Source organism: Pseudomonas congelans (assembly GCF_900103225.1).
In the GTDB taxonomy this organism is placed as follows: domain Bacteria; phylum Pseudomonadota; class Gammaproteobacteria; order Pseudomonadales; family Pseudomonadaceae; genus Aquipseudomonas; species Aquipseudomonas congelans.
The window spans coordinates 561,633-618,387 of sequence record NZ_FNJH01000002.1 but is presented as its reverse complement, the minus strand read 5'-3'; the positions used below and the strand labels follow the sequence as shown (position 1 = coordinate 618,387).

At 58.6% G+C, this 56,755-nt stretch carries 55 protein-coding genes (2 of these 55 only partly in view); 31 read left to right on the top strand and 24 right to left on the bottom strand.

Annotated elements, in window-relative coordinates:
* The 6 genes from BLR20_RS09880 to BLR20_RS09855 all read left to right on the top strand — a co-directional run.
* Window positions 1-299, top strand: the 3' end of a protein-coding gene (locus BLR20_RS09880; protein WP_010431718.1) for an ABC transporter substrate-binding protein. It extends 988 nt beyond the left edge of the window; 299 of the gene's 1,287 nt are visible here — the last part of the coding sequence; its start codon lies off the left edge, out of view; it ends in the stop codon at window positions 297-299.
* Between the two features lie 104 nt (window positions 300-403).
* Window positions 404-1,312, top strand: coding sequence for a carbohydrate ABC transporter permease (locus BLR20_RS09875; RefSeq protein ID WP_003314048.1), 909 nt, complete (start codon window positions 404-406; stop codon window positions 1,310-1,312).
* A complete protein-coding gene (locus BLR20_RS09870) occupies window positions 1,305-2,150 on the top strand; it encodes a carbohydrate ABC transporter permease (RefSeq protein WP_003433593.1) in 846 nt (281 codons plus the stop codon). The genes BLR20_RS09875 and BLR20_RS09870 overlap by 8 nt, the downstream gene beginning before the upstream one ends.
* 2 nt (window positions 2,151-2,152) lie before the next feature.
* Window positions 2,153-3,322 (top strand): ABC transporter ATP-binding protein, encoded by a 1,170-nt coding sequence (locus BLR20_RS09865; RefSeq protein WP_054993089.1) that lies wholly within the window; start codon window positions 2,153-2,155, stop codon window positions 3,320-3,322.
* A gap of 125 nt (window positions 3,323-3,447) precedes the next feature.
* Entirely contained in the window at window positions 3,448-4,809 is a 1,362-nt protein-coding gene (locus BLR20_RS09860) for a carbohydrate porin (protein WP_054993088.1), read from the top strand.
* 109 nt (window positions 4,810-4,918) lie between these two features.
* Entirely contained in the window at window positions 4,919-5,794 is an 876-nt protein-coding gene (locus tag BLR20_RS09855) for a D-hexose-6-phosphate mutarotase (protein ID WP_010431726.1), read from the top strand.
* 424 nt (window positions 5,795-6,218) lie between these two features.
* Here BLR20_RS09855 and BLR20_RS09845 read toward each other — a convergent pair whose 3' ends face one another.
* Entirely contained in the window at window positions 6,219-7,085 is an 867-nt protein-coding gene (locus tag BLR20_RS09845; protein ID WP_002552324.1) for a MurR/RpiR family transcriptional regulator, read from the bottom strand.
* A 218-nt stretch (window positions 7,086-7,303) separates the two neighbouring features.
* Here BLR20_RS09845 and zwf point away from each other — a divergent pair, with 218 nt between their 5' ends.
* From zwf to BLR20_RS09830, 3 genes are read left to right on the top strand one after another with little or no spacing between them, the layout of a single operon-like run.
* Entirely contained in the window at window positions 7,304-8,773 is a 1,470-nt protein-coding gene (gene zwf, locus BLR20_RS09840) for a glucose-6-phosphate dehydrogenase (protein WP_010429119.1), read from the top strand.
* Window positions 8,760-9,473 (top strand): 6-phosphogluconolactonase, encoded by a 714-nt coding sequence (pgl, locus tag BLR20_RS09835; RefSeq protein WP_054992921.1) that lies wholly within the window; start codon window positions 8,760-8,762, stop codon window positions 9,471-9,473. Before zwf ends, pgl begins: the two co-directional genes overlap by 14 nt.
* Before the next feature lie 35 nt (window positions 9,474-9,508).
* Window positions 9,509-10,183 carry a bifunctional 4-hydroxy-2-oxoglutarate aldolase/2-dehydro-3-deoxy-phosphogluconate aldolase gene (locus BLR20_RS09830; RefSeq protein WP_004402926.1) on the top strand — a complete coding sequence of 225 codons (675 nt, stop codon included), beginning with the start codon at window positions 9,509-9,511 and terminating at the stop codon, window positions 10,181-10,183.
* A 124-nt stretch (window positions 10,184-10,307) separates the two neighbouring features.
* On the opposite strand, the gene BLR20_RS09825 is transcribed toward BLR20_RS09830, so the two are convergent.
* Entirely contained in the window at window positions 10,308-10,547 is a 240-nt protein-coding gene (locus BLR20_RS09825; RefSeq protein ID WP_010429116.1) for a DUF3820 family protein, read from the bottom strand.
* A 218-nt stretch (window positions 10,548-10,765) separates the two neighbouring features.
* On the opposite strand from BLR20_RS09825, the gene BLR20_RS09820 reads away from it, so the two are divergent.
* Complete coding sequence (locus BLR20_RS09820) at window positions 10,766-11,236, top strand: PA2169 family four-helix-bundle protein (RefSeq protein WP_003314059.1); 471 nt, start codon at window positions 10,766-10,768, stop codon at window positions 11,234-11,236.
* Window positions 11,237-11,306: 70 nt separating this feature from the next.
* Here the strand turns inward: BLR20_RS09820 and BLR20_RS09815 are convergent, their stop codons facing one another.
* The 5 genes from BLR20_RS09815 to BLR20_RS09795 all read right to left on the bottom strand — a co-directional run bounded on the left by BLR20_RS09815 (window position 11,307) and on the right by BLR20_RS09795 (window position 19,351).
* On the bottom strand, window positions 11,307-12,836 hold the full coding sequence (locus tag BLR20_RS09815) for a sensor domain-containing diguanylate cyclase (protein ID WP_010429112.1): 1,530 nt from the start codon (window positions 12,834-12,836) through the stop codon (window positions 11,307-11,309).
* Window positions 12,837-13,041: 205 nt separating this feature from the next.
* Window positions 13,042-14,406 carry a heavy metal sensor histidine kinase gene (locus BLR20_RS09810; RefSeq protein WP_010429110.1) on the bottom strand — a complete coding sequence of 455 codons (1,365 nt, stop codon included), beginning with the start codon at window positions 14,404-14,406 and terminating at the stop codon, window positions 13,042-13,044.
* Window positions 14,396-15,073 carry a heavy metal response regulator transcription factor gene (locus BLR20_RS09805; protein WP_003314062.1) on the bottom strand — a complete coding sequence of 226 codons (678 nt, stop codon included), beginning with the start codon at window positions 15,071-15,073 and terminating at the stop codon, window positions 14,396-14,398. Before BLR20_RS09805 ends, BLR20_RS09810 begins: the two co-directional genes overlap by 11 nt.
* 10 nt (window positions 15,074-15,083) lie before the next feature.
* Window positions 15,084-18,188, bottom strand: coding sequence for a multidrug efflux RND transporter permease subunit (locus tag BLR20_RS09800; protein WP_054992922.1), 3,105 nt, complete (start codon window positions 18,186-18,188; stop codon window positions 15,084-15,086).
* Window positions 18,185-19,351 carry an efflux RND transporter periplasmic adaptor subunit gene (locus tag BLR20_RS09795; RefSeq protein WP_054992923.1) on the bottom strand — a complete coding sequence of 389 codons (1,167 nt, stop codon included), beginning with the start codon at window positions 19,349-19,351 and terminating at the stop codon, window positions 18,185-18,187. Before BLR20_RS09795 ends, BLR20_RS09800 begins: the two co-directional genes overlap by 4 nt.
* Before the next feature lie 289 nt (window positions 19,352-19,640).
* Here BLR20_RS09795 and BLR20_RS09790 point away from each other — a divergent pair, with 289 nt between their 5' ends.
* The 7 genes from BLR20_RS09790 to BLR20_RS09760 all read left to right on the top strand — a co-directional run bounded on the left by BLR20_RS09790 (window position 19,641) and on the right by BLR20_RS09760 (window position 26,518).
* Window positions 19,641-20,021 (top strand): hypothetical protein, encoded by a 381-nt coding sequence (locus BLR20_RS09790; RefSeq protein ID WP_054992924.1) that lies wholly within the window; start codon window positions 19,641-19,643, stop codon window positions 20,019-20,021.
* 330 nt (window positions 20,022-20,351) lie between these two features.
* Entirely contained in the window at window positions 20,352-20,936 is a 585-nt protein-coding gene (locus tag BLR20_RS09785) for a fimbrial protein (RefSeq protein ID WP_003365284.1), read from the top strand.
* Between the two features lie 63 nt (window positions 20,937-20,999).
* Window positions 21,000-21,752 carry a fimbrial biogenesis chaperone gene (locus BLR20_RS09780; RefSeq protein ID WP_032615768.1) on the top strand — a complete coding sequence of 251 codons (753 nt, stop codon included), beginning with the start codon at window positions 21,000-21,002 and terminating at the stop codon, window positions 21,750-21,752.
* A gap of 131 nt (window positions 21,753-21,883) precedes the next feature.
* Window positions 21,884-24,418: a fimbria/pilus outer membrane usher protein gene (locus BLR20_RS09775; protein WP_074594618.1), complete on the top strand. Its 2,535-nt coding sequence runs from the start codon at window positions 21,884-21,886 to the stop codon at window positions 24,416-24,418.
* Window positions 24,415-25,200, top strand: a complete 786-nt coding sequence (locus tag BLR20_RS09770; protein ID WP_032615933.1) for a fimbrial biogenesis chaperone — start codon at window positions 24,415-24,417, stop codon at window positions 25,198-25,200. The genes BLR20_RS09775 and BLR20_RS09770 overlap by 4 nt, the downstream gene beginning before the upstream one ends.
* A gap of 1 nt (window position 25,201) precedes the next feature.
* Window positions 25,202-26,200 (top strand): fimbrial protein, encoded by a 999-nt coding sequence (locus BLR20_RS09765; RefSeq protein WP_054992925.1) that lies wholly within the window; start codon window positions 25,202-25,204, stop codon window positions 26,198-26,200.
* Window positions 26,201-26,293: 93 nt separating this feature from the next.
* Window positions 26,294-26,518, top strand: coding sequence for a hypothetical protein (locus BLR20_RS09760; protein ID WP_003415292.1), 225 nt, complete (start codon window positions 26,294-26,296; stop codon window positions 26,516-26,518).
* Window positions 26,519-26,536: 18 nt separating this feature from the next.
* Here the strand turns inward: BLR20_RS09760 and BLR20_RS09755 are convergent, their stop codons facing one another.
* The 3 genes from BLR20_RS09755 to BLR20_RS09745 all read right to left on the bottom strand — a co-directional run bounded on the left by BLR20_RS09755 (window position 26,537) and on the right by BLR20_RS09745 (window position 28,832).
* Complete coding sequence (locus BLR20_RS09755) at window positions 26,537-27,292, bottom strand: YkgJ family cysteine cluster protein (RefSeq protein ID WP_010429084.1); 756 nt, start codon at window positions 27,290-27,292, stop codon at window positions 26,537-26,539.
* Window positions 27,293-27,408: 116 nt separating this feature from the next.
* Window positions 27,409-27,870 (bottom strand): GNAT family N-acetyltransferase, encoded by a 462-nt coding sequence (locus BLR20_RS09750; protein WP_054992964.1) that lies wholly within the window; start codon window positions 27,868-27,870, stop codon window positions 27,409-27,411.
* A gap of 65 nt (window positions 27,871-27,935) precedes the next feature.
* Window positions 27,936-28,832: a chemotaxis protein gene (locus BLR20_RS09745; protein WP_003408993.1), complete on the bottom strand. Its 897-nt coding sequence runs from the start codon at window positions 28,830-28,832 to the stop codon at window positions 27,936-27,938.
* Window positions 28,833-29,443: 611 nt separating this feature from the next.
* Between BLR20_RS09745 and BLR20_RS09740 the strand changes: the two genes are divergently transcribed.
* The 10 genes from BLR20_RS09740 to BLR20_RS09695 all read left to right on the top strand — a co-directional run bounded on the left by BLR20_RS09740 (window position 29,444) and on the right by BLR20_RS09695 (window position 38,227).
* Window positions 29,444-29,953 (top strand): disulfide bond formation protein B, encoded by a 510-nt coding sequence (locus BLR20_RS09740; RefSeq protein ID WP_032615760.1) that lies wholly within the window; start codon window positions 29,444-29,446, stop codon window positions 29,951-29,953.
* Between the two features lie 252 nt (window positions 29,954-30,205).
* Window positions 30,206-30,406 (top strand): hypothetical protein, encoded by a 201-nt coding sequence (locus BLR20_RS27770; protein WP_003314077.1) that lies wholly within the window; start codon window positions 30,206-30,208, stop codon window positions 30,404-30,406.
* Between the two features lie 10 nt (window positions 30,407-30,416).
* Window positions 30,417-31,358 carry a ubiquinol oxidase subunit II gene (gene cyoA / locus BLR20_RS09730; RefSeq protein WP_025990861.1) on the top strand — a complete coding sequence of 314 codons (942 nt, stop codon included), beginning with the start codon at window positions 30,417-30,419 and terminating at the stop codon, window positions 31,356-31,358.
* A gap of 3 nt (window positions 31,359-31,361) precedes the next feature.
* Window positions 31,362-33,374 carry a cytochrome o ubiquinol oxidase subunit I gene (cyoB, locus tag BLR20_RS09725; protein ID WP_032615758.1) on the top strand — a complete coding sequence of 671 codons (2,013 nt, stop codon included), beginning with the start codon at window positions 31,362-31,364 and terminating at the stop codon, window positions 33,372-33,374.
* 3 nt (window positions 33,375-33,377) lie between these two features.
* The gene (locus tag BLR20_RS09720) at window positions 33,378-34,010 is read left to right on the top strand and encodes a cytochrome o ubiquinol oxidase subunit III (protein WP_010429069.1); all 633 of its coding nucleotides are present in this window, start codon (window positions 33,378-33,380) and stop codon (window positions 34,008-34,010) included.
* A complete protein-coding gene (gene cyoD, locus BLR20_RS09715) occupies window positions 34,010-34,342 on the top strand; it encodes a cytochrome o ubiquinol oxidase subunit IV (RefSeq protein WP_002552345.1) in 333 nt (110 codons plus the stop codon). Before BLR20_RS09720 ends, cyoD begins: the two co-directional genes overlap by 1 nt.
* Before the next feature lie 10 nt (window positions 34,343-34,352).
* Window positions 34,353-35,240: a heme o synthase gene (gene cyoE / locus BLR20_RS09710; protein WP_003314082.1), complete on the top strand. Its 888-nt coding sequence runs from the start codon at window positions 34,353-34,355 to the stop codon at window positions 35,238-35,240.
* 255 nt (window positions 35,241-35,495) lie between these two features.
* On the top strand, window positions 35,496-36,380 hold the full coding sequence (locus tag BLR20_RS09705; protein WP_054992926.1) for a glycosyltransferase family 2 protein: 885 nt from the start codon (window positions 35,496-35,498) through the stop codon (window positions 36,378-36,380).
* A gap of 34 nt (window positions 36,381-36,414) precedes the next feature.
* Window positions 36,415-37,056, top strand: a complete 642-nt coding sequence (locus BLR20_RS09700) for a CatB-related O-acetyltransferase (protein ID WP_054992927.1) — start codon at window positions 36,415-36,417, stop codon at window positions 37,054-37,056.
* Between the two features lie 151 nt (window positions 37,057-37,207).
* A complete protein-coding gene (locus tag BLR20_RS09695; RefSeq protein WP_032615754.1) occupies window positions 37,208-38,227 on the top strand; it encodes a branched-chain amino acid aminotransferase in 1,020 nt (339 codons plus the stop codon).
* 56 nt (window positions 38,228-38,283) lie between these two features.
* Here the strand turns inward: BLR20_RS09695 and BLR20_RS09690 are convergent, their stop codons facing one another.
* A complete protein-coding gene (locus tag BLR20_RS09690; RefSeq protein ID WP_054992928.1) occupies window positions 38,284-39,282 on the bottom strand; it encodes a hypothetical protein in 999 nt (332 codons plus the stop codon).
* Between the two features lie 116 nt (window positions 39,283-39,398).
* Window positions 39,399-40,187, bottom strand: coding sequence for a transporter substrate-binding domain-containing protein (locus tag BLR20_RS09685; RefSeq protein WP_054992929.1), 789 nt, complete (start codon window positions 40,185-40,187; stop codon window positions 39,399-39,401).
* Window positions 40,188-40,332: 145 nt separating this feature from the next.
* Here BLR20_RS09685 and BLR20_RS09680 point away from each other — a divergent pair, with 145 nt between their 5' ends.
* From BLR20_RS09680 to sodC, 3 genes are all read left to right on the top strand, one after another.
* Complete coding sequence (locus BLR20_RS09680; RefSeq protein ID WP_074594616.1) at window positions 40,333-40,641, top strand: ArsR/SmtB family transcription factor; 309 nt, start codon at window positions 40,333-40,335, stop codon at window positions 40,639-40,641.
* A gap of 63 nt (window positions 40,642-40,704) precedes the next feature.
* Window positions 40,705-41,715 (top strand): zinc-dependent alcohol dehydrogenase family protein, encoded by a 1,011-nt coding sequence (locus BLR20_RS09675; RefSeq protein ID WP_054992930.1) that lies wholly within the window; start codon window positions 40,705-40,707, stop codon window positions 41,713-41,715.
* Window positions 41,716-41,958: 243 nt separating this feature from the next.
* A complete protein-coding gene (sodC, locus tag BLR20_RS09670; RefSeq protein WP_054992931.1) occupies window positions 41,959-42,477 on the top strand; it encodes a superoxide dismutase family protein in 519 nt (172 codons plus the stop codon).
* Between the two features lie 108 nt (window positions 42,478-42,585).
* Here the strand turns inward: sodC and BLR20_RS09665 are convergent, their stop codons facing one another.
* Both BLR20_RS09665 and BLR20_RS09660 read right to left on the bottom strand, forming a co-directional pair.
* The gene (locus BLR20_RS09665; protein WP_032615743.1) at window positions 42,586-42,795 is read right to left on the bottom strand and encodes a hypervirulence associated TUDOR domain-containing protein; all 210 of its coding nucleotides are present in this window, start codon (window positions 42,793-42,795) and stop codon (window positions 42,586-42,588) included.
* Between the two features lie 269 nt (window positions 42,796-43,064).
* Window positions 43,065-44,027, bottom strand: a complete 963-nt coding sequence (locus BLR20_RS09660) for a DUF6508 domain-containing protein (RefSeq protein WP_054992932.1) — start codon at window positions 44,025-44,027, stop codon at window positions 43,065-43,067.
* Window positions 44,028-44,158: 131 nt separating this feature from the next.
* Here BLR20_RS09660 and BLR20_RS09655 point away from each other — a divergent pair, with 131 nt between their 5' ends.
* The gene (locus BLR20_RS09655; RefSeq protein ID WP_054992933.1) at window positions 44,159-45,898 is read left to right on the top strand and encodes a dipeptidase; all 1,740 of its coding nucleotides are present in this window, start codon (window positions 44,159-44,161) and stop codon (window positions 45,896-45,898) included.
* Between the two features lie 103 nt (window positions 45,899-46,001).
* Here the strand turns inward: BLR20_RS09655 and BLR20_RS09650 are convergent, their stop codons facing one another.
* The 10 genes from BLR20_RS09650 to BLR20_RS09605 form a co-directional block, all read right to left on the bottom strand.
* Window positions 46,002-47,258 carry a sensor domain-containing diguanylate cyclase gene (locus BLR20_RS09650; protein ID WP_010429034.1) on the bottom strand — a complete coding sequence of 419 codons (1,257 nt, stop codon included), beginning with the start codon at window positions 47,256-47,258 and terminating at the stop codon, window positions 46,002-46,004.
* A gap of 318 nt (window positions 47,259-47,576) precedes the next feature.
* Window positions 47,577-49,823, bottom strand: coding sequence for a putative bifunctional diguanylate cyclase/phosphodiesterase (locus tag BLR20_RS09645; protein WP_032615736.1), 2,247 nt, complete (start codon window positions 49,821-49,823; stop codon window positions 47,577-47,579).
* A gap of 477 nt (window positions 49,824-50,300) precedes the next feature.
* Entirely contained in the window at window positions 50,301-50,789 is a 489-nt protein-coding gene (locus tag BLR20_RS09640) for an NUDIX hydrolase (RefSeq protein ID WP_082429559.1), read from the bottom strand.
* A gap of 6 nt (window positions 50,790-50,795) precedes the next feature.
* Window positions 50,796-51,482 (bottom strand): GntR family transcriptional regulator, encoded by a 687-nt coding sequence (locus BLR20_RS09635; RefSeq protein ID WP_054992934.1) that lies wholly within the window; start codon window positions 51,480-51,482, stop codon window positions 50,796-50,798.
* Window positions 51,479-51,874: an oxalurate catabolism protein HpxZ gene (gene hpxZ, locus BLR20_RS09630; protein WP_010429027.1), complete on the bottom strand. Its 396-nt coding sequence runs from the start codon at window positions 51,872-51,874 to the stop codon at window positions 51,479-51,481. The genes BLR20_RS09635 and hpxZ overlap by 4 nt, the downstream gene beginning before the upstream one ends.
* A 40-nt stretch (window positions 51,875-51,914) precedes the next feature.
* A complete protein-coding gene (locus tag BLR20_RS09625) occupies window positions 51,915-52,592 on the bottom strand; it encodes a cysteine hydrolase family protein (protein WP_010429025.1) in 678 nt (225 codons plus the stop codon).
* A complete protein-coding gene (locus tag BLR20_RS09620) occupies window positions 52,589-54,130 on the bottom strand; it encodes an ABC transporter ATP-binding protein (protein ID WP_162235645.1) in 1,542 nt (513 codons plus the stop codon). Before BLR20_RS09620 ends, BLR20_RS09625 begins: the two co-directional genes overlap by 4 nt.
* On the bottom strand, window positions 54,127-54,813 hold the full coding sequence (gene biuH / locus BLR20_RS09615; RefSeq protein WP_010429021.1) for a biuret amidohydrolase: 687 nt from the start codon (window positions 54,811-54,813) through the stop codon (window positions 54,127-54,129). The genes BLR20_RS09620 and biuH overlap by 4 nt, the downstream gene beginning before the upstream one ends.
* 4 nt (window positions 54,814-54,817) lie before the next feature.
* The gene (locus BLR20_RS09610) at window positions 54,818-55,834 is read right to left on the bottom strand and encodes a formamidase (RefSeq protein WP_010429019.1); all 1,017 of its coding nucleotides are present in this window, start codon (window positions 55,832-55,834) and stop codon (window positions 54,818-54,820) included.
* A 25-nt stretch (window positions 55,835-55,859) separates the two neighbouring features.
* On the bottom strand, window positions 55,860-56,755 hold the 3' portion of the coding sequence (locus BLR20_RS09605) for an ABC transporter permease (protein ID WP_010429016.1). The gene runs 25 nt beyond the window's last position; only the last 896 of its 921 coding nucleotides appear in the window; the start codon falls outside the window, past its right edge; its stop codon occupies window positions 55,860-55,862.

The window sequence follows — 56,755 nt, the reverse complement described above, 5'->3', positions numbered from 1 at the left end:
TGGGCGAGGACTTCCAGAAGGTCTTCAGCATCAACAAGGGTTCGATCCCGGTTCGTGAAGATATGCTGTCCGACATGAGCAAATACGGTTTCGACTCGTGTGCGCAAACCGCTGCGAAGGACTTCCTGGCTGATTCGAAAACCGGTGGTCTGCAGCCAAGCATGGCACACAACATGGCAACTACGCTGGCAGTGCAGGGCGCGTTCTTCGATGTGGTGACCAACTACATCAATGATCCGAAAGCTGATCCGGCCGAAACAGCCAAAAAGCTGGGCGCTGCGATCAAGTCTGCCAAGTAATTCGTTCTGAACCGCCTTTAACCGTCGTCCGCAGTGTTGAAATCCCTGGTTGATTTCACCTGCGGCTGCGGCCTGGATTCGATATACCGCATGGGATACTCCCGATGAGCTCTGTCGCTGCGAACAGCAAAGCCTCGCCAATGGATGCGCTGCAACGCTGGCTACCAAAACTGGTGCTGGCCCCCAGCATGTTCATCGTGCTGGTGGGTTTCTATGGCTACATCCTCTGGACATTCGCACTGTCGTTCACCAACTCGACGTTCCTGCCTTCCTACAAATGGGTCGGTCTGGCGCAGTACGCGCGTCTCATGGACAACGATCGCTGGTGGGTGGCAAGCAAGAACCTTGCTGTCTTTGGCGGGATGTTCATCGCAATCAGCCTGGTGATCGGTGTCCTGCTGGCCGTCCTGCTGGACCAGCGGATTCGTCGCGAGGGCATGATTCGTACTATCTACCTGTACCCGATGGCGCTGTCGATGATCGTCACCGGTACTGCCTGGAAATGGCTGCTCAACCCGGGTCTGGGTCTGGACAAGATGCTGCGTGACTGGGGCTGGGAAGGTTTTCGTTTCGACTGGCTGATTGACCAGGACCGCGTTGTGTACTGCCTGGTCATCGCCGCGGTATGGCAGTCCTCCGGCTTCGTCATGGCGTTGTTTCTGGCAGGTCTGCGTGGTGTCGATCAGTCTATCATTCGCGCGGCCCAGATGGATGGCGCGAGTTTGCCGATGATCTACTGGCGCGTCGTGCTGCCAAGCCTGCGTCCGGTGTTCTTCAGTGCCGTGATGATTCTTGCGCACATTGCGATCAAGAGTTTCGACCTGGTAGCCGCGATGACCGCCGGTGGCCCCGGTTATTCATCCGACCTGCCGGCGATGTTCATGTACTCGTTCACCTTTAGCCGCGGCCAGATGGGCATGGGTTCTGCCAGTGCGATTCTGATGCTCGGCGCGATCCTGGCGATTCTGGTGCCGTATCTGTATTCCGAGCTGAGGACCAAACGCCATGACTAGTCACGTTGGCAAACCGGGCATCAGCTTCAGTCGTGTTCTGATTTACGCCGTGCTGATGCTGGCCTGTCTGATTTATCTGGTGCCGCTGGTGGTGATGCTGTTCACCAGCTTCAAGACCCCCGAAGACATCGGCACCGGCAACCTGTTGAGCTGGCCGAGCGTAGTGACCGCAATCGGCTGGATAAAGGCCTGGGACCTGGTCGATGGTTATTTCTGGAATTCGATAAAAATCACCGTTCCGGCCGTGATCATCTCCACCGCAATCGGCGCGCTCAATGGCTATGTGCTGTCGATGTGGCGCTTCAAGGGCTCGCAGCTGTTCTTCGGTCTGTTGCTGTTCGGATGCTTTCTGCCGTTCCAGACCGTTTTGCTGCCGGCATCCTTCACACTGGGCAAGATGGGCCTCGCCAACACGACCACCGGGCTGGTGTTTGTTCATGTGGTCTACGGGCTGGCATTTACCACGCTATTCTTCCGTAACTACTACGTCAGCATTCCCGACGCGCTGGTCAAGGCTGCACGACTGGACGGTGCCGGTTTCTTCACCATCTTCGGGCGCATCATTCTGCCGATGTCCACGCCCATCGTGATGGTCTGCCTGATCTGGCAGTTCACCCAGATCTGGAACGATTTCCTGTTCGGCGTTGTGTTCTCCAGTGGCGATTCTCAGCCGATCACTGTGGCTCTGAACAATCTGGTCAACACCAGCACAGGTGCCAAGGAATACAACGTTGACATGGCGGCGGCGATGATTGCCGGCCTGCCGACACTGCTGGTCTACGTACTGGCTGGCAAGTATTTCCTGCGTGGGCTCACGGCCGGCGCGGTCAAGGGGTAATCATGGCGACTCTCGAATTACGCAACGTCAACAAGACCTACGGCAGCAACCTGCCGGACACACTCAAGAACATCGACCTGTCGATCAAGGATGGCGAGTTTCTGATCCTGGTCGGTCCATCGGGCTGCGGTAAATCCACACTGATGAACTGCATTGCCGGTCTGGAAAGCATCAGTGGCGGGGAGATTCTGATCGACGGCCAGGACGTCAGTGGCACCAGCCCCAAGGACCGCGACATCGCGATGGTCTTTCAGTCCTATGCCCTGTATCCGACCATGAGCGTGCGTGAAAACATCGCGTTCGGGTTAAAGATCCGCAAGATGCCGCAAGCCGACATCGACGCTGAAGTGGCTCGCGTTGCCAAGCTGTTACAGATCGAGCACCTGCTCAATCGCAAGCCGGGTCAGATGTCCGGTGGCCAGCAACAGCGTGTCGCGATGGGTCGTGCCCTGGCACGTCGACCGAAGATCTACCTGTTCGATGAGCCGCTGTCCAACCTCGACGCCAAGCTGCGCGTCGAAATGCGTACCGAAATGAAGCTGATGCATCAGCGCCTCAAAACCACCACCGTCTATGTGACCCACGATCAGATCGAGGCCATGACGCTGGGTGACAAGGTGGCGGTGATGAAGGACGGTATCGTCCAGCAGTTCGGTACGCCCAAGCAGATCTACACCGATCCGGCCAACCTGTTCGTCGCCAGTTTCATCGGTTCACCGCCGATGAACTTCATCCCGCTGCGCCTGCAACGCAAGGATGGTCAGTTGATCGCTGCGCTCGACAGTGGTCAGGCCCGTTGCGAACTGCCGGTGGGCGTGTCCGATGCAGGCCTTGAAGATCGAGAAATCATTCTCGGTGTTCGCCCTGAACAGATTATGCTGGCCGGCGCTGAATCGACCGGGCTGCCGACCATTCGTGCCGAGGTCCAGGTGACCGAGCCGACCGGCCCGGATACGCTGGTGTTCGTCACGCTCAACCAGAGCAAGGTCTGCTGTCGCCTTGCCCCGGATGTCGCACCGCAGGTGGGCGAAAGCCTTACCCTGCAGTTCGATCCTGCCAGGGTGCTGATTTTCGATGCTCAGAGCGGCGAGCGTCTTGGCGTGCTGGGAGCGCGGCAGGCGGCCGAACGGGAAAACAATGTGTCACCGGTCGAGCCGCAAGTGATAAATTGATTCAGCAACGAGCATCGCTGGCTGGCCGTTGGCTGCCAAAACGCACGGCCGACCAGCGAATACAAGGCAGTGAATGAAGCAACACGTCTACCAAAGCTAATAACAATAAAACGAGGATTGATGGGATGAAGAAGATCAACAAAGGTAAATCGCTTTCCCGGCTCCAGTTGGTATGCAAGCTGTCGGCGTTGGGTGCGATGGGTCTGGCAAGCAGTGTTCACGCCGCCGAGCCGTTTGCCGCAGATTCGCCCTGGATGACGGGTGACTGGGGTGGCAAGCGCACCGAGTTGCTGGACAAGGGTTATGACTTCTCGCTGGAATACGTTTCCGAGATGGCCAGCAACCTCAAAGGCGGCTACAACGACGACACCACCGGTCGTTACAGTGACCAGTTCGCGCTGGGCATGAAAGTCGATTTGCAGAAAGTTCTCGGCTGGCACGACGCAGAGTTCAAGCTGGCAATCACCGAACGTAGCGGTCGCAACATCTCCAATGACCGTATCGGCGATCCTCGCGCCGGTACACTCAGCTCCTCCCAGGAAGTCTGGGGCCGTGGTCAGACCTGGCGCCTGACACAGATGTGGATCAAGCAGAAGTACTTCGACGGCGCGCTGGACGTCAAGGCCGGCCGTTTCGGTCCAGGCGAAGACTTCAACAGCTTCCCGTGCGACTTCCAGAACCTGTCCTTCTGCGGCTCGCAGGTCGGTAACTACGTAAGCACCTGGTACAACTGGCCAATCAGCCAGTGGGCGTTGCGCATCAAGTACAACATCACGCCTGAAGTGTATGCCCAGGTGGGTGTGTACGAGCAGAACCCGTCCAACCTGGAAACAGGCAACGGCTTCAAGCTTAGCGGCAGTGGCACCGAAGGCATGATTCTGCCGGTCGAACTGGTCTGGACTCCATCCTTCAATTCGTTGCCCGGCGAGTACCGTATCGGTTACTACAAGAGCACGCCAAACGCCAACGATGTCTATGAAGACGTGAACGGTCAGCCGCAGGCTTTGACTGGCGCAGCGTTCAAGTCGCACAGCAGCAAGCATGGCTGGTGGGTCGTGGCTCAGCAACAACTGACCACTCATGACGGCGACGCCTCGCGCGGCCTGAGCATCTTTGCCAACGCCACCGTGCATGACAAGGAAACCAACTTCGTCGATAACTACCAGCAGATCGGTCTGACCTACAAGGGTCCGTTCAACTCGCGTCCGAAAGATGACATCGGTATCGGTATCGCCCGTATCCACGTCAACGACGATGTGCAGGATCGCGTGCGTCTGGCCAACCAGATCAGTGGCATCAACGACTACGATAACCCTGGCTTCCTGCCTGTTCAGAGCACTGAGTACAACTCTGAAATCTACTACGGCTTCCACGTCACCGACTGGCTGACCGTGCGTCCCAACCTGCAGTACATCAAACATCCTGGTGGCGTAGATCAGGTTGATGACGCGCTGGTTGCGGGCATCAAGATCCAGTCGAAGTTCTGAGTATTGACTGACGCGTAACGCGATCAAGGGTCGTGTGTGCTTTGCGGGCAGCTTGGCTGCCCGTTTTTTTATGGCTTGATGCTTTTATTTTTCAGGGACGCGATTGGCGATGACCACTCACGACGCGCAACTGCCTGAACATCCCTTGCAACGCTTCTTCCGATCCCGACGTGCCAGACCGACCTTCGAGTGGGAGCGCCATCAGCTGCGCGATGTGCTGGTCATCGACCACCCGCAGTGTCAGGCCGTATTCAGTCGACAGGGTGCGCAATTGCTGCACTTCCAGCCACAGGGCCAGAAACCCTGGCTCTGGTGCGCCGCGCAGTGGCCACAGGTGGGCGCCATTCGTGGAGGCGTTCCGGTCTGCTGGCCGTGGTATGGCCGACATCCCGGCGAGAGCGGCTGGCCTGCGCACGGTTGGGGGCGCTTGCTGGACTGGAAGCTGATTGACAGCAGTGAGTGTGAGGAGGGCGTGAGCCTGCACTGGCGCTTGCAACTGTGGGACTGGCAGGTCGATCTGCATGCCGAACTGGGGCAGGGCATGGAACTGCGTCTGAGCACACGTCACGAAGACAGCGAACCGTGTCACTTCAGCCATGCGCTGCACGCTTACTGGCGGATCGGCGATGTGGCTGAAGTCGCACTGGAGGGGCTCGACGGCGCACAGGGTTATGACGAACTCAGCCGCCAGGCCTGTCAGCAACAGGGCGAATTGCGCGTGGCAGGCGCCTGTCAGCGCGTATTCGAGCACGCCGGCGCCGTACAGCTTCAGGACCCGATCTGGCAGCGCAGACTCAACATCGACACCGGCGACAGCGCCAACACCGTCGTCTGGCACCCCGGCAGCAGACCGCTCCTCGGCGTATGCGGCAGCGAAACCGCAGGCTTTGTCCGCGTCGAAGCCGCCTCAGGCTCCGGCGACACCTTCAGCCTGCGGCCCGGAGAACAGGTGCAGCTCAAACTGCAAGCCAGCCTGGCAGGGTGAGTTGCAGATGACGCAGAGCGTCACGAACTGCATGCCGACGCGGAGCGTCGGCACGATAGTCAAACCCCGATGGCACAGACTACACAGAGTGCGACGTAAGTGACGGCTGAGTCCTGGCGCTGATCCGGCGGGTAGCCTGGCAGGACGCCAGGCTAGCCGCACCGGACCATGGATGGTCCTTTGCGGCGACCCCCGGATCAGTGTCAGGGCGAAGGAACCCGACGAAGTCGGGCCGGAAACGGAGCGGTGACTTTGCTTACTTTGGTCCCTCAAAGTAAGGCGCCGTAAGGGCGCAAAGGTAACCTGAGCAGAACCTCAATCCACCTTACAAAGAAAAACCACCGTGTGACGCAGAGCGTCACGAACTGCATTCCCACGCGGAGCGTTGGAGCGATAGTCAACGCGTTCTTCCGATCACATCCAGTCAGCCCTGATCCTCGATCGGATAACGGCTGTCATTCAGACTTTCCTTGATCTTGCGCAAATGCGGCTGGAAGTCGACGCCGCGGCGCAGCGTCATGCCAGTGGCCAGCACATCGAGCACGGTCAACTGAATGATCCGCGACGTCATCGGCATATAGATATCCGTATCTTCCGGCAGAGGAATGTTCAGACTCACCGTACTGGCCTGGGCCAGCGGCGAACCGGCTGCCGTCAGCCCCAGCACCGACGCGCCGTTGGCCCGCGCGATACGCGCCACTTCCACCAACTCACGGGTGCGGCCCGTATACGAAATGATCACGAACAACTCGCCGGTATGCGCCACCGACGCAATCATCCGCTGCATCAGCACATCGGCATGCGCCGTCACCGCCAGATTGAAGCGGAAGAATTTGTGCTGCGCATCCAGGGCCACCGGCGCGGAGGCACCCAGCCCGAAAAAGTGGATCTGCCGCGCCTGGATCAGCATGTCCACAGACTTGCTGATCAAGGCCGGGTCCAATTGCTGGCAGGCGCTGTCCAGTGACGCGATGGCACTGCCGAAAATCTTCTGGGTATAGGCTTCCGGATTGTCATCGGCTTCCACCGCCCGGCTGACATAAGCCGCGCCACTGGCCAGGCTCTGCGCCAGTTGCAGCTTCAATTCCGGATAGCCGCTGACACTGAACGAACGGCAGAAGCGATTGACCGTCGGTTCGCTGACCTTGGCCGCCTGGGCAAGCGCTGCAATGCTCAGTCGCGTTGCCATCTGCGGGTTGAGCAGGATGACCTCGGCCACTTTGCGTTCGGCCTTGTTCAGCTCGTCGAGTCGGCCCTGGATTTGCTCCAGGAGGTTTCTTACGCGGTCCATTCAAAGTCCTTGTCGGGGCTGATTTACCAACGGTTTTGTCTCGGGCTTTTATTAGCCCTTTAGCCTGTAGCAAAGGTGGCCTATCGTACTGAGGGCCTGTGTTGATCACCACTGGAATATGCTTTCAGGCAGAATGTTGTGGTTATTACTACATATGGCCTTGAGTAACGCCTTTAAAAAAGGTATTTGTAGCCTAACTTGATAAAAGAACCAACATTATGCCCTTGATTACGGTTGAACCGTGCACATTTGCCCTGTTTGGTGCCCTGGGGGACCTGGCGGTACGCAAGCTGTTCCCGGCTCTTTATCAGCTTGATCGCGCTGGACTGCTGCATGAAGACACAAAAATTCTGGCCCTGGCGCGTGAGCCGGGCGACGAAGAGTCGCATCTGGCGTACATCGAGAAATCCATGCGCCGCTTCATTCCCGAGATGGAACTGGAGCCGGACAATCTGGGCCGCTTTCTGGCGCGGCTCAGCTATCTGCATGTCGATTTCCTCAAGGCCGAGGATTACGTCGCGCTTGCCGAGCGCGTCGGCAATGCCGAAACCCTGATCGCCTATTTCGCCACACCGGCCTCGGTCTACGGTGCCATCTGCGAAAACCTCGCGTCGGTCAACCTCGCCGAACGTACGCGTGCCGTATTGGAAAAACCCATCGGCCACGACCTGGCCTCTTCACGCCGGGTCAATGACGCCGTCGCCCAGTTTTTCCCGGAAAACCGCGTTTATCGCATCGACCACTATCTGGGCAAGGACACGGTACAGAACCTCATCGCTCTGCGCTTTGCCAACAGCCTGTTCGAAACCCAGTGGAACCAGAACCATATTTCGCACGTAGAGATCACCGTGGCCGAGAAGGTCGGTATCGAGGGCCGTTGGGGCTACTTCGATCAGGCCGGCCAGCTGCGTGACATGATTCAGAACCACCTGCTGCAGCTGCTCTGCCTGATTGCCATGGACCCGCCAAGCGACCTGTCGGCCGACAGTATCCGTGACGAGAAGGTCAAGGTGCTCAAGGCACTGGCCCCGTTCACCCCGGAGCGTCTGGCGACCCAGGTGGTGCGCGGCCAGTACACCTCCGGCTACAGCGAAGGCAAGGCGGTGCCTGGCTATCTGGAGGAGGAAAACTCCAATACCCAGAGCGACACCGAAACCTTCGTCGCGTTGCGTGCCGATATCCGCAACTGGCGCTGGTCGGGCACGCCGTTCTATCTGCGCACCGGCAAACGCATGCCGCAGAAGCTGTCGCAGATCGTGATCCATTTCAAAGAGCCGCCGCACTACATCTTCGCGCCTGAACAGCGTTTGCAGATCAGCAACCGTCTGATCATCCGCCTGCAGCCTGACGAAGGCATTTCCCTGCAGGTGATGACCAAGGATCAGGGCCTGGACAAGGGCATGCAGCTGCGCAGCGGTCCCTTGCAACTGAATTTTTCCGACACCTACCGCAGCGCTCGTGTCCCCGACGCTTATGAGCGGTTGTTGCTGGAAGTCATGCGTGGCAATCAGAACCTGTTTGTCCGCAAAGATGAGATCGAGTACGCCTGGCAATGGTGCGATCAGTTGATCGCTGGCTGGAAGAAGGCGGGCGATGCGCCCAAGCCTTACCCGGCCGGAACCTGGGGGCCGATGAGCTCCATTGCCCTGATTACTCGCGACGGGAGATCCTGGTATGGCGATATGTGACCTCAAGCTGCCAGCAGGGCTGGCAGCACATGATTTCGACACTGCGCAGCAACTGGCCGATGCACTGGCTGAAACTGTCGCCGAGCGCCTGAAACAGGCGATCAGTGAGAACGGTCTGGCGACTCTGGTAGTGTCCGGGGGGCGCAGTCCGGTCGCCTTCTTCCAGCGTCTGGCGGCACAGCCGCTGGAGTGGTCGAAGGTCGTCATCAGTCTCGCAGACGAGCGTTTCGTGCCGACCGAACATGCCGACAGCAATGCGGGCCTGCTGCAGCGTCACTTGCTGCAGGGGCCTGCGGCGAAGGCGAAGTTTCTCGGCCTGTACAACGTGGCGAGCAGTGTCGAGGAAGCAGCGCAGGCTGCCGATCAAACGCTGGCCGAGCTGCCACCCATCGATGTACTGATTCTGGGCATGGGCGACGACGGGCATACCGCATCGCTGTTCCCCAACAGCCCGAATCTGAACGAAGCCCTTGACCTGCAAGGCGAGCGCCGCTGCCTGCCCATGCTCGCACCGAGCGTGCCGCACCAGCGCCTGACCCTGACCCGCCGCCTGCTGGCGTCGGCGCGCTCATCGATTCTGTCGGTGTCCGGTCAGGCCAAACTCGACACCCTGCGCACCGCGCTGGCAGGCGATGACCTCGCCGAGATGCCGGTGCGTGCCTTTCTCAACCCGTCTCTCGAGATTTACTGGTGCCCATAAGCCCCTATAAGCCCCACAAACAAGGAACCGTCGCCATGACACAGAACGAAAATAATCAGCCGCTGACCAGCATGGCGAACAAGATTGCCCAGATCGACGAACTCTGCGCCAAGGCGAAGATTCTGCCGGTGATTACCATCGCCCGTGACCAGGACGTACTGCCGCTGGCCGATGCACTGGCCGCTGGCGGCATGACTGCGCTGGAAGTGACTCTGCGCTCGGCGTTCGGCCTGAGCGCGATTCGTATCCTGCGTGAACAGCGCCCCGAGTTGTGCGTGGGCGCAGGGACCATCCTGGACCGCAAGATGCTGGCTGACGCTGAAGCGGCCGGTTCGCAGTTCATCGTTACCCCTGGCAGTACGCAAGACCTGCTGCAAGCTGCAGTCGACAGTCCGCTGCCGCTGTTGCCAGGCGTTAGCAGTGCCTCGGAAATCATGATCGGCTACGCCATGGGTTATCGCCGCTTCAAGCTGTTTCCGGCCGAGATCAGCGGTGGTGTGGCTGCGATCAAGGCTCTGGGCGGGCCGTTCAACGAGGTGCGTTTCTGCCCCACTGGCGGTGTCAACGAGCAGAACCTCAAGAGCTACATGGCCCTGCCCAACGTCATGTGCGTAGGCGGCACCTGGATGATCGATAACGCCTGGGTCAAGAATGGCGACTGGGGTCGTATCCAGGAAGCGACTGCGCAGGCAATGGCGCTGTTTGACTGATTTTCAGGATTTCGGAGTCAGCCCTTGCGGCTGATTCCGACAAGGAAGTTGTTGTTGGTTGTATGGCTTTTCGGTGCTCCCTGGTCCGGAGCACCGTTTTTTTCTCCCCTGACCGTCTCTCTGTTTATCCCTTGTCCTTGAATGTCTGACGTGGACGCGTGCGCAATGGGTCCAGTAGCGCGCCAAGGCCGTTGTGATCGATTTCCTGCATCAGCGCCAACAAACCTCCCAACTCTCCTTTGGGAAAGCCTTCCCGGGCAAACCAGTTCAGGTAATGCCCCGGTAAATCAGCGATCAGCCGACCCTTGTATTTGCCAAATGGCATTTCCTGCGTCACCAGCAACTTGAGTTTTTCCGGATTCATCAGCGATAGGCCTATGTTTCTCTTTCGGTCAGTACGATACGTGCATTCTGCATGCAGGCCAAACGGCAGATCATGCAGAAGTCACGAACGGTCAATTGTGAAAATTTCGTAAGTTATTGATTTTAAATTGATATTTTCATATTAAAAACTGGCACGGTGTCTGCAATTACCTATACATCGAACACTTTCGTATCAACCTGCCATTAGGAAATTATCAAATGACTGATATCAACAAAGAAACGATCTCTATCCTGAATGACCTGATCGAAACCAGCAAAGACGGCGAAGAAGGTTTCCGCACCAGCGCAGAACATGCAAAAAGCGCTCAGGTAAAATCGTTCCTTGCAAACCGTTCTACTGAAGTTGCCGCTGCCGTTCGCGAACTGCAAGCTGAAGTCACCGCACTGGGTGGCAAGCCTGAAGATTCCTCAAGCGTATCTGGCGCACTGCACCGCGCATGGGTCAACCTGAAGTCGATGGTTACTTCCGACGACGACAAGGCTGTACTGGAAGAAGTCGAGAAAGGTGAAGACGTCGCCAAGAAGGCTTATCGCGAAGCGCTGGAAAAAGCTCGTGCCAAGAACGTTTCCCCTAACGTGATTGCTTTGATTGAAAAGCAGCAAGCTGGCGTTCTGGCCAACCACGACAAAGTAAAAGCACTGCGTGATGCAGCCCGCGCCGCATCGTAATTCGATGCCTCAGCGGTAACCGAAAAAACGCCAGCCAGTCTGGCGTTTTTTTATGCCCGAAGGCAGCTCGTCAAGCCTGGTCCGTTACCTTTCGGGCAACCGAACTGCGGTACTCGACCCGGTTACGCCCATTGTCCTTGGCCTGATACAGCGCCTTGTCGGCCACCCCGAAAAATGCCTCCAGTTTGTCGCCTTGGCGAACGACCTCCGAAGCGACCCCGATGCTGACAGTGATGGCATGCTCGGCATTCATGAACAGTGGAAGTGACTCGGCGGCCTTGCGGATTTTTTCCGCGATCAGCATGGCACCCGGCAAGTCTGTTTCCGGCAGCACAACCACGAACTCTTCGCCGCCATAGCGTGCAATCCGGTCGCCCGGACGGCGAATGCAGTAGGAGATGGTCTGCGCGATCAGACGCAGCGCCTCGTCTCCACCCTGATGGCCATGACGCTCATTGAATGCCTTGAAATGGTCTACGTCGATCATCAGCAATGACAGCTGCTTGCCAGAGCGTTGCGCTCGCGCCCATTCGGTTTCCATGGCTTCGTCGAGCTGGCGGCGGTTGTCGAGCCCGGTCAGGCCATCTGTAGCGGCCAGGCTGGCCAGCGCATCTTCTGCACGATGGCGTCTTCGCAGCTCGCGACACAGCAGCCAGGTCAGCCACAGAATGCCCAGACACAACACGCTGGTGGCCGAGCCGACCAGCCAGGCATTGCGCCGCCAGACGGCATACACCTCATCCTCGGACTGCCCGATGACGACGATCAGCGGCAGGTTGCCGACTCGGGAGAAGGTGTACAGCCGACGAGCGTTCAACTGCGTGGACATCGCGGCAAAGCTGCCATCGCCTTCCTGAAGGATGCGCTGAAAGTTGGGGCTGCGGCTGTAATCCTTGCCGATCAGTTCCTGGCCTTCCATTTCCGGGTAGCGAACGATCAGAATGCCCGAGGTATTGATCAGGTTGATGCTGCTGTCACTGCCCAGATTCTGGCTCATGAATAGATGCTTGAAATACACCAGACGCATCGCCGCGCTTACGATTCCCATGAACTCGCCGTGGGGCCCTGATATGCGACGGCTGAAACTGATGCACCAGTCCTTGTAGCCCCAGCGAGTCTTGTACGGCGCGCTGACATGTAACGTCAAAGAGCGGTCTAACGCATGGTCCTTGAAATAGGCGCGATCAGAGAAGTTGTCATGTCGAGGGATGACAGATAAAGAATCAGCCAATATGTCGCCGCGGTTATCGAGCAATACCAGGTCGCCCTTGTAAGAGGCGGCAGTAGAGCGATCAAACAGAACAAGTTGGCGCAGTTCAGGTGACAACTGCTGAAGGTCCGGACGCTGCCACGCGCTGATCATGCCTTGCAGGGAAGAGTCGTAAAGTTCTGCGTTACGCATGACGTCCGCATCGATCAAACGCACGATATTGGACGCTGCACGTGCTGCTGTCTGTGCTGCGTCGTCGCGCTCCCGGGCCAGCAAAGACGCCACGATCGCCAGAATGGCGAGCATTGAAACCGAGCTGCCAAAGATCAATATCAGCTCCGGACGGGTCCATCTGAGCCGGGCTTGCCGAGAAAACGCAAACACCACCATCGGTTGTTCTACCTGCAGACGAATGATTCTTGATAACCGGTTAATAAAATTATCATTTATGTGGGGAACTTATGACGCGTGTATAACACGCTCCTTATAGCCCCATATGAAGGGAATGTGAATAAAGCAAGTGTATTTAAAACGCTGCGAACAGGCGCACACTGAGGACCGTGAAAACGCTCAGTGTAGTCAGTATTTTCAGGTGTCAGCGAGGCAACTGGATGCCGAAGGTATTGGCGCCCTTGTCGCTGTTCACGAACACGGTGCCGCCGTGCATCAAGGCAATCGCCTTGACGATGGCCAGCCCCAGGCCGTGATTGGCGCCGCTGTTGCTGCGTGAGGCATCGACCCGATAAAAGCGCTCGAACAGTCTGGGTAAATGTTCTTGAGCGATTTGCAGGCCCGGATTGGTCACGCTGACAGTGACATGGGCATCGCCGGACTCGATGTTGACTTCAATGACCTCGCCAGCGTCGGTATGCTGAACGGCGTTATGCAACAGATTGATCAGCGCGCGGCGCAGGTGGGGTTTTTCAATCGGCGCGCTGGCATCGCCGTTGACACGGACTTGCACGTGCGCGTCTTCCAGAATGAAGTCCAGGTAATCCAGAGTAGTCGCGACCTCTTCGGCCAGCGAGGTACAGGTCTGTGCCTTGACCTTGGTGCCCTGATCGGCGCTGGCCAGAAACAGCATGTCGTTGATGATCGAACGCAAGCGCTCCAGCTCTTCGAGGTTCGACTGCAACACCTCGAAATAATGCTCGGCAGAGCGGCCGCGGGTCAGCGCTACCTGGGTCTGACCGATCAGGTTGGTCAGTGGCGAGCGAAGCTCGTGCGCCACATCCGCATTGAACGACTCCAGCCTCGAATAGGCTTGCTCGACACGTTCCAGCGTAGAGTTGAACGAGGCGACGAATTGTTCGAGTTCCGGTGGCAGCGGCGACAGCTGCAAGCGTCCGGACAACCTTGGCGGGGCGAGTTTCTGGACTTCCTGCGACAGGCTGGTCAGCGGGCGCAGGCCAATCCGCGCGGCCCAGTAGCCCAGCGCCGAAGCAAGCAGAATGCCCAGCGAGGCCAGGCTGATCAAGGCGACCAGCAGCGAGTGCTGCGTGTGCCAGAACGTCTCGGTGTCGATGGCGGTCAGAAAGCGCAGTGCCGGACGCTGTTCCTTGGCCGGAAACTCGCTGACCAGCACTTTGAACGAAAACGGGTGATCCGCCAGTTTCAGGTCGTGCATGCCCAGCGGCCCCTGCGCAAAACGACGAATGTCCGCACCGGGATTGCCGAACTCGTAGAGCGGATTGTCACTCACCACCCAGAAGCGCAGACGCTTGTCCTCTTCGCTGAGCAAGGTGAGCTTGGCCTTGATCTTGCCCCAGTGCTCCGGGTTGCCGAAACGATTGACCGCCGATTCCAGCACGCTGTAACGCGCATCCACCTCGGCGCGGGGCAGCAGGTCGAGGCTCTTGTCGACCTGCAGGTACAAGGCCCAGCCGATCAGCAGGAAGACCACCAGTGCCACCAGCGCGAACAGTCCGCTCAGGCGCAGGGCAATCGAATCAACCCGCACTGCGGTTCTCCAGCACATAGCCCATGCCGCGAATGGTGTGCAGCAGCTTGTGTTCGTGAGGCCCATCAAGCTTGGCCCGCAAGCGCTTGATCGCGACTTCGACCACATTGGTATCGCTGTCGAAGTTGATGTCCCAGACCATTTCGGCAATTGATGTCTTGGAGAGAATGTCGCCCTGACGCCGGGCCAGCACGCTGAGTAGCGAAAACTCCTTGGCGGTCAGGTCCAGACGCAGGCCGGCGCGGGTCGCCTTGCGGCTGATCAGGTCAATCCACAGGTCGGCAATGGTGATCTGCACCGGCTCGTGGCCACCGCTGCGCCGGGTCAACGCCTGCAGGCGGGCGACCAGTTCCAGAAAGGAAAACGGCTTGCCCAGGTAATCATCCGCGCCTTCGCGCAGGCCGCGAATGCGGTCGTCGACCTGCTCTCGCGCGGTCAGCATGATGACGGGTGTCTGTTTGCGCGCGCGCAACGCACGCAACACACCGAAACCATCCAGGCCCGGGAGCATCACGTCGAGAATGACGATCGCATGGTCATTCTCCAGTGCCAGGTGCAGGCCTTCGATCCCGTCGCGCGCCACGTCCACGGCATAGCCTTGTTCGGTCAGACCCCGACGCAGGTAGTCGGCGGTTTTCTCTTCGTCTTCGATAATCAGCACGCGCATCGGGCGACTCTCACTTGTGCAGGGCCAGCGCCGGTGCGCCGGGCGCCGGGTGGCGTCGATGAAACAGCCGCTCCAGTTGCAGATAAATGACCGGCGTCGTGAACAGGGTGAGCATCTGGCTCACCAGCAGGCCGCCGACCACGGCAATCCCCAGCGGCTGACGCAACTCGGCACCGACCCCGAAACCGAGCATCAGCGGCAGCGCGCCGAGCAGGGCGGCGAGGGTGGTCATGATAATCGGCCGGAAGCGGGTGATGCAGGCTTCATAAATGGCCTCGTGCGGCGTGAGGCCCTGCTCGCGCTGGGCCTGCAAGGCAAAGTCCACCAGCAGAATACCGTTCTTTTTGACGATACCGATCAGCAGCACCACGCCGATCAGGGCCATGATCGAGAAGTCCTGGCCCATCATCCACAGCAGCAACAGTGCGCCGATACCTGCCGAGGGCAGGGTAGAGATAATGGTCAGCGGGTGCACGAAGCTTTCATAGAGCACGCCCAGAATGATGTACACCGCCACCAGCGCCGCAAGAATCAGCCAGGGCTGGTTGGCCAGCGAACTCTGGAACGCCTGTGCCGCGCCCTGGAAGCTGCCGATGATCGAGGCGGGCATGCCGATTTCGTTCTTGGCCTGATCGAGCATGCGCACGGCATCGCCCAAGGCGACCCCCGGTGCCAGGTTGAACGACAGGTTCGCCGCCGGGAACATCCCGTCATGGCTGATCGATAACGGGCCCATGCGCGGCGCGCTGACTTTGGCCAGCGCCGACAGCGGTACCATTTCGCTGGTCAGCGGTGAACGCAGGTAGAAGTACGCCAGGCTTTCGGCCTTGCCGCGCTGCTGGGCGTCCAGTTCAAGGATCACCTTGTACTGGTTGACTTCCGTCTGATACTCGCTGATCTGCCGCTGGCCGAACGCGTCGTACAGTGCCTGGTCGACGTCTGCCGTGGTCAGGCCGAAGCGCGCGGCAGCACTGCGGTCGATGTCGATGTGCGTGACGCTGCCACCCAGTTGCAAGTCGTTGGACATGTCACGAAACGCCGGGTTGCTGCGCAGTTTTTCAGTCAGCCGTTGCGTCCAGGTGTTGAGCAATTCGCCGTCGTTGCTCTTGAGCACGTACTGGTACTGACTGCGGCTTGGGCCGGAGCTGAGGTTGATGTCCTGCCCGGCGCGCAGATACAGGACGATGCCCGGAACCTTGGCCAGCTTGGGGCGCAGGCGGTCGATGAACTCACTGACCGACACATCGCGTTCGGAGCGCGGTTTGAGCGAAATCCAGAAGCGGCCGTTGGCGATGGTCTGGTTGCTGCCTGAAACACCTACCGAATGCGAGAACGCCAGCACGGCAGGGTCCGCGCCGACGATCTTTGCCAGTTCCAGGTGTTTTTCCACCATGTCCGGGTAGGAGATATCGGCAGCCGCCTCGGTGGTCCCGAGTGCAAAAGCGGTGTCCTGGACCGGAAAGAAGCCTTTGGGTATGAGAACGTAACCGACCACTGCCAGCGCCAGGGTCAGGCCGAACACGCCAAGCATCAGTCGCTGATGCGCCAGTGCCTTGCGCAAGCCACGCTCGTAGGAGGCGAGCAGGCGCTCACCGAACCCCGGTTTCTGATGCGGATGATGGGTGGGCGCGCGCATGAACAGGGCGGCCAGGGTCGGCGCGAGGGTCAGGGAGACGACCACCGAAATAAGAATGGTCGCCGTTGCGGTCAGCGCGAATTCCTTGAACAGTCGCCCGACCACGCCGCCCATGAACAACAACGGAATGAACGCCGCCACCAGCGAGAAGCTGATCGATACCACGGTAAAGCCGATTTCTCCGGAGCCCTTTATCGCGGCCTCGCGCATGCCCTGGCCCGCTTCAAGGTGACGGTGGATGTTCTCGACCACCACGATGGCGTCGTCCACCACGAAACCGACCGCGACCACGATGGCCACCAGTGTCAGGTTGTTCAGGCTGAAGCCGAACAGGTACATCATCGCAAAGCTGGCAATCAGCGAGACCCCGAGTACCGCACTGACGATCAGGGTGGCTGACAGCTGGCGCAGGAACAGCGCCATGACTGCCACCACCAGCAGCACCGCGATCATCAGGGTCAGTTCCACTTCATGCAGCGAGGCACGGATGGTTCGCGTTCGGTCGTTGAGTACCGAGACATCGACGCTGGCCGGGAGCATTTCCTGCAGGCGTGGCAGTTCACGCTGGATACGGTCCACGGTGTCGACAATGTTGGCGCCCGGCTGCCGGAAGATAGCGATGTTGACGCCTTGCTGATCGCCGGACCACGCTTTGACGTAGGCGTTTTCCGAGCCTGCGACAACCCGGGCCACGTCCTTGAGCTGGACGGGCGCGCCGTTTTTGTAGGAAACGATCAGTTGCGCGTAGTCCTGCGGTTTGAACAACTGGTCGTTGGAAGACAGGGTCGAAATACTGTCCTTGCCATACAGGGCACCCTTGGCCAGGTTCAGGCTGGTCTGCTGCACCGCCTGGCGAATGTCCGCCAGGGTCAGCCCCAGCGCAGCGAGTTTCTCGGGGGCGGCCTGGACACGAATCGCCGGACGCTGCTGACCGGTGATGAACACCTGGCCCACGCCTTCGATCTGGCTGAGCTGGCGCGCCAGAATGGTCTCAGTGACATCGCTCAGCTCTGTGCCGGGGATCAGGCTGGAACTCACACTCAGAATCAGCACCGGGCTGTCGGCCGGGTTGACCTTGCGCCAGGTCGGCAGACTGGGCAGATCGGCCGGCAGGCGTCCGGCTGCGGTATTGATGGCGGCCTGGACTTCCTGGGCCGCAGTGTCGATGCTTTTGTTGAGCGTGAACTGCAGCGTCAGGTTGGTGGAGCCCAGTGCGCTGCTGGAGGTCATCTGGGTCATGCCCGGTATCGCACTGAACTGCACTTCCAGTGGCGTAGCAACCGAGGACGCCATGGTTTCAGGGCTGGCGCCGGGGAGCTGCGCGGTAACCTGGATGGTCGGAAATTCCGCTTCCGGCAAGGGCGCGATCGGCAGCCGCGGAAAGGCGATGACCCCCAGCAGTACCAGGGCGAAGGTCAACAACAAGGTGGCCACCGGGTGATCGATGCACCACGCCGACACCGAGCCCCGGCCATTCATCGGGCGGGCTCCACTTGCGCGCTCGCCACATCCGCAGCAGGCGCGCTGATCACTTCGACGGTTGCCCCCGGGCGTAGCCGCGACTGGCCGTCGCGGACCAGTACATCGCCAGCACGCGGCCCGCTGATCAGCGTCTGTTCGCTGTCCTGATAGAGCACTTTGACCGGCACGACTTCCACCTTGTTATCAGCAGTGAGCCGATAGACGAAGTGCAGGTCGACGCCGCGCTGCACCACTTGTGGCGGTACTTTCAGCGAGTTGAGTTCGATACCGGTCTGGATCTTTACCGTCACCAGTTGCCCCGGCCAGAGTTGCTCGCCGGGGTTTTTGAATTGAGCCTTGGCGCGGATCGTACCGGTGCTTGCCGACACCTGATTGTCGATCAATGAAAGCGTGCCTTCACCCAGCAGCAGGCCGTTGGCCGCGCCGTCGCCCTGATACGCCTTGACGGTCGCGGCGTTGCGCTCGGCAATCAGCCCCTGCAGCGTCGGCAACATCTGCTGAGGCAGGGAAAACTCCACGGCAATCGGGTCGATCTGGGTCACTGAAAACAGCCCGGCAGCATCGCTGACGCGCAGGAAGTTGCCTTCATCGACATTGCGAATACCGACCCGTCCCGTTACCGGCGAGCGAATCTGGGTGTAGGACAGCTGCACCTGCGAGGCGTTGATGCTCGCTTCGTTGCCTTTCGCCGTGGCTTCCAGCTGCCTGACCAGCGCCTGTTGCTGATCGAATGTCTGTCGCGAGATGCCATTTTCCTGGGTGAGCTGGCGATAGCGCTTGAGGTCCAGTTGCGCCACGTCCAGCTGCGCCTTGCTCTGCGCCAACTGGGCACGCGTCTGCTCCAGCGCGGCCCGGATAGAGCGGTCATCCAGCGTTGCCAGCAAGTCGCCGGCCTTGACCTGCTGACCTTCCTTGACCAGCACGCGCGTCAGCACCCCATCCACCTGGGGACGGATCACGACGCTTTGCAGCGACAGCACCGATCCGATCCCTGTGACGAAACGCGGCACGTCCTCAAGACTGACCGTGATCACTTTGACGGGCACAGCGGCAGCGGCATTTTTTGGGAGTGTTGCCGGGCGTGTCAGTTTCCAGCCGGCAATCGCGGCACAGGCGATCACCAGGACGACGGCGGTGACGGTCAGGGTCTTTCTGCGCATATGAAGAAAACGCCAAATGTCGGTACGGGAGATGTTCTTTACAGCTTCCTTATAGCCTGCAAATCCGGTCAACAGAATGACTTTCAGCTGTCAGGTTTGTCAGAAAGCCGCGAGCGGTGTGGCGTGCAGTCAAGAAAAGTCGGAATTGGACGATACCTATGTTGAAGAGATAATTGTCCTGATGTTTATAAAGTCCTAGGAGTTTTCCTACATTTTCCTAAGTAGGTTTCTGGCAGGTCATTCTCTCATCAACTTAAATTACTGTATGAGTCTATGAAGGGAGTGTGCCATGAGCAGTCAGAAAAAAAACGGAAAAGTGATGTTGAAGTTACGCTCCCTTGATAAACGCTTGTGGGTCGTAATCCTGTCGACGTTGTGGCTGGCTGCTCCTGCTTTGTCATGGGCAAAGGACGGTGTAATAACGTTGCATGGCAGTATCGTCAACAGCGGTTGCAGGGTGTCCAGTGCCCATGCGAGTGCGTCAGATGTTCACACGAGAACGCTGGAAGTTGCACCAGGGGTCAATATACAAGTGAGCACCGAACACAATGTCTGTGGTGAGCAGGCAATGCCCTTCGTCACGCAGTATCAAGTGTTGCCTGCCGCCGTGGTAATCGACGGAGAAGCCCTGCAGGCGCGCGCTGCGGTGGTCACGTTGAGCTATCAGTAAATCCCTGTCTGTATGGTTTTCTCGTCCGGACTGTCACGTTAAAAAGTGGCAGTCCAGTGCTCGAAAAATGTGAACGATAAATAACCTCGGCCATAGTGAAGACATCGGTAGTCTGTGCTTGAGTTAAAGCGCGCTTCTGTGTGGAAAAGGGTTTTTATCAGTGTGCCGGGCACGAATTATAATTATTCCTACAGACCTGTCCTGCGTGTCGTGTTGTGTTGTCTGCGGGGTGAAAGTTATCGGGCTGACAGCACTGAAATAGACCTGGCTCTATAGTGCTCAGCGTCCGATAGCGGGCACACACGAAATAACACAAGGAAGGTCGTTAGCATGAAAAAGCGTTCTCTTACATTGGCAGTTCTGGGCGTAATGGGCGTTGGCATGGCAGGTACCGCCAGTGCGGCGAACAACGGCACAATGGTCTTCAACGGAACACTGACCAATATCTCCTGCGATGTGGGGCCGGGCACGGGTGTCAGTGCGGGGACCAACCCCGGCGAAATCAATATCGACCTGGGCAATGTGTCCTTCTCTGATATCGGTGTATCGAGCGAAAGCCGGTTCGAAACGGCTGCCCCCATCCAGCTGCTGGTCAACTGCAGTGCAGGTGCAGACCAATACAACATGGTGAAGATGCGCCTTATTGCCCGTAACGGCAGTGGCCTGGACAACAACGACGCGAAACTCCTGCGCACCACCGGTGCGGCCGATGGCGTCGGTATCGGCCTGCTCAATGCGTCCAGTGTGCTGATGGATCTGAGTGGTGACGAAACCGTCGACACCACGCTCATCAAGGATGGCGCCAATGGTGCCACCGCTGAAATCAATTTTGGCGCGGTATATGTGCTTAACGGCACGCCCACCAATCCTGGTAATGCCGACGGCTTCCTGCCGTTCGTGATGGATTACGAGTAATCGTATCGGGCAGGGCGGGCAGCGCTCGCTCTGTCCTCTACCGAATTCAAGGCGAACGCCAGCATGTTTTTCGATTTTTTCCGCTACACGATGCTTGTTGCGTTGTTGTCCTGCGCATCCGCCGTTCAGGCGGGCATCGTATTGAATACGACGCGAGTCATTTACCAGGGCAATGATAAAGAGGTCAGTCTGGGTGTTCACAACAGTGGCGGGGGAGAGATTCTCCTGCAGTCCTGGCTTGAATCTCCTGTGGCAGCGGGCAGCAATAACCCAACGCTGCAGAACCTGCCGTTCATTGTCACACCCGCACTGACGCGTATGGCCGGGGGTGGCCGGCAACTATTGCGGATCATTCATTCCGGTACCGACATGCCCACCGATCGTGAATCGGTGTTATGGCTCAATGTTCAGGAAATACCCCAGACCGCAGCAGAGAACACGCTGCAGATCGCGGTACGTCAGCGCATAAAAGTCTTCTTCCGGCCTGATGGTTTGCAGGGTGATCCACAGCAGGCACCGGAAAAACTGAACTGGCAATGGGGCGATGACACCGGTGTACAGGTCGAAAATCCCGGCCCCTATCATGTCTCGATGCTCAGGATTTCCATACGCCAACATGACACCGAACTTGCCCGTCTGGACAGCCAGATGCTGGCGCCGCATCAGCGTCTGCGTATTCCGTTACAGCACCCGCCGGCAAGTGCACCGCTGGTTCTGAGTTTCGTCAGTCTCAATGACTACGGCGGACAAGTGCCTTATCAGGCAACCCTTATCAATAAACAACCGGTTAACGCCGGCAAGGCGTCGCCCCGATAAGCTGGCTTAGCCACTGTCAGCGTTCATTATTCAAACCGTCGGGCCGCAGTGACAAGACAGCCCGGCAGACCTGCGTCTGTGTAAAAGGATTGCGCGGCGCGCGCGACAGCCGAAGTAGAGTGAAGACCGCTATGGAATGGCGCAAAGAAGTTAACCAGGGAGTCATGGCCCAGTGCGCGCTCCCTCACCCCCGACGCTGTGCGCCGGGTATCGCTTTCGGATTAACGTTGATGTTTGCGGTCAGCGCGTCGGCCGCCTCGTCGGGTGGCAACGGCGCAGTCAGATTCAACACGGCTTTTATCCAGGGAAGCGATCAGCCGGCAGACCTCCAGGAGTTTCTGCGTTCCAATAGTGTATTGCCCGGTACTTACCGGGTTGATATCTATGTCAATCGCAAGCTGAGCGGCAGGCGGGATATTCGCTTTTTGAAAAATCCGCTATCAGGCTTGATCGAGCCCTGTCTGTCGCTCGAGATGCTACAGAGCTTCGGTCTGGACTTGAGTCGTCTGCCATCAGGTGACGCATCTGCCCAAGCCTGTTTCGACCTGCCCGCGCGTGTCGAATTTGCCCGCGTCGACTATCAGCCCGGCGCGTTGCGACTGGCAATCAGTGTGCCGCAAGCGGTGATGTCGCGCGGTACCCGCGGTTATGTGTCGCCGGAGCTGTGGGATCAGGGCGAGACCGCAGGCTTTATCAATTACAACTTCAATGGCAGCCGGCGGCGTAACAAGGGCCTGGAATCGGATCAGTACTACGTGGGGCTGCGAAGCGGGCTGAACGTCGGCGCCTGGCGTTTGCGCAACGAGTCCTCTCTGGTGGGCGGCAGTGACAGGCCCTGGCGTTATCGCAGCAACCGTACCTTCGCGCAGCGCGATATCACTGCCCTGAAAAGCCAGCTCACGCTGGGCGAGACGTTTACCGATTCGCAGGTATTCGACAGTGTCCGCTTCAGGGGCGCGGCCCTGGCCTCTGACGATGGCATGCTGTCTGACAGCGAGCGGGCCTATGCCCCGGTCATCCGCGGTATTGCCGAAACCAATGCGACCGTGGAAGTTCGCCAGAACGGTTTTCTGCTCTACAGCGGCAGTGTGTCCCCCGGGCCTTTCGAGATTGCCGATATCTACCCCAGTGGCTCCAATGGCGACTTGTCGGTATCTGTCATCGAAGCCGACGGGCGTGTGCGAACCTTCACCCAGGCCTACGCGTCGCTGCCGATCATGGTTCCCGCAGGCTCGTTACGCTATAGCCTGGCCGGCGGGCAGGTCGACACCAATGATGATCAGCAGGCCGCTCCGGCGTTTGCCAGCGTAGCCCTGATCTATGGTCTTTCCGAACGGATTACCGGGTTCGCCGGGGTGCAACTGGCCGAGGCTTATCAAGCCGCGAACCTGGGCACCGGGGTCAACACCGGGCTGGGCGCGGTGTCGATGGACCTCACCCGGTCGGTCAGCAAGGTGGATCGGCAGGCGCGCAGCGGTCAGAGCCTGCGGGTGCGTTATGCCAATACGCTGGACTTCACCGACACCACCCTGGCTGTGGCCGGTTATCGGTATTCGACCGAGCAATACCGGACCCTGAGCCAGCATGTCAGCGATAGCGGCCCGCAGCGGCGAGTGCTGTCCTCTGGCCTTGCGCGGGATCGGCTGGAACTCAGCATCACCCAGATCGTGCCTGGCCAGGCGGCGTCGCTGAGCCTGACTGCTTCCGAGCAGCGCTACTGGAACCTGCCCGGCAAGACCCGGCAACTTTACCTGTCCTATAACGCGGCCTGGCATTCGCTCAATTACAGTCTGTCCATCGAACGCAACGAGGATTTCGGGCGAAGCGGTGACGCGAGCACCGACAACCGTGTTGCCCTGAGCGTGACTCTTCCGCTCGGATCCAGCCCCGGCTCGTCGCGACTGTCTTTCAACGCGGTGCGCGACAGCCGTGGCGAGTACAACGCCACTGCCGGACTCAATGGCCAGGTGCTCGGCGACCGCGATACGTTCTATTCGGTACAGGCCGGACGTGACAGCACCTCCGGTAGTTTTGGTGCAGGCAAGCTCAGCACCAGCACGGCATTCGGCCGTTTCGAAGCTGGTTACAGCCAGGGCCAGGACTACGATGCATTCAGCCTGTCCGCCGCAGGTTCGCTGGTGGCGCATGCCGGTGGCGTGAATCTGGGGCAGTCCTTGGGGGAAACCTTTGCGCTGGTTCAGGTGCCGGATGTCGGTGGCGCTCGCCTGAAGTCGTTCAGTAATGTCGAGACCTCCGGCAACGGCTATGCGGTTCTGCCTTATGCGCAGGCCTATCGCACCAACTGGGTCAGCCTGGATACCCGGCAGCTGGGTGCTGATGTCGATCTGGAAAACGCCATCACCCAGATCGTGCCGCGCAGGGGCGCGATACCCGTGGTGCGCTTCAAGGCCAATGTGGGCCGCCGGGTCCAGTTCGAACTGGTGCGCGCCGATGGCAGCAAGGTGCCGCTGGGTGCCAGTGTCGAAGATGAGCAGGGCAGGGCGCTGGCGGTGGTCGATCCCGGCAGTCAGGCGCTGGTGCTCAGCGAGCAGGATGCCGGCAGCCTGTGGGTGCGCTGGTCCGATCAACGTTGTCAGGCAGCATTCTCGCTGCCGCCCAGAGATCCGTCGCGAGCCTATGAGCGGATCAGAGTGGTATGCCGATGAGCGCCTTCGCGGGTTCATGCAAGGCGGTGTTGACGAGTTTGCTTTTGGCGACAGGTTTTGCGGCGCACGGGGCTGTTTCGCTGAGCGGAACGCGGCTGATTTTCGACGGGCAGTATCGCGAAGTCACTCTAGAGGTGCGCAATCGCGGCAAGTCCGAGGCGCTTTTACAAGCCTGGCTCAGCGACGCCGCGGATGGTGACGACACCCCGGTTGAGCTGCGCAAGGCACTGCCATTCTTGGTCACACCACCGCTTTCGCGTCTGGCGGTGGGTGGCAGGCAGGCCCTGCGCGTGCTGTATCAGGGCGCAGGCATGCCTCAGAAATACGAGTCGTTGCTGCATCTGTATGTGCTCGAGGTACCCCGCCGCCAGGACGGCGTGGGACAACTGAACATCGCCGTGCGCCAGCGCATCAATGTGTTCTACCGGCCCCCCGGTCTTGACGGTGATCCGGCCGATACCCCCGCGCGGCTGCTGTGGACACTGACTCATGACCCGACGCACGCCTTGTTGCTGACGGTCAGTAACCCCACGCCCTACCACGCCGCTCTGCAAGCGTTGCATATCGACGATGTGCCGCTCGGCAATCATCTGCTGCTGGCGCCGGGCGCCCAAGTGGCGATGGTTGTGCCGGCGAGTGTCGAGCCCTCTGCCACACATCGTTTTTCATTCCAGGCGCTGACCGACTACGGCGGCCGACGAACACATTGTGCACAGCTCACCGGACAGACGGCCACTACAGCCAGGCTGCCGAAAAACAATTCCCTTCAGGACGAATGCTGATATGAAACATCTCTCTGCCAGAGGCTGGCTGCGATCCCTTGCCGTATTGCTGTTACTGCATCCGGGCTCCACCTTCGCACTGGTCTGTACCACTCAAGGGACCGGCGAAACCGAAATTCACGATGATCTGAGCAGTACGGTGGCAATCCCGGAGTCGATTCCTGACGGGGAAGTGGTATGGCGTTCCGAACCTCTGAATGTTCAGGTCGAATGCGCCAGAGAGGGCTGGCAGTCCGAAGCAGAAGAGATTTTTATCTACCTGAATCCGGACAATCGTTCGATCGGTCAGGGAATTCGGGCCGGCATGACGTTGCAGGGGATCGATCACCTGCAAGGCAATGGACGGGTCAGTACCGGCAGCTACCTGCCGATATGTCGCGAGGGTGAAAGCACGCTCGAAAACTGCCCGAAGGTGCGCTTCAGCCTGGCGTTTTCGGTATTTATCCAGAAGTTCGGCGCCACACCGTCCTCCGGCGTGGCCAGTGACCTGCTGGATTACCGGTTTTTTCAGTTGGGCGGCGCGACAGACTCGAGTCGGCTGTCAGGGCGCAGCTTCAGTTATGTGATCAATAACCTGCGCGGGCTAAGGTTCGTGGCCTGCGACGCCGATCTGCAAGTGCTCCCGGAAACCGTGGAATTTGGCGACGTCGCGATACACCAGGTGGCCATTGGCAAAGTGGCTGCCACCCAGACATTCTCCCTGCTGACCAGCCGCAGCTGTGATTCGCCGTTCAGCATCGATGCACGTTTCAGGCCGGTGACGGGCAATCTGTCTGGCGAGCTGCTGATCCCCGTCGGTAATGATTCATTGGGGATACGCATTACCAGTGCAGTCAACGGTCAGCTGCTACGTTACAACGAACCATTCCATCTGGCGGAATTGCTCGGCGAAACCAACACTGCCAGGGCTGACTTCAATGCCGAACTGCTGTGGAACACCAACATGCCAAGGCCTGGAACGTTCAATGCCGAGGTGATGGTCGATCTGTTCTACAAATGACGGCGACAGGAGGCTCGGGCGGTTGTGCGGCGATTGATGTATGCTGCGCGGCCGCGGGCATCTGCCCGGCCAATTCGACTTTCTGGTGACACCATGACCACGCCTGAACAACCTCCTGTTCAAGACGCCGCAGCCGACTCCGTCGCAGACACTGAAAACAAGGCTGTCATTGCGCCTTTCAGCTTTCCGTTCAAGCCTTCGGAGTTTGCCCAAGCCAAAAAGGAGCCGGCGTGGCATCAGAAAAACAACAAGCACGGACACCACAAGACCCCGGGCGTCGCGCCGGCTGGCACCCGCAGGTCGATGGGCAAGCGCTGATCGCCTGAGTGATCCTGCTCAGGCCGCCTGCAAGGGGATGAACAGGTAGGAAACCGGCTGCCGGTCAGTCACCTCGGCACCTTCCTGTTGCAGGGTGTCAAGGACGTGCTGGCCGGCTACGTGAAACTCCCACTTCGAACCTTGGGTCCGCTCATCCTGCGCAGGATTTGCGACCTGTTCGATGGCCGCAGCAAACGCGTCCATGTCCGGCAGGTAGGCGACGAAACCGTTGCCCTTGAGGGCGGTAGTGCGGATGCCCAGCTTCTGGCAAATCAGCTGTTTGGTCTCTATTTCATCCCGGTCCGCCTGACGCGACCGTTCGATCAGGTCTATCAGTTGTGTATCGACCAGCCTGTCGTTAACGATGAGGTCGGGACCCTGCTCCCACGACTCTGGCGGGCAGCCTTTTGTCTCCGGGCGTAACGGAATGTGCGGGTTGATCTCCATCGGATAGATTCGGCAGACCAATGGCCTGCGCTCGTAGATGCGACACAGGTTCTTCTCGTCAAGATTCCGGCAGCGCCCCACGTTGTAGGCCGCGAAGGTGATCGCCACAAAGGCTGTGGTACTGCCGCTGCTGACCTCGGTCGAGCGACGGCTGGCATGGGTCAGCTGCGTCTCGGAAACCCCGTAGCCATTGCTCAGAAATGCCTCGGTCAGCACGATGACGTTGCCGCCATCGGCCGCCCACTGCGCGGCTTCGTCGAGCGTCAGCGGTACGTGATGGTCGGTGCAGCAGCCGCCACACCCTACGCAGGAAAACTTGGTGTCCATTATCTCGATGACCCGTCCAACAGGTAGGCGGCAAGCGACAACAATTGGTCACTCACTCGCTTGGTGTCTCTCGGGAAGCAAGTTGCGCGCCAGTCGTTGGCGTGTCGGTCGCGGGTTCAGGCTGCAGGGATGTCGAAACGCTTGAGATAGACCATTGCGGATTTTTCATAAAGCCGCCGCGCCGCCAGGTTGTTTTCCATGACGTGAAGGTCGACCGATGCTTCATTACGCGTACGCAGATGGGTGAACAAATGATTGAGCAGGGCGTGGCCAATCCCGCTGTGTCGCACATCAGGGTACACCACCAGGTCCCTGATGAATGCGCTGGTCCAGCACACGATCACACCGACTACCGTTTCGTTACGCATGGCCAGAACGCACAACGACGGATCGCATTCGGGATCGCGTTCGAATGCGGCCAGCCAGTCCGGATAATCCGCTACGCAGCCTGCCGCGCTGCCATACCCCAGGGTCAGCAGGCGGTGAACCTCTGCGGCTCGCTCAAGTGTAAGGGGATGTGGCTGGATGCCAGGCGGCCAGGCCGGGGGTGGCACTGGTGTTGCGAGATCCCGACGCATCAGCCAGTAATGCGCGGCGGATGCATCGGTCATGTTCGGACGTTGTGTCGCTGTGCGCTCAGGGATCAGAGCCCTTGGGCGACCACCGTACGTGCGGCCTCGATCAGGCATTTGGTCAACTCGGGTGACGAGAACTTGGTCAGCACGGCATTGGCCCCGGCGATCTGCGACTTCTCGCTGTTCATCGCGCTGTCGAGCGAGGTGTGCAGCAGGATGTACAGGTCACTGAAGTCCGGGGTATCCCGAAGTGTGCGGGTCAGGGCGTAGCCGTCCATCTCTGACATCTCGATATCGGAAACCACCACGTTGATCTGCCGCGCAGTACCCTGCAGATCGAGCAAGACATCGATGGCCTCTTTGGCACTGCGTGCCGTATGGCACTCGAGGCCGAGATTGCGCAAGGTAATGATCGACTGCTGCAGGGCAACCTGACTGTCGTCGACGACCAGAATCCGCGCCTTGCTCAGCAGTTCCGCATCCTCTTTGGCCAGCTCTGTGGACTGCACGACGATCTGCGCAGGGGCGATACCGTGGATCACTTTCTCGATGTCCAGTACCTGCACCAGCACGCCGTCGACCTGGGTGACCCCGGTGATGAACGACTTGCTGCTCGACCCGTAGGGTGGCGGACGGATATCGGTGGTCAGGCAATGCACAATCTTGCTCACGGCCTGAACATGCAGGCCCTGTTTCGAGCGGCTGACATCCGTAACGATCAGGCAGCCACCGTCGGGATCGGCCAGCGGCCGCTCGCCGATCGCACGACTCAGATCGATAACCGACAGCGACGAACCACGTAACGTCGCGATGCCTTTGACGTGTGGGTGCGATTCGGGAAGATGGGTTAGAGGCGGGCAGGGAATGATCTCGCTGACCTTGAGCAGGTTGATCGCCATCAGCTTGCCGCTGCGCAACGTGAAGAGGAGCAGCGAAAGTGAATCTGCTCGGACGTTCTTGGACATATGAACCTTCTGGCTGTAGGTGTTTCGTCGCCTGGTAGCGGCAAACAACTTTCTATGACAGGTTATCGACCTGAGGCGCGCTGGCTTGAGGATTTTTAACCGACAGCCGAGCGTGCCGTTCGCTTGCCATTGGAAGTCGTTGCACTGCACCGTGGCGCGCCTGACAAGCGGACTGCCCACGTGCCGATAGTGGCAGTCTGGCTTCGGTTGCGTCAAACCTGGGGAGGGCGGCAGATTGTCGCTCTCTGTATTCCGACAGCCTGCGTAGCGGGTTCGCACGCCATAGTGCTTTGCCAGAAAGGCGTCCTGCGACAAAATACCGCAGCTATATATAGAGGAAGAGGTGCGACAAACTGACGCACCGTTCTATATATAGAAGGGCTTTGCATCCGGCCCCTGCAAAAACGTCCTGCGGTCGTGGATCTGCTGCCACGCAGACCACCTGGCCGGCAAATGCGTCCGTATGGCTGGCCAATGCTTGAGTTGCCGAATCAGACAGATGATCATCGCGCACGCCTCGGCGCAGCCAGGGCCGTATACCTCCGTTCAGGCTGCGAACGCACGCTGTATGGCGTTGACCAATCCTTTCATCAGTTCAGTAAGGTATGTGAATGAGCGACAAAACGTTGTACCTGAGACGCGAAAAGCGCTTTCTGGTTTTGCTGGGCATTATCTGCCTGGCCCTGATCGGCGGCGCCCTGTACATGCAGATCGTGCTGGGCGAAGCGCCTTGCCCGCTGTGCATCCTGCAGCGTTACGCGCTGTTGTTCATCGCCATCTTCGCGTTCATCGGCGCAGCCATGCCCGGGCGCCGCAGCGTCACGGCATTTGAAACTCTGGTTACCCTCAGCGCCCTAGGCGGCATTGCCGCTGCCGGCCGGCATGTCTGGATCCTCGCCCATCCGTCCGACAGCTGCGGCATCGATGTGCTGCAGCCGATTGTCGATGGCCTGCCATTGGCTACACTGTTCCCTACAGGGTTCCAGGTCAGCGGTTTCTGCACGACGCCATATCCGCCGGTTCTCGGATTGTCACTCGCGCAATGGGCGCTGACGGCTTTTGTCCTGACTGCAGTTCTGGTACCGGCGTGCATCATCCGCAACCGCCGCAACCCTTACTAACTACAGGGGCTTTGGCTAAAAACGCCCCGTGAATGCGGGGCTTTTTTCGCGTGTAATGATGCGTTTGAAGAGGGATTGTTACGTATTTAGAGAATAACTGTTACAAAATTAGGCATAGTCATTAAAATTTTACGTATCTACAATCCCCGTCAGTTGTCGTTCAGCTTGGCCGAACGATCAGCATTTTGAGGCTTGGAGCGTCCCCTGTGCACTCTGAACAGGCAGCGCAACGCTTGCCTCTGAGGGCGTATAATGGCCGCGTCGAAAGCGTCTGCCCGAAGTTTTGGGCAGTTCCAGCAACTCAAAAAACAAGAATCCATAGCTAAACCCGGACTTGTCGATACGCCGCTGTGCGTACTGGCGGCCCTTGTTCAATTCAAAAAAATTAGCCGGCACTGGCAGGGCGAAGTGTTGGCGGTCGAAACCCAACTGCACCGCGCAAGCTGCTTTTAGAGGTCGTGAAATGAGTAAAAAAAGGTACCCCAGGTTTTTTGGCTTCTTGGCCCTTTTCTGTATGCTTTTGCTCAGTGGATGCGATGGCGTACCTCTGCTCGATCCAAAAGGGCAGGTGGGTATCGAGCAGCGGAACCTGATCATAATCGCAACGCTGCTGATGCTGATTGTCGTGATCCCGGTCATCCTGATGACCCTGATCTTCGCCTGGAAGTATCGCGCATCGAACAAGGCCGCCAAGTACACGCCGGACTGGTCTCACTCCACCAAGATCGAAATCGCAGTCTGGGGCGTACCCATGCTGTTGCTGGTCTTCCTGGGGTACATCACTTACGTCTCGACTCACTCGCTGGACCCTTACCGTCCGCTTGATTCGGACGTCAAGCCGATTACCATCCAGGCGATCTCGGTTGACTGGAAATGGGTATTCGTCTACCCGGACTACGGCATCGCCACGGTCAACAAGATCGTGTTCCCTGCCAAGACGCCGATCAACTTCCAGGTCACCTCGGACAGCGTGATGAACTCGTTCTTCATCCCGGGCCTGGGTGGTCAGATCTACGCGATGGCGGGCATGCACACCAAGCTGCACCTCATCGCCAACGAGAATCACGAATTCAACGGTATTTCGGCCAACTACAGTGGCGCAGGCTTTACCGGCATGAAGTTCAAGGCCATCGCTACCAGCCAGGCTGATTTCGACAGCTGGGTCAGCGAAGTCAAGAGCTCGCCCAAAAAGCTTGGCACGGCCGAATATGCCGAGTTGATCAAGCCGAGCGAACGCAACCCTGTCGAACTCTTTTCCTCGGTCACCCCGAACCTGTTCCAGATCGTCATCGACAAGTATGAAGGTATGAATCCGGGCAAGAAGGTTGTTGCTGGTGAGAAGGAAGTAGCCGGTGAGGCTGGTGCGGAAAAAGGCAAAAATTCAGCTGCTGGGGCAGAGGAGTAAACGATGTTTGGCAAATTAAGTCTGGAAGCGGTGCCGTTCCACGAGCCCATAGTCATGGTGACACTTGCCATGATCGCGCTTGGCGGCATTGCGGTTGTCGGGTTGATCACCTATTTCCGCAAGTGGACGTACTTGTGGTCTGAGTGGCTGACCTCTGTCGACCACAAGAAAATCGGCGTGATGTACATCGTCGTTGCCATGGTCATGCTGCTGCGCGGTTTTGCCGACGCGATCATGATGCGTACCCAACTGGCGATGGCCCAGAACGGTGCTGAAGGGTTCCTTCCGCCTGAGCACTATGACCAGATCTTCACCGCTCACGGTGTGATCATGATCATCTTCATGGCGATGCCGTTCTTCACGGGCCTGATGAACATCGTTCTGCCTCTGCAGATCGGCGCTCGCGACGTGGCGTTCCCGTTCCTGAACTCCCTGAGCTTCTGGCTGCTGGTCGCAGGCATGCTGCTGATCAACCTGTCTCTGGGTGTCGGTGAATTCGCCAAGACCGGCTGGGTTGCGTATCCGCCTCTTTCCGGGCTGCAATACAGTCCTGGCGTGGGGGTTGACTACTACATCTGGGCGCTACAGTTATCCGGGTTAGGTACGACGCTGACGGGGGTCAACTTCCTCGTGACCGTTCTGAAAATGCGTACCCCTGGCATGAAACTGATGGACATGCCGATCTTCACCTGGACCTGCACCTGGGCAAACATCCTGATCGTGGCTTCGTTCCCGATCCTGACCGCTACCCTGGCGTTCCTCACCCTTGACCGCTACCTGGACTTCCACATTTTCACGAACGAAATGGGCGGTAACCCCATGATGTACGTGAACCTGTTCTGGGCGTGGGGCCACCCTGAGGTGTACATCCTGATCCTGCCGGCATTCGGTGTGTTCTCGGAAGTCATCTCAACGTTCTCCGGCAAGCGTCTGTTCGGCCATAAGTCGATGATCTTTGCCTCCGGTGCGATCTGTATCCTGGGCTTCATGGTCTGGCTGCACCACTTCTTCACCATGGGTGCGGGTGCCAACGTCAACGCCTTCTTCGGTCTGGCGACGATGCTGATCGCGATCCCGACGGGTGTGAAGCTATTCAACTGGCTGTTCACCATGTATCAGGGCCGTCTGCGCTTCACTGCGCCGGTGCTCTGGACCCTGGGCTTCATGGTCACCTTCTCGATCGGCGGCATGACCGGCGTTCTGTTGGCGATCCCGGGTGCTGACTTTGTGCTGCACAACAGCCTGTTCGTGATCGCTCACTTCCACAACGTCATCATTGGCGGTGCGGTATTCGGTTACATCGCCGGCTTCGCGTTCTGGTTCCCTAAAGCGTTCGGTTTCACCCTGAACGAGAAGTGGGGCAAGGCAGCGTTCTGGTTCTGGATCGTCGGCTTCTTCGTCGCATTCATGCCGCTGTACGCGCTGGGCTTCCTGGGCATGACCCGTCGTCTGAACGCTACTGACATGCCAGAGTGGAACATCTACCTGGACGTCGCGCTGTTCGGCGCCGTGCTGATCGCCATGGGTATCGCTTCGCAGCTTATCCAGCTGTTCGTGAGCATCCGTGACCGCGACAGCAACCGCGATCTGACCGGTGACCCATGGAATGGCCATACCCTGGAATGGTCCACTTCATCGCCTCCACCGTTCTACAACTTTGCCGAGCTGCCAAAAGCTGACGACATCGACCCGTTCACCGATGCTAAACGTGCCGGTACCGCTTACAAGGTTCCTGCCCGCTACTCGGCGATCCACATGCCTAACAACACGGCGACCGGCCTGTACATGGGTATGTTGCTGACGGTCTTCGGCTTTGCATTCATCTGGCACATCTGGTGGCTGGTAGGCGCAAGCCTGGTTGCGACCATTGCCGTCTTCGTTGCTCACGCCATGCGTGACGACCAGGGCTACATGGTGCCTGCTGAAGATGTAGCGCGTATTGAAGGTGAGCATCACAAGGTCCTGGCGGCCAACGGTGCATACACTCCTGTCAAGTCCTCGCTGGAACAGGTTTAAACAATGTCAAATATTGCAATCAACTCCGGAGCCCACGATCACGGTCACGACCATGATCATGGGCATGACGATCACCACGACAGCGGTGGCATGACGGTCTACGGCTTCTGGCTGTACCTGATGACCGACTGCGTGTTGTTCGCCTCGTTCTTCGCGGTGTACGCCGTGATGGTCAACAGTGTCGCGGGCGGCCCGTCGGGCCAGGACATCTTCCTGCTGCCATTCGTGGCTGTGGAAACCGCGTTCCTGCTGGTCAGTAGTATCACTTACGGCTTCGCCATGCTGGCACTGTACAAGGGCAATAAAAGCCAGGTATTGGGCTGGCTGGCACTGACCTTCCTGTGTGGTGCTGCGTTTATCGGTATGGAAGTCTATGAATTCCATCACCTGATCCACGAAGGCTACGGTCCGAGCCGCAGCGGCTTCCTGTCAGCGTTCTTCGCGCTGGTAGGCCTGCACGGCGTCCACGTGACCAGCGGTCTGATCTGGATGGCGATCATGATGTTCCAGGTCCAGAAAAAGGGCCTGACCAACACCAACAAGACGCGCCTGAGCTGCCTGAGCCTGTTCTGGCACTTCCTGGACGTTGTCTGGATCGGCGTGTTCACCGTTGTCTATCTGATGGGAGCTTTGTAATGTCAAATTCGCATCACTCCGCTGAAGACAATAGTCATGGCTCAGTGAAGTCGTACATCATCGGTTTCGTACTGTCGATCATCCTGACCGCCATTCCGTTTGCCCTGGTGATGTCGCCTTCGCTGCCGAAGGACATGACGATCGCAATCGTTCTGGTCTTCGCGATCATCCAGATTCTGGTGCACCTGCATTACTTCCTGCATCTGGACTTCACAAGCGTGCAACGTAACAACGTGATGGCCTTCGCCTTTACCACGATGGTTATCGTCCTGCTGGTCGGCTTGTCGCTGTGGATCATTTTCAGCGTCCACCGCGAAATGATGGCGCATTGAGGAATACCAGATGTCACTGAAGCACTTTATCCAAATCACCAAGCCGGGGATCATTTTCGGTAACGTGCTTTCGGTGGCAGGTGGCTTTTTTCTGGCTTCCAAGGGAAATATCGATTTCGGCGTGTTCCTCGCTGCGGTCATCGGTACTTCCCTGGTCGTTGCGTCCGGTTGTGTATTCAATAACTGCATCGATCGCGATATCGATCAGCGAATGGAAAGAACCCGTAACCGGGTTCTGGTGCAGGGCCTGGTTTCACTGAAACTGGCGCTGCTCTACGCAACCCTGCTCGGTATTGCAGGCGTTGGCCTGCTGTACACCGAGGCCAATCCGTTGGCCGCACTGTTTGCAGTGATCGGATTCGTGATCTACGTCGGCCTTTACAGCCTGTACCTGAAACGCAGATCCGTTCATGGCACGCTGGTGGGCAGTCTGTCGGGGGCAATGCCGCCGGTGATTGGCTACTGCGCAGTGAGCAACAGCTTCGACTTTGCGGCCCTGACGCTACTGGTGATGTTCAGCCTTTGGCAGATGCCGCATTCGTATGCAATCGCCATCTTCCGCTTCAATGATTACCGTGCTGCGAAGATTCCGGTTCTGCCGGTCAAGCGCGGCATTCTGGTTACCAAGCGCCACATCATGCTCTACATCCTGGCGTTCCTCGTAGCGACCCTGATGTTGACCGTCGGTGGCTATGCGGGCCTCAACTACCTGGCTGTAGCAGCAGGTATGGGCATGTACTGGCTGTACATGGCCTGGAAGGGCTACAAGGCCGTTGACGATACTGTCTGGGCTCGCAAGCTGTTCGTGTTTTCGATCTTCACCATCACTGCCTTGAGCGTGATGATGTCGGTCGACTTTCAGGTGACAAAAGAATTGCTGGTGACTTACGCCTTCTGATTCCACTTGGTACGCGACCTGAAAAACCCCGTTCTGCGAAGAGCGGGGTTTTTTTTCGAGTGTCGATCTACACTGGTTGAAAGACAGGACGTGTCTGCAGTTTTTAGCGGCCGTAAATGCCTGTTCACAGGACGTTTTTGACCTTTCATGGAAAAACAGGAGCGCTTGCCGCATGATGTGCCGTTTTCAAGCGACCTGTGACATATATCCGGTTTCCGAGCCCGTCAGGGCTGATCATGATTATGGCTGCTACCCATGATGTCTTCAGAAAGTCAGAACCTGAGGCCCAGCCCTTTGGTTTCCATCGTTGCCCCTTGCTACAACGCCGAGCGATTTCTTGAGGTCGCGATTCAGAGCATTTTTGCTCAGGACTACGAGAACTTCGAAGTCATCGTCGTTGACGATGGTTCTACCGACAACAGCATTGCCATGCTCGAGTCGCTGCAGCAACGCTATCCTTTCCAACTCTACCGTCAGGCCAATCAAGGCGTCAGTGCTGCCCTCAACCATGGTCTGCGGTACGCCAAAGGCGTTTATCTCTCTACGCCGGATCTGGATGACATCATGCTTCCCTCATCGGTGCGGATCCGTGCCGAGTATCTGGACAATCATCCCGCAGTAGGCTGTGTGGGCGCGTTGATCAGCTACATGGACTCTGACGGCAAGGAAATCAAAAATCAGTCTCGCGATTACATCGAGCGGCTGACATTCGACGACATATTGCGCGGTGCGGTGGTCGTCGGTGCGCCGGTCGCGCTGTACTGCATGAAGGCCATTAAGGACGCGGGCGGCTATGATCCGCAGATAAGGGTTCAGGATTTTCAGGCGACACTGAAAATCGCTCACCTGGGCTATGAAATTCATGTGCTCCCCGAGATCGTCACGCGCTATCGACGTCATCCGAACAACCTTTCGCGCAAGTACAAGGTGTTGCTTGAGGCTGATCTGAAAAGCATCGAGCCTTATCGGGATCATCGCGAATACCAGAGCGGCCGTACACAGGCCATCAACAAAGCCTTGAAATATGCAGCGGTTGCGGACAAGCGATATGCCTGGAGTCTGTTGTTTTCCATACCATGGAGGCATATCGATAGAACGACCTTGCGGCGCTGCAAGCGTTTGCTGTTGAGCTATCGGTAGGTGCGGCCTGGTCCAAGAACATGTGATTGAAGATATGAAATTCATCGAGCTGTTGAAAAATAGAAAAATACGCAAGCAGTTGCGCAAGATGGACAAGCTGGACAGGCATGCCGAAAAAATCAGATTGAAATACCCGCGTGCGGTCGTCGGCGTGGGGACTTATGGCATCCCGGATATTGTCGATTTCGGTGACGACGCGGTATTCAGGGTCGGTGCTTACACATCCATTGCCCAAGGCGTGAAAGTTCTACTGGGCGGCGAACATCGCACGGACTGGATTACCACATACCCGTTCCCGGCGATGGTCTCGCAAGTCGCGGATATTCAGGATTACGCGCCAAGCAAGGGCGATGTTGTGATCGGCAGCGATTGCTGGATTTGCGCGAATGCAACCATTGTGTCGGGTGTCACCATCGGCCATGGCGCCATTGTCGCGGCAGGTGCGATGGTCGTTCGGGACGTAGCGCCCTATTCGGTAGTGGGAGGCAACCCCTGCAAATTCATCCGTTGGCGGTTCGACGAGGAAATTCGCCAGCTCCTGCTTCAGGCGGCCTGGTGGGACTGGCCTGTCGAAGAGGTCAAGTCCGTTGCACGAACACTGTGCAGTTCGGATATGGACACGTTTATCGACTACATTCGCCAGCGTCAGGTATCGCCTCCACTCCCGGCAGGGTGACCGCTGGACTCATGAGGCGGCTGCCCGCAAGCCTCATTCAGAAATGCCATGTCGGTTTGCATTTATTTCGAGCCTCATGGCCTGAATGATCTGGCAGAATAAGGCATTGGCCTGACTCGACCAGGCAGTCGCTAAAATGATAGAGGGCGTTATGAGTCAAGAAAGCATCAACTGGGACACTCTGGGTTTTGATTACATCAAGACTGACAAGCGCTACCTTTCTCATTGGCGCGACGGTGCTTGGGATCATGGCTCACTGACCGACGACAACACGCTGCATATCAGCGAAGGGTCGACTGCGCTGCATTATGGTCAGCAATGCTTCGAGGGCCTCAAGGCCTACCGCTGCAAGGATGGCTCGATCAATCTGTTCCGTCCCGACCAGAACGCCCAGCGCATGCAGCGCAGCTGCTCCCGCCTGTTGATGCCCCACGTCCCGACCGATGTATTCATTGAAGCCTGCAAGCAGGTGGTCAAGGCCAACGAACGCTTCATCCCGCCTTACGGTTCCGGCGGCGCGCTGTACCTGCGCCCGTTTGTCATCGGTGTGGGTGACAACATCGGCGTGCGCACGGCGCCTGAGTTCATCTTCTCGATTTTCTGCATTCCGGTGGGCGCCTATTTCAAAGGTGGCCTGAAGCCGAACAATTTCGTGATCTCCGGCTACGACCGCGCTGCGCCCAACGGTACAGGTGCGGCCAAGGTCGGCGGTAACTACGCTGCCAGCCTGATGCCCGGTTCCGAAGCCAAGAAGCACAGCTTTGCAGATTGCATCTACCTCGATCCGCAGACCCACTCCAAGATCGAGGAAGTGGGTTCGGCCAACTTCTTTGCCATCACCAGGGACGATGTGTTCCTGACGCCCAAGTCGCCATCGGTGCTGCCGGGGATCACCCGCCTGTCGTTGATCGAACTGGCAAAATCCCGTCTGGGCCTGACGGTCGAAGAGGGTGATGTGTTCATCGACCAGCTCGGCGAGTTCAAGGAAGCGGGCGCATGCGGTACGGCTGCGGTCATTACCCCGATCGGCGGGATTTCCTACAAGGACAACCTGCACGTGTTCTACAGCCAGACCGAAGTCGGTCCTGTGACCCAGCGTCTGTACAAGGAGCTGACCGGCGTTCAGTCCGGTGACATCGAGGCGCCAGCCGGCTGGATCGTCAAGGTCTGATGACCTGACCCGGATCGTTCCTGCGTCGAACGCTGGAACGATCCTCGACCACAGGTTCAGGCCTCAGGTGTTTTCCCTTCCTCAACCGGCTCTTTCGCCGGCCCCAGCACAATCGCCAGATGCCGCAGGTCGTCCACCTCCAGGCCGTAGCTCTTGCCTGACGGGCTCTGTGTGACCGTTCCCAGCGCATACACGGTGAAAAACTTCACGTCGTCCGCATGGCTCAGCAGCTCACTGATGTAGCGGCTGGAGCGATAGGCCTGCATCTGCGCAGGCGACACGTAGAGCGTCACCAGTTTGCCATCGAGACGGTCGAAGAACCTGAACTTGAAGCCCAGCCCGTAACGCTGCTCGATCAGGCCGCCTCCGAACAGCACCCGGCCGTTATCGCCTGATTGCGCGTATTTGATGTGGCGAAAATACGAGCGCAGCGAAACCTCGCCCTGGCCCGGGATTTTAAGCTTCAGCAGCTTGAAGTCTTCCAGTGGCAGCTCGGCCTTGGCCTGCCGATAGCTGTCCACCAGCCGCTCTAGATTGTTGGTGCGGGTTTCGCTATAGCGAGAAACCGGTGGCTTGGCGGGATCTGTGGCTGGAGGCTTTGCTGCAGGTTGCTGACTGCCGGCATCGGGCTTTTCCGGGCCGGACTCGTCCTTGACTGGCGTCTTGATGACCGGGTCGAATATATCGATGTAATCATCCAGCTTGCGTTTGGCCTTGCGCAGGCGCGTCTGTACATCGGTTTCTTCGAGCGGATCGTTCGGTTCTTCCTCTGCCTCTGCGCGCTCATCCACCCATTCGCAGCTCGAGTGATGGTCGTAATGCGGATTGGCGCGAAAGTGCGCGGCGACGAAGGTCGGGTTGTCTTGTGGCTTCACGTCGTAGCGAACCCCGGTGACTTTCGCCCCCATTGCCCGGCAAGCCTCGGTGGAGCAGAGAAACTCGAAGCGTGCGCGTGGCGGCTCCTGAGAGAAGTATTCACGTCGGGCAGCGGCGATCGACAGCTCCTGCTGCAGTTCCACACAGTACGCACGGGTGATGGGTTTGCTGGGCTTCATGCTCGTTGGCTGCCTTCCAGTGGGAGTTGCTGCAACACGCTATTTCACCCGGACACGCCTTGCAACCATTGCACAGCAGGACGTCGAAGGCCGTGCCCGGAAAAACCGCTTCAAAGTTACTCGGCGGGCACTGCCAGCCACTCTCCCAGCGCCTGCTGATACTCGCCGGTCGCTTTGCTCAGATGCAGCCACTGGTCCACGTAGCCTTTCCAGGTGACATCGTCGCGTGGCAACAGGTAGGCCTTTTCGCCGTATTGCATGTACCGGGTCGGATTGACCGCGCATAAGCCGGGCATGCGCTTCTGCTGGTAGAGCGCTTCGGAAGCGTCGGTGATCATCACATCCGCTTTCTTGTCCAGCAGCTCCTGGAAGATGGTCTTGTTGTCGTGAAATGCCAGGGACGCCTTTGGCAGATGAGCGCGAGCGAAAGCTTCATTGGTGCCACCGGCTGGTTCAATCAAACGCACCGAGGGCTGGTTGATCTGTTCGACGGTCTGATACAGGGCCTGATCGGCGCAGCGCACCAGCGGGATTTTGCCATCCACATCCAGCGTGTTGCTGAAAAACGCCTTTTTCTGGCGTTCCAGACTCACCGAGATGCCGCCCATACCGATGTCGCACTTACCGGCCACCATGTCCGGCATCAGGTTTTTCCACGTGGTGGGCACCCACTGCACATTTACCCCCAGGCTCTTGGCCAGTGAACGGGCCATGGTGATATCAATGCCTTCGTATTCACCGTCCTCGCGCAGCAGGGTGTAGGGCTTGTAGTCGCCAGTGGTGCAGACAGCCAACTGGCCGGCCTGCAGCACCTTGTCCAGATGCGAGGTGTAGTCCTGAGCCTGAGCTATGCCTGTGATGCCCAGCAGCAGGGCGGTCAGTGCGCTGTGTTTAAGATTCATCATGAGTCTGGATGCTCTCAGCGGTGCAGTCGGTTTTATTGGAGTCGACAGATTGCTTCATTTGTCAGGCCGATGTGAAGCCGTAATCAAAACATGCAGTTGGCGGAAGAGCGTAAATCAGGGGTTGAACATTTCGTAAAAAAGCGTAATGTTGTGCCCCATGATTCTTGAGCAAATCAAAGCGGTCGGCAATGACACTCGCATGTTGATCATGGAGTGGCTGAAAAACCCGCAAGCCCATTTCCCTCCCCAGGACCACGGTGATCCGGCGATAGGCGTGTGCGTGTCGCACATTCAGGCCAAGGCCAGCCTGTCGGCTTCTACCGCGTCCGCGCATCTGGCCATCCTGCAACGTGCCGGGTTGGTTCAGGCGACCAGGATCGGCAAGTGGACGTATTTTCGCCGTGACGAGCAGGCCATCGACCGGTTTGCCGACAGGCTCAAGAAAGAACTCTAGGCTTTGAGCGTTACTTATACATTTCGTCATTTTGCGTAATGTTGAATTGATAGGAGATTGACCATGAGCAATACAACCATCTATGTGCAGGCTGGCGGCGGCTACGATCAGGTCAGCGTTGGCGAAAGCGAGGTGCTTGCACCTAAAGCCCGCGAGATCACTGTGCGTTTGCATGCCAACTCGCTCAACTATCACGACTTCGCAGTCGTCACCGGCATGTGGGCACCGACGGAAAAACGTATTCCCATGGCCGACGGTGCAGGCGTAGTCACCGCAGTAGGCGAGGGCGTCAGCGAGTTCGCGGTGGGCGACTCCGTGGTCAGCACGTTCTTCCCTGAATGGATCAGCGGCGAGCCGCTGGTTGAAGGTTTTGTCACTGTACCGGGTGATGGCGTCGACGGTTATGCCCGCGAGCAGGTGACTGCCCGTGCCACTTCGTTCACCCATGCACCCAAGGGCTACAGCCACGCCGAAGCGTCCACGCTGACCACCGCCGGCCTGACCGCGTGGCGTGCGCTGATGGTCGATGACGCGTTGAAAGCCGGCGATACCGTTCTGGTACAGGGCACTGGTGGTGTATCGATCTTCGCGCTGCAGTTCGCCAAGATGGTCGGCGCTACCGTTATCGCGACGTCGTCGAGTGATGAAAAGCTTGAGCGTCTGCAAGCCATGGGCGCCGACCACCTGATCAACTACCGCAAGGACAGCAACTGGGGCGAGACTGCCCGCAAGCTGACCGGCGGCCGTGGTGTGGATCACATCATCGACGTGGGCGGTCCATCGACACTGCAGCAGTCCATGAATGCGGCACGGGTCGCTGGCCACATCTCGGTCATCGGCATTCTGAGCGGTGTTGCCGGTCAACTGGAGTTCGTCCCGGCGCTGGTCAAACAACTGCGCATGCAGGGCGTGCTGGTGGGCAGTCGCACCCAGCAGCAGGACATGATCCGTGCCATTGATGCCAACGGCATGCGCCCGGTCATGGACCGTTCCTTCCCGATGACCGACATCGTCGAAGCGTTCCGTTATCAGGAAACCAATCAGCATTTCGGCAAGATCTGCCTGGATATCTGATCTGCACCACTGTGCTGCTAACCGGGCACAGGTGAACAGCGCTGGCCTGCCGACCCTGGTATCGGCAGGCCAGTCGTGATGTTTTGCATTACTTTCCCGGCGGTCCCGCTCATTTCCTTGCATCAAGTTCGCAGGTCTGTGGTCACATCCTCTGTGGCATGAAAGACGTTCGTGCTGTGCAGCGTCCAGCGCTGTCTGGCGCCACGTTCAATTCGATTATCAGATCAGGGACGCATTGAAATTATGAAACCTCATCTTCTGCTAGGTCTGCTTGGCGTTTTCTCTTTCGGTGTTCAGGCTGCATCGCTGGACGTTCCGATCAATCTGGTCAGCGCTGACGGCGCCCCCAAACCTATCGGCAGCGTGACAGTAAGCGAAACGCAATACGGCTTGCTGTTCACGCCGAATCTGAAGGCGCTGCCTGCGGGCATCCACGGTTTTCATGTGCATGAAAACGGCAGTTGCGAAGCAGGTACCAAGGACGGCAAGAAGGTCGCAGCCCTCGCGGCTGGCGGTCACTTCGACCCGGCCAAGACCGGCAAGCACCTGGGGCCTTACGCCGATGGCCATCTAGGCGACCTGCCTGCGCTGTACGTGGCCACTGACGGCACCGCGAGTTACCCGGTTCTCGCCCCACGCCTGAAGAAACTCTCGGAAATCAAAGGCCACGCGCTGATGGTTCACGCGGGCGGTGATAACCATTCCGACCACCCCGCACCTCTGGGCGGTGGCGGTGATCGTGCTGCCTGCGGCGTGATCTGATACATCGTGCCTGCATCCGTTTCGGGTGCAGGTGCGCCAATCGGTAAAGCTCTCTTTATCGCATGAGTAAATCGGGCGCTGCAGCGTGCCTGGCCCGGTGCAGGGCAGTCACGCGTGCTTGAGAGCATCTCCATGATGCATCGCCGAGTGACCGGTCTTGTCGCTCTTCACTTCGTACTGCGGATCGTCCCTTGAGGCGGGCCGATGTTTGCCCATGAACTCCACGTCTTTCACATGTACTTTGGTGACTTTGCCATGCACTTCGCCTGCCTCGGAATTCCAGCGTACAGCGTCGCCAACTTTGAATGTGATGGTCATTCGGATTTTCCTCAAGTGGGGGAGCGAATGATCCGGAAAATTCGCTCGGTACTGTTCGGAGTGTTCAGAAAAGGAAGAATTCACTGCGGTTGATTGTGTGGTTGGCCTTTATGTCGCTCGTGTACGCGCAGTCCGTTTGAAGGAAGTGACTACATGAGGAAGTGGCTTACAGACGCACAGATTGCCAATGATCAACCCCGGGTTGTGGTTGACGGCATCTTGCAACACGGCCGCGCATTGTCCGGCACACCGCCTGCTTAACGTGAACTTCAATCCTCGCGCAATACCGCCAGCCTGCGCAGGATCTTCAGCACGTAGCCTTTTTCAATCATCGCGCCATGGTGTCCATCGCAAAAACGCTCGCCTCTGATGCAGTAGGTCAGCAGGGTTTGCATATCAGCGAGGTTTGCCTGGGCGATATAGAGGTCGTCATCGAGCATGTCCGCCGCGCCATGATTAAGGTAATCAATGTCACACCAGCAGTCTTTGGCCACCGCGCGATAAAACGCTTCGACTACCGGAAAGTAGTCTGGCCAATAGGTGTTTTCCCTGACGATATAAGTCTTGATCGCCACGCCGTCTGGGTACAGCAGGGGCAGGTAGGAGAGTAGCTGGTCAATATCGTCGGGCCCCGGCGCGGGTTCATCAGGCAAACGTGTCGCGCTTGAGGGGTGTGGCAGGAATGTCCTGACCTGCCTTGGCGTATGTTCGGCCACATAAATATCAAAAGCCCAGACTTGCCCGGCCGTCAGTTGCTGGTCTTTGTAGTGCCGCACATATTCTTGATAGCGTTGAAACGCGTCCGATTGCGCGCCGTCGGCAAACAGTGAAGCGATTGCCGCTGATTGAGTCAGCCAGTAAACATCCGGCGAGTGTTCGGCTTTAGACGTGACGATGTCGATTGCCGCTGACTGCAGCTCTCTGGCCAACTGCCGTCCTGTTTCACGGCATGACTCGTCCTGACTGGCCGGATCAGCCTGTTCCATTTGCGCAACATAGGCGTGATAGCGAGCTCGCAGCGGTTCGTCCTGTTGCCCCAAGGGCGGGCAGGCTGGTGGCCGGAGACGCAGTGGCTCCGGCTCTCTATAGACTGGCAGCCACGCCAGATTTTCCTGTACGCGTGATAGGGGAGCTTGCTGATCGGCAGGCTGCGCTGGCGGCAACCGGACAGGTTGTTGCGTCTTGGGCTTTCGGTCGAAGCGCGCTTTCAGGCGCATCAGCAGCTTGATCATATGAGCACTCCAGTGCATCGCTTCGATTTAAAAGGGGATTCTCGCATCATTGCTCTTGGTGTAAGTTGAAAAGCTTCCTGATCAAACGATCAGAAAATTCGTGCTTTGCCTGCCAAGGAATGCCTTCAATAATGAACTTGTCACTCAAAAAACTGGCCGTCTCCACCCTGATACTGGCCAGTCTCTCGTCGTTCACCAGTCTGGCCAATGCCAACGTCACTGCACAACAGAGCGCCATTATTCTCAAGACGTTCAGTGAGACATCGGTAAAGGACTTCAGGCAGTTTCTGAACAGTCTTGCCAACGCTGATGTGGTTAAAACTGCTGATTTTGGCCCGGCCATCAGTGCCTTTCTCGACAACAAACAACTTTCCGAAGCGCAACAAAACGATATTCATCGCCTGCTCGGTCTTTATACCCGCATGAAGTACGGCAGCGCGGCCACTGAAACCCTGCGTGAGCTGGTGGCCATTCCCACGGTTCGTGTCGACGGCGTTGCCCAGCACGAAAACCCGGCGTTCATAAAGATCGCCGACACGATCAAGCGCCTTGCCGAAGGCTTCGATCTGAAGTTCCGCAACGTCGATAATCGTGTGTATGAAGTCTCGCTCGACGGGGTCGGTGATGAAGTGGTGGGCATTCATGTGCATGCCGATGTTGTACCGGTCACGCCGGACAACTGGGTCTTGCCTGACGGAACTCGTCTGGACCCGTTCAAGGTGACGCTGATCGGTGATCGCATGTATGGACGCGGCACCGAGGACGATAAGAACGGTATTGTGGTTGCGCTCTATGCCATGAAAGTCATCAAGGAAGAAAAACTGCCGCTGGCCAGAAACTTCAAGTTGCTGATCGATACCACGGAAGAAACGGCCGGTGACGCCATCCCTTACTATTTCGAGCGTAACCCGACGCCTGCCTACAACCTGGCGCTGGATGGCGGTTACCCGGTCGTGATTGCCGAAAAAGGTTACGGCACGGTCATGGCGAGCTTTGCCCGACGCAAGGCTGAAGGCGAGGGGGCCGAGATCGTTTCAATGACCGGGGGCATGGCTACCAATCAGATTCCATCGAAGTCGGTCGCCACGCTGCTGACCGACAAGCCTGCCGAGCTTGCTGCCAGCCTGCAACAGGCCGGTGCCGAGTACGTGAAAAGCAATGGCGGTGACTTCGAGGTCGATGCCAAGGTCGACGGCAAGGACGTCAAACTGACCGTGACCGGTGTTTCCGCGCACTCATCGGCACCCCAGTCCGGCGTCAACCCGGTCGCGAGGATGCTGGACTTCATCAACAGTCTGCAGGGCAAGGTTGCGCTCAAACACAACCAGATCACTGACGCTGCTCGCTATGCCGCCGACAACTGGGGGCTAGATTACCTGGGCAGCAAGTTGGGCGTCGGGTTCTCCGACGACTTCATGGGGCCTCTGACGGCATCCCTGACGTACGTCGCAATGGATGAAAAGGCATTCAAACTTGCGGTCAATCTGCGTGTGCCAAAGGGCAAGTCCCCGCAGGAGCTCAAATCCGAAATCGCCGAAAAGCTCGCGGCCTGGAGTACGAAAACCGCTATCAAGCCAGCGTTCGACTATTCCATTGCCGAGCCGATGTACCGCAACCCCGAGGGTGAGTGGGTCAAGGCGCTGCTCGCTGTCGCCAGTGAAAATCTCGGTATGGAGCACACCTTTGGCACCTCGGCTGGCGCGACGTCGGTCCATTCATTGCCCAACGGGGTGCAGTTCGGCCTGGCAAGACCCGAAGTCAAATACACCGGTCATACGGATAACGAGTTCAAGACCACCGGGCAGTTCTTGCTGGATCTGCAGATCGTCACTGAGATGATGGGGCGTATCGGACAGCTGCCGAAGCTCTGACACGACGTCCGGGCCTGTTGCAATGACAGGCCCGGTTTCGATGAGGGTTTTTATTTCGAAGCGCAGGCACACGACGCGGGGAGCGAGTAATACCGGATCTTCACTAAGCGCACTCAACTCGGTTGCGGCCCAGACGCTTGGCCTGATAAAGCGCCTTGTCTGCGCGCTGAATGAGGCTGGCAGCCGTTTCCCCGGCGCTGAGTTCTGCAACGCCAAGGGAAATGGTCACCGACCCTGTTTCCGGGATCACCAGGTTTTCAACGCTGTTGCGAATGCGCTCCGCGAGTTCGGCAGCCTGTCTCAACGAGCTGTCGGGCACCAGAATCAGAAACTCTTCTCCTCCCCATCGAGCGGCGATGTCCATCAGGCGGATCCGCTGTTTGAGAATGGCCGCAACACTGGTGATTACGCTGTCGCCGGCAGGATGGCCGTACCGGTCATTGACCGCCTTGAAATGATCGATATCGCAGATGATCAGGCTGAACGGCTTGCCCGACATGCTCACCGCAGGTATCTGTCTCTCAAGCATATGCTCGGCGGAGCGGCGGTTATCCAGCCCGGTCAGCGGATCGCTGTGAGCAATCTCCAGCAACTTTTGTTCCCGGCCCAGGCGTGTTGTCACATCCTGGCTGATGCTGACGTAGTGGGTGATTGCGCCCTCCAGGTTACACAGCGGAGAAATGCTGTGTTCCGCATAGAACAACGAGCCATCCTTGCGCTTGTTGATGAAGGTCGTGCGCAGCGGGGCGCCACTCTTCAGCGCTTCCCTGAATTGCGCATAGAACGCCTCATCGTGTTTTCCGGAGCGCAGCATCCGCGGGTTTTCGCCGATAATTTCGCTGCTGCTGTAGCCCGTGATCTGCTGAAAGGCTTCATTGGCAAACACGATGGTGGAATTGCAGTCGGTGATGATGATCGGATCAAGCGCAGCGTTCAGTGCCTGCGCCAGCAGGTGTTGCTCACGTTCGGCGCGGATGCGCGGGCTGATGTTTTGCTGCACAGAGACAAAGTTGCACACCGTGCCTGCATCGTCGCGCACCGGAGAAATCTTCCATTCGACGATATAAGGACTTCCGTCCGCGCGGTAATTGACCGTCGACCCTTCGAAAAAAAGACTCTCGCTCAGGCATTCGCGCATCCGCTCGATCACTTGAGGATCGGTGTCCGGGCCTTGCAGGATCCGTGGCGAGGCACCGATCAATGCCTCGGCTGTGTAGCCGGTCATCGAGCAGAATGCCGGATTGACGTACACGATGAAGGGGCCGCCATTGGCCAGATTGGCATCGGTGATCAATACGGCATTGAATGACTGTTCGACAACTGCTTCAAGCAAGGCAAGACGCTGGCTGGATGAGGTCATCTGATTTCCTGTCGAGTGATCCGTTAATTGATCGCGGCTCTGATCAGATAATGTGTGACGCAATGCCGGTTGGACAATGGATGCAGTGAGTTGGACCGCAGGCACTGAGCACTGGTTGCACAGGCACTATACCGCCATGAATAAACGGGTGCATGACGCCCATCACGACAGTATTCAGTACGCTGCGCAGAGCTTCCTGGATCAGTTACCAGATCACTGGCAAGATTTTACAGGTAGAGACACATTACAAGACAGCATGCTCACGCTCAGGCTGCGGGATGGCCGGGAGTCATTCCGGCCCATCAACGCCGGCGTAAATCAGGCAGTGCATTCGGCTGCGGACTTGATGATATGCAACAGCGCCTCTGAGCGCATCGGCCTGTTCAACAGGTAGCCCTGAAAGTAAGGACAGCCCATCTTGCGCAGCAGGTTGTATTGTTCTGCGGTCTCGACACCTTCCGCCGTGATATCCAGATTCAGCGCTCGGCCCAGCGACAGGATGCTGCTGACAATGGCTTTGCTGCGTTCGTACGTCATCATTCGGGACACGAAGGAGCGATCGATCTTCACCGCATCGATCGGGTAACGGTCAATGTAGCCGAGCGAGCTGTAACCCGTACCGAAATCATCCAGCGCCACCCTCACGCCAAGCTGCCTGATCTGCCGGAGAACCTCGGCGATCGCGTCAGGCTGATAGAGAAACACCGATTCGGTGACCTCGATCTGAAGCTGGTCCGCAGGCAGGCCGGTGGCAGCGATGATCCGTGTCACCTGATCGACGAATCCAGGGTGGCTCAGCTCTTTCCCGGACACGTTGACGTTGAGCCTCAGGTCCAGGTGAGAGAATTCCTTGCGCCAGGCCTGCACTTCGCTACAGGCCTGATGCATCACCCAGGCCCCCAATTCATGAATGATCCCCAGGTCTTCGGCAATCGGGATAAACGCATCGGGGGAGATGATGCCCATGGTCGCATGGTTCCACCTGACCAGAGCCTCGACCCCGACCAGATGTTCACAGTTGCCGCTGTAGATCGGCTGATAAAAGACCAGGAAATCCTTGTCTTCCAGTGCCTGGCGCAGCGCGTTCTGAATCACCAGCGTGTCGATCGCCGCCTCGCGCATCGAGGAGTTGAAGATGCTCCAGCGTCCTCTGCCCTGTTTTTTCGCGGAATACATGGCCACATCGGCGTCACGCAGCAATTCTTCGGGCTTGGTATGGCTTTCACCTGCGGTGACAATGCCGATGCTGCACGAGATGAAAATGTCCTGGCCTTCGATCTGTATTGCCGTGTGCAATTGACTGACGATACGTTCAGCCATTTTTACCGCAGTCTCCGGCTGATCCTTGCCCATCAGCAGGATCGCAAATTCGTCGCCGCCGATTCGCGCTAAAACGTCATTAGAGCGAACGCAGGTCTGCAATCGATTCGCCACTGCCTTGAGCAACTTGTCACCGGCCAGGTGCCCCATGCTGTCGTTGACCACCTTGAAGCCGTCCAGGTCCAGAAAGAGTACCGTTGCCCGTTCGTATCGGGGGTCGCGGATTTCAAAGGCCGTGGTCAACTCGTTCATCAGGTAAGCGCGGTTGAACAGTGAGGTCAGCTCATCGTGAAAAGCGATATAGGTCAGCTCTTCGGAAATGCGTTCGCGCTCCTCCAGCCGGCTCTGTAGCGCAAGCTTTTCTTCCCACTCCAGACGGGCTCGCTGAGCCAGTTGCTGAGACTCCTTGCGCTCGGTGATGTCGCGCTGCACGGACACCCAGTGGGTGAACCAGCCTTTTTCATTGGCCACCGGCACAATGCTCAGCTCGACCCAGAACTTGCTGCCATCCTTGCGGGTGTTGAGCAGTTCGACCTCAACCGCCCGCCATTGACTGAGTGCCTCACGAATGACGTCCAGCGTTGCCCGGCTGGTGTCCTCACACTGCAGGATGCGGGGCGTGCGACCTATGACTTCCTCTTCAGTGAAGCCGGTGATCGCCAGAAACGCAGGGTTGCAATAGACGATACGCGGGCCCGGCAGATCGATGGGTTCCGCTTCAGTGATAAGAATCGCGTCATTGGCGTTGATGACCACCGACTCAAGCAAGCGCAGGCGTTCGAACGAGGTGACCAGCGGGTTATTGGCCTCGGGATCACGGCCCGGTTGCAGGTAAGTACGAATATGAGCCGCCTGGGCCTGCAGCGCATAGCGTTGCGCAGCGCTCAGCACCATTGCGTCATCGCTGTTGCTCAACAGCATTGCGCCGAGCAACTCATGCCTGAAACCACGGATAGCAACGTAGATCAGCGTAGACCCCGACCTGTTGGTTTCCATCGTATCCGCCGGGCTGTCCTTACCGACCAGCACCACGTCGCCATAAGACGAGATCATCCTCAACCATGCCTCATCCGCTTTGGGCAGGCTTTGACCGGAGCTGACCAACTGCTCCCAGCCTGTAGCGCTGGATACCATCAGCAAACCGGCGGTGCACAAGGCGGAGTGAGCAGCGGCCTGCAATACCTTGGCAACATCTTCAATATTCGTCGGTATGACGTGGTCGTGCTCATAGCCCTGTGGGTTCATCGATCACTATTCCTGAGTGGCGCGCATGTGTGGCCCGGATCATGTTTGGCGGCGCATAAGCGGCGGATCCGTCCTGTGGACCTCTTCCAGCTGCGCGCAGACATGGCCTGGTTGACTTAGCAGTTTTCAGCTGCGACTACGTACAGACTTGAAGTTGCTCACGATGTTTGGTCGAGGCGACGACTGACCCATTGCATAACGAGCCAGACGGTCATTCACCGGCTAATCTGCAGTAGGGAGTCATGTGTCAATACATCGAATAAGAGATGATGGTTAAGTGCCATTACGTACTAATGGCTAGGACAGGGTTGGTTTGAAAAGGTTGCATGGGATCATATCTATCCGCATGGAGTGCTAGCGCTATTGTGGAGTGATAGCGTCAGACGGAGAGTCGAAGTTGGCCTGCTCATATGAATGAGCCAGTAAGGGGAAGTTGGAGTCGTTCGCAGCCATGCTATTTGTAGCGTTACGGTGCTCCTAACGCTCAGCTTTAAAGACACCCGCTTTCTCAAGCGTACTCACTAGATCATCCGGTTTGATGATTTCCGTCGTCGAGTTCAGTTCATGGGCGGACCACCACCGATGCTCCGTCATCACCTGGGTTTCCTGCAGCGTCCATTCTGATCGAGAGAGTACCTGGCTCTCTGCATATACAACGTAATAGCGTTCAACAGCGAGTACGCTCTCACCACTAGGGAGCAGCATTGGAAAACGTCTGTTGGCAATATGCTCAGCGACCGAGTTGACCCTGATACCGGTTTCTTCGCGCAATTCACGTATGGCGGCGGCCTCATAAGTTTCGCCGTCTTCGACGCCTCCACCAGGCGTTGCCCAATAATTGCTGCCGGCCAACGCCCCTTTTGTGTGCTGAAATCTGAAAAGCAGTATTCTCATCGACGGGCTGACGATTAACAGCCTCGATGATTTGCGCTCACGCAATGGTTTGTCTACCTGGAAATTTGACATGAAACCTCACGCCTCATACCGCCGCCGCGCATCACTGAGCATGGAAATCGTCAGTTTGCGTACTTCCAGTTTGCTGATCTCTACATGGGAGCGCAGCAGCAATAACGCTTCGTCACGTTTGCGCGCCTGAAGTGCATTGAGGATCGCGGCGTGTTCGAGGTAGGTATGTTTGATACGGGCGCTTTTGAAGAAGTCCAGCCGCCGTACAATACGAATGCGCTCGGTTACTTCCTGATGAATACGGGCCATTTCCAGATTGCCCGAAGCGGCCACCAGTTGGGTGTGGAACTGTTCATCGAGGTCGGCGACCACTTGCATGTCTATCTGCCAGCCATCGCGATCGATCAACCAGTGCTGGCGCAGAATATTGAGTTCCGGATGCACCTCGGCCGACGCACAGATGCGCTCGACCGCCGCACACTCCAGCACGATGCGCAGGTCGTAGAGCTGGTCGATCTGGTTGAAATCCAGAGGCTTGACCGACCAGCCGCGCCGGAACTCGACATCCAGGTAGCCTTCGCGTTGCAAGCGATAGAGCGCATCACGCACCGGTGTTCGCGAGACCTGATACCGGTCGGCCAGTTGGGTTTCGGTAAACCGGTCGTAGGGCAGCAGGTAGAAGTCGAAAATCTCCTGCTTGAGCCGCCGATAGACGTCTTCGGCCAGCGCGTTGGTGGTGTTCGGGGAATTCAAGGGCGTGGCTCCAGGCTGCTCAGGTCAATGCTGACATGTGCAGCAACGACTTTCCAGCCGCCCTCCAGTCGCGCCCAGGTCTGCATCTGCCGACCAAGGCGCTGGGTGACGCCATCATGAAACTCGGTACTGACCGTGGCGAAGTCTTCACCGAAGGTGCTCACCACGGTACGCAGCAGTGTGCGTCCCGGTCCGACCGGCTGACACTGGCGTCGATAGCGCGCGATCGTGTCCGCGCCCTGCAGGTTCTCGGCAACGCCGTAGCGGACGGTCTGTTCTGAATCCCAGAAATACGCATCCAGCGTGGTCAGCTCATTGGCCAGCAGGGCGCGTTCGTAGTCGTGAAAAGCGTGGGTCACTTCGGCGACCACGTGGGGGAGGTTGATGTCCATCAGTGTGTGCTCCTTGTCTGCAGCGCCTGCTCCAGGTCCATCAGTGTGTGCTCCTTGTCTGCAGCGCCTGCTCCAGGTCCATCAGTGAGGCAACCCGGCCGACAATCCCGCCTTGTGCGGTGATCATCTCCAGCGTGGCCCGCTTGAACGCGGGGAAGTAGCTTTCGGTCGCGTCCTCGATCAGCAGGCAGCGATAACCCCGGTCATTGGCTTCGCGCATGCTGGTCTGCACGCAGACTTCGGTGGTGACGCCTGCAAAGATCAAATGGGTGATCCCGGCTTCGCTCAGCCGCTGCTGCAGTTCGGTGGCGAAGAACATGCCTTTGCCGGGTTTGTCGATGACCCACTCGCCAGCGAGCGGCTTCAGGGCGTCGATAATCTGATTGCCGGGTTCGCCGCGAATCAGGATGCGTCCCATCGGACCAGGATCGCCGATGCGCAGGCCCGGCGAGCCATGGTCACGTTTGGCTTGCGGGCAATCGGCAAGGTCGGCACGGTGCGATTCACGGGTATGGATCACCGCAATGCCCTCATCGCGGGCCAGCGCCAGCAGGCGTTGCACGGACGGAACGATGGCCTGCAACGGTGCGACATCGTTGCCCAGCGCGGCACCAAAGCCACCGGGTTCGAGAAAATCGCGCTGCATGTCGATGATCACCACGGCGGTACGGGACGTGTCGAAGGCGAAGCTGTCAGGGCGTGCATTGACCTTGTTCATGCCGGTTCCCCCGTGAGGTGTTCGGCACCGGCCATGTGTCGACCCAGTTCGGTACGGTCGGCGTCCGCTGCGCTGGTTTCAAACACCAGCTCGCCATCGTGGATGACCACGATTCGGTCTGCCAGGCTCAGCAGTTCGTCGAGGTCTTCACTGAGCAGCAGGACCGCTGTGCCGCTGTTGCGAGCATCAATGAGGCGCTGGTGAATGAGCGCGACACTGGCGAAGTCCAGGCCGAATACCGGGTTGGCGACGATCAGCACCGCGACATCATGGGTCAGTTCACGGGCCAGTACAGCGCGCTGCACGTTGCCCCCGGACAAGGTGCCGATCGGCCGGTTCGGATCGTTGGGCGATACCTGGAACTGTTCAATCAGGCTGCGTGCCTGGACACCTGCCGCGCGACGATCCAGGCGCCAGCCCTGCCGGCACAGGGGCGGCTGGTCGAAATTACGCAGGGCCAGGTTGTCAGCCACGCTGAACGTGCCGATGCAGGCGTTGCGCAAGGGTTCCTCAGGCAGGCTGAACACGCGCAGGCGCTGCATCTGGTTGCGCCGCGCGTGGTAAGGCTGACCGTCGACCGATATCTGCCCGGCGCTTAAGGCTCGCTGGCCGAGCAGCGCTTCGGTGAGTTCGCGCTGACCGTTGCCGGAGATACCTGCAACCCCGACGATCTCTCCCGGGTGAACGGCCAGAGACAGGTTCTTCACCGCCAGCGTGCCTTTGTCGCCAGGGACATCCAGACCTGCCACCTGCAACTGGGGCGGGCGGGCCGCCATCACTGGGCGCTCGGTGCTCACCCCGCGTACCTGCGCTTCGCCCATCATCCATGCCGCCATCTGTTGCGTGCTGGTATCAGCCACTGCCGCGCTGCCCACCCAGCGACCCTTGCGCAACACCGTGACGTCATCGGCGTAGGTGCTGACTTCGCGAAACTTGTGGGTGATCATCAAGACGGTCAGTTCGCCACGATGCGCCATCGCCTGCATCAGCCCCAGCACTTCGTCGGCTTCCTGCGGCGTGAGCACCGAAGTGGGTTCGTCGAGAATGACCAGTCGACGCTCCAGGTACAGCTGCTTGAGGATTTCCAGTTTCTGCTTTTCGCCGGCCGCCAGGCTGCTGACCGGCCGATGGATGTCCAGACGAAAAGGCATCTTTGCCATGAACGCTTCCAGGCGCTGGTGCTCGCTGGCCCAGTCGATGCGCCAGGGCAGATCGCCGCGCGACAGCACCAGGTTTTCCGCAACGCTCAGGCCCGGTGCGACAGTGAAGTGCTGATACACCATGCCGATCTGCAATTGATGAGAGTCGCGTGGGGTACGAATCTCATGTTCGCGGTTGTTGATCAGAATGCTGCCCGACTGCAGCGGGCTGTAGCCGATGATGCCCTTGACCAGCGTACTCTTGCCGGCGCCGTTCTCGCCGAGCAGGGCGTGGACGGTGCCGGCGCGGACCTTGAAGGACACCTCGTCGAGTGCGCGAAACGCACCAAAATGCTTGCTGGCACCAATCGTCTCAAGGCTCGGGGCGCGCATGTTCATGCTCCCAACAGGTCACGAAGCATCGAGGAATGGCCGACTGCGCCGAACACGCCCCCCTGCATTTTGACCATGCTCAGGGCCGCTGCATGGTTGCCAGCGTCGGTCGCCCCGCAGCAGTCTTCCAGCAGCAGGCACTCGAAGCCACGGTCATTGGCTTCGCGCATGGTGGTGTGCACGCAGACGTCGGTGGTGATACCGGTCAGGATCAGGTTGTCGATGCCGCGAGTGCGCAGAATCAGTTCCAGATCGGTGGCGCAGAACGAGCCTTTGCCGGGTTTATCGATAACGATTTCGCCGGGCAGCGGTGCCAGATCGTCAATGATTTCCCAGCCCGGCTCGCCACGTACCAGAATCTTGCCGCACGGACCGGGGTCGCCGATCCCCGCGCCGATACGCTGCGAGCGCCAGCGCTTGTTGGCGGGCAAGTCACTGAGGTCCGGGCGATGGCCTTCGCGGGTGTGGATGATGGTGAAGCCCAGCGGGCGCATCGCGGCGAGCAGCGCCTTGATCGGCTCGATGGGCGCACGGGTCAGGGCCAGGTCGTAACCCATGCTGTCCACGTAGCCGCCGACGCCGCAGAAGTCGGTCTGCATGTCGATCACGATCAAGGCCGTATTGTGCGCATGCAATTGCCCATTCCAGGGCCAAGGGTAGGGCGCCGATGCAATATGACGTTCGCTCATGGCGTTACTCCTTCCAGCTGCTGGGGGTAGGTTTGAAGTCGCGCTCGGGGGCTGCAAAACCGCACGAGCTGCCATCGGTATGCACGACGTCGTCTTCCCACGGCAGACGGTACCGGCCTGCGCTCAGATCGTGCATGTAGGTGTAAGGACAGTCGCGTGCGCCACCCTTGACCGCCACATAGCCGCGATGCCCGAATTGATAGATGTTGTTCTCCACGCCCCAGTGCACACGGGCTTCGCGGACCAGATCGGGGCGCAGTTCGCAGCAGACGATTTCGTCGGCCCGGCCACCCCCTTCAGCCATGATCGTACCGTCGAAGTCGACAAACATCGCTTCGCCCATGGAGTCGAACGTGCCGTCGGAGCCGCACATGCAGACGCTTGCGGTCTGCATCAGGTTGGTGAAGGCATTGCTCTGATTGGTGATCTTCCACGAGTGGCGGATTGGTGCGGTGTAGCCCGCAGTGCGCAGCATGATGTCGGCGCCCTTGTAGGCACACTCGCGGGCCATTTCCGGGAACATGCCGTCGTGGCAGATGATCAGCGCCAGCTTGCTGCCGCGCGGTCCGTCGCAGACCGGAATGCCCAGATCGCCAGGCTCCCAGGGTTCGACCGGCACCCACGGGTGCAGCTTGCGGTAGTACAGGCGGATCTCCCCGAGGTCATCGACGATCAGGCCACTGTTGAACGGGTTGCCGTGCGGGTTGGCTTCCATGATCGAGAAGCAGCCCCATATCCGGTGCGCCTTGCACGCCTCGCGCAGCGCGATCACTTCCGGGCCGTCGAGGCTGCACATGATCTCCGGTGCGGTGCTCATCGAAAGGCCGTGCAACGAGTATTCGGGAAATACGATCAGGTCCATGCCCGGGTTGCTGCGTCGCGCCTTGGCGACCATGCCGACCACTTTCTGTGTCTGCGCCCACAACGCCTCGCGCGTATGCGGATCGGGCAACGTCAGCTGCGCCAGGCCGATCACCACGCCATTGGGCGACTTGTTCAAACCACCAAGACCACTGGCCATGCAATGTCTCCTCGAAAAGATCAGTTCATCGCGTCAGGCTGAGTTCGCCAGGCGCGCCGTTCAGAGTGCGACCACGGCGGCAGGTGGCGTACATCACCACCAGCGTCAGCGCATAAGGTGCTGCGGCAAACAGGTAGTAGCCGGTGCTGATTCCGACCGCTTGCAGGGCCGGGCCGATGGCACCGGCAGCGCCGAACAGCAACGACGCCCACAGGCATGCCAACGGACGCCAGCGGGCAAAGATCACCAGCGCCACGGCCATCAGCCCCTGACCGCTGGACAGCCCCTCGTTCCAGCTGCCGGGGTAATAGAGCGACAGATAGGCGCCGCCGATACCGGCCAGCCCGCCGCCGACCGCAGTGGCCACAATGCGTACTTTGAGCGGTCGATAGCCCAGCGCCTGAGCGGTTTCGGCATGGTCGCCGACCAGACGCAGCATCAGCCCCCAGCGCGTGGTGCTTAGCCCCCAATGCAGAACGAACGCCAGCGCGGCACCGACGAAGAACAGCACATTGATGTTCAGCGCCGAGCGCACACGTTCTTCGCTGCTCCAGGCGCCCAGCGCCAGTGAAGGCAGCATGGGCGCCTGTGGCTGGATAAAGGCCTTGCCGAGAAAGAACGCCAGGCCGGTGCCGAGCAGGATCAGCGCGATGCCGAAAGCGATGTCATTGACCCGTGGCAACGAGCACGCCAGCCCATGCAGCAGGCCCAGTAGAATGCCGACCCCGGCAGCCGCGCCGACGCCCAGCCACGCCGAGCCGCTCAGGCACGCGACGGCGTATCCGGACATGGCACCCGCTACCAGAATGCCCTCGAGCCCCAGGTTGATCCGGCCGCTTTTTTCAGTCAGGCATTCGCCCAGGCTGACGAACAGAAAGGGTGTGCCGACGCGGATAGCGCCGGCCAGCAGGGCGAGGAGAA

Coding starts and splice junctions, on each gene's coding strand:
- BLR20_RS09875 (WP_003314048.1), top strand. CDS start 404: ATGAGCTCTGTCGCTGCGAACAGCAAAGCCTCGCCAATGGATGCGCTG.
- BLR20_RS09870 (WP_003433593.1), top strand. CDS start 1,305: ATGACTAGTCACGTTGGCAAACCGGGCATCAGCTTCAGTCGTGTTCTG.
- BLR20_RS09865 (WP_054993089.1), top strand. CDS start 2,153: ATGGCGACTCTCGAATTACGCAACGTCAACAAGACCTACGGCAGCAAC.
- BLR20_RS09860 (WP_054993088.1), top strand. CDS start 3,448: ATGAAGAAGATCAACAAAGGTAAATCGCTTTCCCGGCTCCAGTTGGTA.
- BLR20_RS09855 (WP_010431726.1), top strand. CDS start 4,919: ATGACCACTCACGACGCGCAACTGCCTGAACATCCCTTGCAACGCTTC.
- BLR20_RS09845 (WP_002552324.1), bottom strand. CDS start 7,085: ATGGACCGCGTAAGAAACCTCCTGGAGCAAATCCAGGGCCGACTCGAC.
- zwf (WP_010429119.1), top strand. CDS start 7,304: ATGCCCTTGATTACGGTTGAACCGTGCACATTTGCCCTGTTTGGTGCC.
- pgl (WP_054992921.1), top strand. CDS start 8,760: ATGGCGATATGTGACCTCAAGCTGCCAGCAGGGCTGGCAGCACATGAT.
- BLR20_RS09830 (WP_004402926.1), top strand. CDS start 9,509: ATGACACAGAACGAAAATAATCAGCCGCTGACCAGCATGGCGAACAAG.
- BLR20_RS09825 (WP_010429116.1), bottom strand. CDS start 10,547: ATGAATCCGGAAAAACTCAAGTTGCTGGTGACGCAGGAAATGCCATTT.
- BLR20_RS09820 (WP_003314059.1), top strand. CDS start 10,766: ATGACTGATATCAACAAAGAAACGATCTCTATCCTGAATGACCTGATC.
- BLR20_RS09815 (WP_010429112.1), bottom strand. CDS start 12,836: ATGGTGGTGTTTGCGTTTTCTCGGCAAGCCCGGCTCAGATGGACCCGT.
- BLR20_RS09805 (WP_003314062.1), bottom strand. CDS start 15,073: ATGCGCGTGCTGATTATCGAAGACGAAGAGAAAACCGCCGACTACCTG.
- BLR20_RS09800 (WP_054992922.1), bottom strand. CDS start 18,188: ATGAATGGCCGGGGCTCGGTGTCGGCGTGGTGCATCGATCACCCGGTG.
- BLR20_RS09795 (WP_054992923.1), bottom strand. CDS start 19,351: ATGCGCAGAAAGACCCTGACCGTCACCGCCGTCGTCCTGGTGATCGCC.
- BLR20_RS09790 (WP_054992924.1), top strand. CDS start 19,641: ATGAGCAGTCAGAAAAAAAACGGAAAAGTGATGTTGAAGTTACGCTCC.
- BLR20_RS09785 (WP_003365284.1), top strand. CDS start 20,352: ATGAAAAAGCGTTCTCTTACATTGGCAGTTCTGGGCGTAATGGGCGTT.
- BLR20_RS09780 (WP_032615768.1), top strand. CDS start 21,000: ATGTTTTTCGATTTTTTCCGCTACACGATGCTTGTTGCGTTGTTGTCC.
- BLR20_RS09775 (WP_074594618.1), top strand. CDS start 21,884: ATGGAATGGCGCAAAGAAGTTAACCAGGGAGTCATGGCCCAGTGCGCG.
- BLR20_RS09770 (WP_032615933.1), top strand. CDS start 24,415: ATGAGCGCCTTCGCGGGTTCATGCAAGGCGGTGTTGACGAGTTTGCTT.
- BLR20_RS09765 (WP_054992925.1), top strand. CDS start 25,202: ATGAAACATCTCTCTGCCAGAGGCTGGCTGCGATCCCTTGCCGTATTG.
- BLR20_RS09760 (WP_003415292.1), top strand. CDS start 26,294: ATGACCACGCCTGAACAACCTCCTGTTCAAGACGCCGCAGCCGACTCC.
- BLR20_RS09755 (WP_010429084.1), bottom strand. CDS start 27,292: ATGGACACCAAGTTTTCCTGCGTAGGGTGTGGCGGCTGCTGCACCGAC.
- BLR20_RS09750 (WP_054992964.1), bottom strand. CDS start 27,870: ATGCGTCGGGATCTCGCAACACCAGTGCCACCCCCGGCCTGGCCGCCT.
- BLR20_RS09745 (WP_003408993.1), bottom strand. CDS start 28,832: ATGTCCAAGAACGTCCGAGCAGATTCACTTTCGCTGCTCCTCTTCACG.
- BLR20_RS09740 (WP_032615760.1), top strand. CDS start 29,444: ATGAGCGACAAAACGTTGTACCTGAGACGCGAAAAGCGCTTTCTGGTT.
- BLR20_RS27770 (WP_003314077.1), top strand. CDS start 30,206: ATGGCCGCGTCGAAAGCGTCTGCCCGAAGTTTTGGGCAGTTCCAGCAA.
- cyoA (WP_025990861.1), top strand. CDS start 30,417: ATGAGTAAAAAAAGGTACCCCAGGTTTTTTGGCTTCTTGGCCCTTTTC.
- cyoB (WP_032615758.1), top strand. CDS start 31,362: ATGTTTGGCAAATTAAGTCTGGAAGCGGTGCCGTTCCACGAGCCCATA.
- BLR20_RS09720 (WP_010429069.1), top strand. CDS start 33,378: ATGTCAAATATTGCAATCAACTCCGGAGCCCACGATCACGGTCACGAC.
- cyoD (WP_002552345.1), top strand. CDS start 34,010: ATGTCAAATTCGCATCACTCCGCTGAAGACAATAGTCATGGCTCAGTG.
- cyoE (WP_003314082.1), top strand. CDS start 34,353: ATGTCACTGAAGCACTTTATCCAAATCACCAAGCCGGGGATCATTTTC.
- BLR20_RS09705 (WP_054992926.1), top strand. CDS start 35,496: ATGATGTCTTCAGAAAGTCAGAACCTGAGGCCCAGCCCTTTGGTTTCC.
- BLR20_RS09700 (WP_054992927.1), top strand. CDS start 36,415: ATGAAATTCATCGAGCTGTTGAAAAATAGAAAAATACGCAAGCAGTTG.
- BLR20_RS09695 (WP_032615754.1), top strand. CDS start 37,208: ATGAGTCAAGAAAGCATCAACTGGGACACTCTGGGTTTTGATTACATC.
- BLR20_RS09690 (WP_054992928.1), bottom strand. CDS start 39,282: ATGAAGCCCAGCAAACCCATCACCCGTGCGTACTGTGTGGAACTGCAG.
- BLR20_RS09685 (WP_054992929.1), bottom strand. CDS start 40,187: ATGATGAATCTTAAACACAGCGCACTGACCGCCCTGCTGCTGGGCATC.
- BLR20_RS09680 (WP_074594616.1), top strand. CDS start 40,333: ATGTTGTGCCCCATGATTCTTGAGCAAATCAAAGCGGTCGGCAATGAC.
- BLR20_RS09675 (WP_054992930.1), top strand. CDS start 40,705: ATGAGCAATACAACCATCTATGTGCAGGCTGGCGGCGGCTACGATCAG.
- sodC (WP_054992931.1), top strand. CDS start 41,959: ATGAAACCTCATCTTCTGCTAGGTCTGCTTGGCGTTTTCTCTTTCGGT.
- BLR20_RS09665 (WP_032615743.1), bottom strand. CDS start 42,795: ATGACCATCACATTCAAAGTTGGCGACGCTGTACGCTGGAATTCCGAG.
- BLR20_RS09660 (WP_054992932.1), bottom strand. CDS start 44,027: ATGATCAAGCTGCTGATGCGCCTGAAAGCGCGCTTCGACCGAAAGCCC.
- BLR20_RS09655 (WP_054992933.1), top strand. CDS start 44,159: ATGAACTTGTCACTCAAAAAACTGGCCGTCTCCACCCTGATACTGGCC.
- BLR20_RS09650 (WP_010429034.1), bottom strand. CDS start 47,258: ATGACCTCATCCAGCCAGCGTCTTGCCTTGCTTGAAGCAGTTGTCGAA.
- BLR20_RS09645 (WP_032615736.1), bottom strand. CDS start 49,823: ATGAACCCACAGGGCTATGAGCACGACCACGTCATACCGACGAATATT.
- BLR20_RS09640 (WP_082429559.1), bottom strand. CDS start 50,789: ATGTCAAATTTCCAGGTAGACAAACCATTGCGTGAGCGCAAATCATCG.
- hpxZ (WP_010429027.1), bottom strand. CDS start 51,874: ATGGACATCAACCTCCCCCACGTGGTCGCCGAAGTGACCCACGCTTTT.
- BLR20_RS09625 (WP_010429025.1), bottom strand. CDS start 52,592: ATGAACAAGGTCAATGCACGCCCTGACAGCTTCGCCTTCGACACGTCC.
- BLR20_RS09620 (WP_162235645.1), bottom strand. CDS start 54,130: ATGAACATGCGCGCCCCGAGCCTTGAGACGATTGGTGCCAGCAAGCAT.
- biuH (WP_010429021.1), bottom strand. CDS start 54,813: ATGAGCGAACGTCATATTGCATCGGCGCCCTACCCTTGGCCCTGGAAT.
- BLR20_RS09610 (WP_010429019.1), bottom strand. CDS start 55,834: ATGGCCAGTGGTCTTGGTGGTTTGAACAAGTCGCCCAATGGCGTGGTG.